This is a genomic window from Flavobacterium sp. PL12, assembly GCF_039123485.1.
Lineage (GTDB): Bacteria > Bacteroidota > Bacteroidia > Flavobacteriales > Flavobacteriaceae > Flavobacterium > Flavobacterium weaverense.
This window is the reverse complement of the sequence record NZ_JBANDI010000002.1, coordinates 1-57671: the sequence shown is the minus strand read 5'-3', so window position 1 is coordinate 57671 and position 57671 is coordinate 1. Positions and strand designations below refer to the sequence as shown.

The window sequence follows — 57671 nt, the reverse complement described above, 5'->3', positions numbered from 1 at the left end:
TACTAAAAATGCCGCCAAAGGTTAACTCTGAATTTTTGTCAAAGTCCCACAATGTATGATCTAAATCAAAAAATACGTCTTTTATATGTGTTTGTTTCATTTTATAAATTTAAAATATTCCTTCATCTGCAAAGCTAAAATAACTTGCTTCGGTTACGATAAGATGATCTAATACCTTTATTTCTAAACTTTCTCCTGCTAATTTAAGCTTTCTTGTAATTTGTTTATCAGCTTCACTAGGAACCAATGTTCCTGAAGGGTGGTTGTGACATAATATCAATGCCGTTGCTCCCATCTCGAGTGCAGTTTTGAATACTATTCGAACATCAACTAAAGTGCCAGTAATTCCACCTTTACTGAGCTGAGATTTTGATATTACTTTATTAGAATTATTCATGTAAATGATCCAAAACTCCTCGTGCGGCAATTCACCTATTATAGGTTGCATGATTTCAAAGATTACTTTACTAGAAGTAACTTTTTTTAATTCTACAGCTTCTTCTGAACGCCTACGTCTTCCTAATTCTAAAGCCGCTATAATCGATATCGCTTTCGCCTCTCCTATTCCTCTAAAAGTCATCAATTGTGAAATTGATAATTTACCCAATGCATTCAAATTATTGTCGACACTTGCTAAAATGCTCTTACTTAAATCAACCGCCGATTCATTTCGACTCCCCGATCCAATTAAAATCGCAATCAATTCCGCATCACTTAAAGCGCTTTTACCCTTCAGCATTAGCTTTTCTCTTGGTCTATCGTCTTCGGACCAATTCGTAATCGGGAAAAAGGAATTTTCAGCCATACTGTTGATTTTATATTTATTTATAGTAACGACTGCTAACCCAAAATCAAATCTTTTACTTCGTCAAAATTTAATCCTCCATAATTACCTGAACTCATCAATAGTAAAGCTGAATTTTCAAAATCCTGATTAAATAGGAAATCTTTGAATTCAGCAGGATTGGTGTAAATTATTAAGTCTTTACGATTGAATGCATTTGCAATTTGGTCATAAGTTACTTCTTCAAGTTGCTTTATTTTTACAGCGTCTGGCGAATAAAATACAACAGCTTTATCTGCATATTCCAGCGCACCTTCGTACTCTTTGAGAAATTCAGCATTTAAACTGCTATACGTATGCAATTCTAAGCACGCAATTAAAGTTCTATTTGGATATTGTTCCTTCACCGCTTTTGTTGTTGCTGCTACCTTACTAGGCGAATGAGCAAAATCTTTGTATGCTACTCTATTTTTACTTTCAGCGATTTTTTCTAAGCGTTTTGAAGCTCCTTTAAAACTAGCAATTGCCTCATAAAAATCAGCTTCGTCAACTCCCATGTTTTGACAAATCCATTTGGCTCCAGCCAAATTATTTAAATTATGCGCTCCAAAAACTTCTATTGGCATATCGCCCTCAGGAGTTTCAAGTAATGTTATCCCATCCTCAACTGAATACTTAGGCGTATGATATGCCATCTTACGGATTGGATTTGTTGCAGCTTCGGCAACTCGTTTTACCTCAGAATCTTCTTCATTATAAACTAGAATTCCGCCGTTAGTAATTTTGCCAATAAAAACCTCAAACTGCTCCACGTAATTCTCATAGGTCGGGAAGACGTTAATGTGATCCCAAGCAATACCAGAAATTAAGGCAATATTGGGTTGATATAAATGAAATTTAGGTCGCCTATCGATAGGTGATGATAAATACTCATCGCCTTCTAAAACGATAAAATCATTTTCTTCAGTGAGATGAACCATAGTTTCAAACCCTTCTAATTGCGCACCAACCATATAATCGACAGCAATATCATGATAATGCATTACATGCAGAATCATTGATGTAATCGTCGTCTTTCCGTGAGATCCACCAATAACAACGCGCGTTTTATTTTTAGATTGTTCGTATAGAAACTCAGGATAAGAATAAATTGTAATTCCTAATTCCTGCGCTTTTAATAATTCGGGGTTGTCAACTTTTGCATGCATTCCAAGAATAACCGCTTCGATATCAGCAGTTATTTTTTCAGGAAACCAACCTAATTCTGCTGGCAAAATTCCTTTTTTATCTAATCTAGATTTTGATGGCTCAAAAATGGCATCATCGCTTCCAGTAACTTTGTATCCTTTGTTGTGTAGAGCAAGTGCAAGATTGTGCATGGCGCTGCCGCCTATCGCTATAAAATGTGTACGCATTCTAGTTATTTAGTTTAAATTTTTTACGTCAAAGTGATTACAGTCTACTTTGATTTTTTTTATCATTATAAGATTCTAAAACAGACTTAGCTTTTTCAGGTGCTCTCATTTTATTTTTATACAGATTCGCTAGCTTATTATAACTTGTCTTAGAATCTGTTAGCGAAATCGCTTTTTTATATTGTTTTTCAGCTGCTTCATACCGTTTGAAGTACTCATCAATATGTCCTCGAGATAAGTAGCCATCTACTGCTGAAATTTGCAACAATTCATTAGAATATTTTATTGCTTTTGATTCGCTTCCGCCAATAATGCCAGGAAGTTGAATATATAATTCTATTAAAGCCCATCGTGCTTCAATGTGTTTTGGATTTAAAATGATGGCTTTTTCGAATGACCCTTTAACCTCATCAATCATTCCAAGTGCTTTAAACTTATTCGCATCTTTAGCTTTCATTCCTAAAGCTCCACCATATTTGTAATAGTAATTTGCTTCTAGAGGTTTCAAAGATTTGAGTTTCTTATAATACACAATAGCTTTATCCCAAGACTGACTTTGTCCAGCAATATCTCCTAAATATTCGATACTTTTTAAATCAGATGGATTAGAATTAATAAGCGATTCAAACATTGTTTGCGCTTGTTCGTACTTTTGTTCTTGAAACAATTTCTCCGCTTTTTCAAAGTTTGATTGAGACCACATCATCATTGGTATAAATAAAAAAATAATATGTTTCATTGTTCAAAAATAACGAAATTTATAATTGAATTCTATTTTCAACTGAAAAGGTTTGTATTATAAAAAAAGCCTCTTAACTTATTTTTAATTACAAGTTAAGAGGCTTTTAGAATTTATAACTCTAATCTATTTGACAATCGTCATTTCGTCAATGATATGTTTAGCACCTGCGTACTTATCAATGATCCAAAGTACATAACGTATATCTACGTTAATTGTTCTTTGTAATTCTGCGTCAAAAATTACATCTCCAGCCATAGCTTCGATATTTCCATCAAAAGCTATACCCGTAAGTTCTCCTTTTCCGTTTAAAACTGGTGAACCTGAATTCCCACCTGTAATATCATTATCAGTCAAGAAATTTATTGGCATGTAACCGTTTTTGTCTGCATATTGTCCGTAATCTTTAGCTGCATGCAACTCTAACAAACGAGCTGGCAAATCAAATTCTTGATCACCTGCTTTATACTTTTTAACCATTCCGGTCATTGTAGTATAATTGTTTATTTGTGCATCATTGCGTTTGTCAGCTGGTAAAGCACGCACTTTTCCGTAGCTCAATCTCAAAGTAGAGTTAGCATCTGGATATTTAATAGAATTCATTTTAGATTCACGTAAACCTGCTACTAGATTGCGAAAAGCGATTTCAAAATCATCAGCTGCTTTTATTTGCTCTACCGATCTTGCTCTCATTTTCACTGCTAATGCATTAGAAACAACATATAAAGGATCATTTACAATAGTTTCAGGTTTTGGATCTTTCATGAAAGCCATAACGCTTTCTTTAGTAGCAAATATACTTTTGGCAACAGCCATATTTACATAAGCGCTAAAGTCACCTTTGTTCTCTTCTTTCAATTTTGAAATAGCTTCAGGCAGGCCGTAAGCAGCTCCTTTAACAGTATACAAATTTAATTGAGCAGCAAAAATATCTTTCTCTAATGGAGCGTGAAATTTACCGTAAACATTCTCAACATATGCATTTAATCTTGGAAGCATTTCTTGTCTTTTCGCATCATTTTCTTTGAAATAAGCGATAAGTGAATTACCTAAATTAGCAGGAACACCACCATAAGCAGCTGTTCTCATTAATTGAGACAAATAGTTATCATGACTCGTTTTTAAATTTGTTTCAGCGTAATATTTATTAATCGTAGCGATCACAGTACCATATTTAGCTTTGTTTGCTTTCTTATTTGCCCAAGCATTAAATTTAGCTTCTTCTTTAGATTTAGTTTGTGCAGTTCCTGCCTTAGTCAACGCATCAATCATTCCTTGACGGTTTTTCCAGTAGTTAGCAGTTGAAGCGTACTTAGAAGCATATTCTAACTTTACAGCTTCATCTTTATCCATGTAGCGTTTCATTACATCCATTCCGGTTTTAGCACCTTCAACCCACGCCGGATAAGCAAATTTTACATTTTGCTCAATTCCACCTGCTGGCATCCAACGATTTGTACGACCAGGATATCCTAAAATCATAGCAAAATCATTTTCCTGAACACCTTTGATACTCACTGGTAAATGGTGCTTTGGTTGCAATGGTACATTTTCTTTAGAATATTCTGCTGGATTACCATTGGCATCTGCATAAACTCTAAACATAGAGAAGTCACCTGTATGTCTTGGCCATTCCCAATTATCAGTGTCTCCACCAAATTTCCCAACACTTTCTGGAGGAGTTCCTACTAAACGAACATCTTTATAATCTTGATAAACGAAATAGTAATATTCATTCCCTTGAAAGAAAGGACGAACAGATACAGTATATTTTCCGCCTTCGCTATTTTCTTTTTCAATAAGAGACATTTCTTGTTGAATCGCTTTATTTCTCTCTGCTTCAGTCATTTTATCGTTTACTTTCGACAAAATTCTTTTAGAAACATCATCCATACGAACGAAGAAACGAACGAATAATGATTTAGGTTTCATCTCAGCACTTCTATCTTTAGCCCAAAAACCATTTTTTAAATAATTTTGTTCTTCTGATGAAAGTTCAGCAATTGCATCGTAACCACAGTGGTGATTTGTAAGCACTAAACCTTCTTTTGAAACCATTTCAGCAGTACATCCACCGTTGAATTGAACGATGGCATCTTTCAGACTATGATTGTTGATACTGTAAATTTCTTCTGACGTAAGTTGTAAGCCCATTTTCTCCATATCTCTATGGTTCAATCTTTCAATAAACATCAAAAACCACATTCCCTCATCTGCTTTTGCTGGAAAAGCAACGAGGCACATGGTAAAGAATAAAATAATTTTTTTCATAATATAAATATTTTTTTAGTTCTGCGAATATAAATCATTTTCGCAATCTACCTATCTATATCCTAAACAAACATCAATATCAGATCTATATTTAATACAATTTTATGAATATAACAATAGAGCAAAAAAAAGTGCTCTATTTCTAGAACACCTTTTTTACAAAAATTTTTTATTCTTTATTCATTTAACATTTTCCAAAGCTTATCTTTCAACTCTGTTAATCCTTGTTGCGCAACAGATGAAATAAACATGTATGGAATACCTTTAAACGATACGTCTAATTCTGCTTTTAATTCCACTTTCAACTCATCATCAAGCATATCACATTTAGAAATAACTACCATACGTTCCTTGTCTAACATCTCTGGATTGTATTTAGTCAATTCATTCACTAAAATATCGTATTCTCCTTTTATATCTGGAGTATCCACAGGTACCAAGAATAACAAAGTTGAATTACGTTCAATATGACGTAAGAAATAATGTCCTAATCCTTTTCCCTCTGCTGCTCCTTCAATAATACCAGGAATATCAGCAATTACAAAAGATTGAAAATCTCTATATGCTACAATTCCAAGATTTGGTTTTAAAGTAGTAAAAGGATAATCAGCAATTTTAGGTTTTGCAGATGTCAGAACTGATAATAAAGTTGATTTTCCAGCATTAGGGAAACCTACTAAACCTACATCAGCAAGAACTTTTAATTCTAAAATTACATCCATTTCTATTCCTGGCAAACCCGGTTGGGAGTATCTAGGCGTTTGATTTGTCGAACTTCTAAAATGCCAGTTCCCTAAACCACCTTTACCTCCGCGAGAAAGTACTTGTTTTTCACCGTCTTCAGTAATTTCAAATAATATCTCTCCAGTTTCTTTATCTTTCACTACAGTACCTAATGGGACTTCAATGTATTTATCATCTCCATCAGCACCAGTACTTCTATCTCCACTACCATCTCCACCATTTCCTGCTTTGACGTGTCTTGCAAATTTTAGATGAAATAATGTCCATAGACTTTTGCTTCCAACTAAAAAAACGTGTCCACCACGACCACCATCACCACCGTCAGGCCCACCTTTTTCAATAAATTTTTCTCTATGCAAATGCGTTGATCCTTTCCCACCTTTTCCGGAAGAAACAAATATTTTTACGTAATCTACAAAATTCCCCTCTGTCATTTTTTCTACTATTCAATTTTCAACTATATCAATCAAAACTCATTTTGAGCTTCTAAACGATATATAACTATTATTACATTTGTAATGCTTTGACCATTACTTTATCAATCTTCACGCCATCCATGTCAATTACTTCCAACTCAAATTTTTGCCATATTAACTTCTCTCCTTGTTTTGGGATACGAGACAATTCCGTCATAATTAATCCGCTAACCGTAGTCACTTCATAATCATTGATTAATTCGTCTAATTCAAAATAAGTTAAGAAATCATGTAGTGAATAATGTCCATCAACTAACCACGTTCCATCTTCTCTTTCTATTAATTGGAAATCATCCTTATAAAATTCAGAAGCATCACCTACAAGGGCTTCTAAAATATCGTTTAGTGTTATTATTCCTTGAAAAACTCCATATTCGTCAGACACAAATGCGTAATGAATACCTGTTTTCTTAAAGTTTTCAAGTGCAACATAAGCCGTAGTTTGCTCCATCATAAAAGGAGCCTCAGTCATAATATTTGCAAGATTGAAATTTGGATTTTCAAAATTGGCGAAAATATGTTTAAGGTTAACAACACCTACAATCTCATCATAATTCCCATTATAAACCGGATAAATAGAATGCAGCTCTTTAAGCATAAACTCCTTCACTTCTTCCTTATTGGCATCAAGAGGCAAAAACATTACTGCTTTCCTGTGTGTCATCAAAGAGTTTATTTTTCTATCTCCAATGTGAAAAACGCGTTCCACAATATCTTGTTCTATCTCCTGAACTTCTCCGCCTTCAGTTCCTTCTTTGATGATTGCTTTTATTTCCTCTTCCGTTACTCTTCCGTCAGCGGTAGGTTTTATTTGCAATACATTCAATAAGAATTCTGTGGAATGTGTTAGCAACCAAATGAAAGGTGCTGTCACAATAGAAACAATTTTCATAGGTAAAGCGACTGCCTTAGCGATTGCTTCGGGATGATTTAATCCTATTCTTTTAGGCAGTAACTCTCCTAAAACTAATGAAAAGAATGTCAAGATAACAACTACAGAACCTACAGCCAGCGGATGTGCGTACGGTAAAAGCAATTGAAATCCTTGATAAAAGGTTTCAACATCTTTAGTGATCTTGTCACCACTATAAATACCAGTAAGAATACCTATCAAGGTAATCCCTATTTGTACAGTTGACAAAAATTTATTTGGCGAGTTTGCCAAATCTAAAGCAATTTTCGCGCTCTTATTTCCTTTTTTAGCTGCAGTTTCTAATCTATTTTTTCGTGCTGAAATCAAGGCGATTTCTGACATGGAGAAAACCCCATTTAGCAGTATTAGAAAAAATATTATTATTATTTCCAAGTTCTTATTTTAATTTGTTTAGGTATTCTAAATCGATTTTTCGTTTTTTAAAATCGAGTGTGTTTATTATTTAATACTTTAGCCCAGATTGCAGTGCAAAGCCCGGAATTTATAAAAGGTAATTTTCTTGACAGAAAAGAGCGACCAGCGGAAGCTCCTTTTATGGCTTAGAAAATACTTTTTATAAGTGAGGACTTGCAACGTAAAGCTGGAATAGCTTCTATAAACTATCAATAACTTTACTCACTCTATCGGTAATTTCTGCAATTGAACCAATTCCATTTACAGAGTGAAATTTATTTTGAGCTTCGTAATAACTAATTAGCGGAGCTGTTTTTTCATTATATTCTTCGTAGCGATTTCTGATTTTGCTTTCATCTTGATCGTCTATTCTACCACTAGTTTTTCCTCTTTCTAACAAACGCTGTACCAAGATCTCATCATCAGCTTCAAGTGCAATTGTTGCTGCTACTTTTGAACCTATTGATACAAGAAATGCATCTAATGCTTCAGCTTGAGCAAGTGTTCTTGGATAACCATCAAATAAAATCCCGTTAGTATCCGAGTGTTTATTCACCTCATCAATCAGCATTTTAGTCGTTAATTCATCTGGAACTAAATCTCCAGCATCCATGTAAACTCTGGCTTGTTTGCCTAGTTCTGTATCGTTTTTTAGATTAAAACGGAATACATCTCCAGTTGATATGTGCGTTAATTTATATTTTTCTTTCAAAAACTCAGCTTGAGTTCCTTTACCAGCTCCTGGCTTTCCAAATAAAACAATATTAGTCATGTTGTGGTTGTGTAGTTATTCTTTTAGTTTATATACTTCTGGTAAGTTTCTTCCTAAACCATCATAATCTAAGCCGTATCCAACAATAAATTTGTTTGGAATTCTAATCCCAACATAATCTATTTTAACGTCTTTAGTATATGCTTCTGGTTTAAAAAATAGTGTTGCTATTTTAAAATGTTTCACGTTTTGTTTCTTGAAAAGCTCTTTTAACTCTACTAAAGTGTTTCCAGTATCAACAATATCTTCTATTATAATGACACTTCTTCCAGTTAAATCTTGATTAAGACCAATCAATTGTTTTACGTCATTTGTGGTCTCAGTTCCTTCATAAGATGCCATTTTTATAAAAGAAACTTCACAAGGTTTTTTATATAATTTCATAAAATCAGAAACTACCATGAAAGAACCATTTAATACTCCTATAAATACTGGAGTTTCACCAATAAAATCATCCTCTATTTGAGCGACCATTTTAGTCAAAGCAAATTCGATTTCTTTGGCAGTAATAAATGGAACAAATTGTTTATCGTGAAGTTGTATCATTTTTTCAAGTTTAAAATAATGGGCAAATATAGCAATTTATGAATTGGGAATTCAGATTTAGAACCATAAGAATAATGTACATTTGAAAATAATATGTTTTTTCTATAATGAATAGTGATCTTTATAAAAATATAAATAATAGTAATGCTCATCGGTCTAGTAGAGATTCAATTGCGAACGAGGTTTTAAAGCAGGGAAATCTCTTTGCCGATTTATTTGAGATTGCCTTAAATACTAGTGACAAAAACCACTACAAGGCTTGCTGGATTATGGAGTTAGTTTTACAGGAAAAACTCGAGTTTCTAACGCAATACCTTCCTATCTTTTGTAACAAACTAACAGAATTTAAAAATGAAAGTGCATTGCGCTCTATTTCAAAAATTTGCATGTTCCTGAGCAAATATAATGTTTTAACAAAATTTCAAGAAGAACAAATAATCGAAAGCTGTCTTGACTGGCTAATCACTGACAGCGTTAAAGTAGCTACAAAAGCCTACTGCATCAGAGCTCTTTTTACACTTGGTAAAACCAACAAGTGGATATATCCTGAATTGCAACGCATCTTAATTGATGATTCTCATAAACATTCGTATGCCTATAAAGCCGTAGCTCGAGAAATTTTGAAGAAAATTAAGTAGCATTTTCGGAATTAGTGTTTAAAAAGTATCTTTGCCAAAACATACAACTACACAATGAATTATTTTTCTTCCGATTTTAAATTAGGAATACTTGGCGGTGGACAACTAGGTAAAATGCTATTGTTTGACACTCGAAAATTTGACATACAAACATACGTTCTAGATCCAAGCGACGAAGCGCCGTGCAAAATTGCGTGTGACCAATTCTTCAAAGGAGACTTGATGGATTATGAAACGGTTTATAATTTTGGGAAGTTAGTAAATGTTTTAACTTTTGAAATCGAACTAGTCAATCTCGACGCACTCGTTAAATTAGAAGATGAAGGATTAAAAGTTTATCCTTCACCTAAAACATTAAAATTAATCCAGAATAAAGGAATTCAAAAAGATTACTACACCAAACACGCAATTCCTACAGCTAATTACACAAGATTCGATGACATAAAATCTTTGATTGTCGCAATATTAGAATCAAAAATACAATTACCATTTGTGTGGAAATGTACTGAATTTGGTTACGATGGCAACGGCGTAAAAGTCATACGAGAAATTGCCGATTTAGATAATCTAGCGAATGTAGAATGCATTGCTGAAGAAATGATTCCGTTTAAAAATGAATTGGCAGTGATCGTTTGTCGTTCTCCGTCTGGACAAATAAAAACGTATCCTGTGGTAGAAATGGAATTCCATCCAGAAGCCAATCAAGTAGAATATGTAATTTGTCCCGCTCGTATCAATCAAGAAGTCGCTGATAAAGCAAGAGCAATAGCGCTAAATGTTTCTGAAAAATTTAATCATGTGGGTCTTTTAGCTGTTGAAATGTTTCAAACGGAAGACGATGAGATCATCGTAAATGAAGTAGCTCCACGACCTCATAATTCTGGACACTATTCAATCGAAGCGAGTTATACGTCACAATTTGAAAATCATTTACGAGCTATTTTAGATTTACCTTTAGGGAATACAGATAGTAAAGTAGCTGGAATCATGGTTAACCTTGTGGGTGCAGAAGGATTTTCTGGTGATGTTGTTTATGAAAATATTGAAAAGATTTTAGCTTGGAATGGTGTTACGCCACATATTTATGGAAAGAAACAAACACGTCCATTTAGAAAAATGGGACATGTAACAATTGTAAATAGTGATATTGTTGAAGCCAGACGAATTGCTGAAGATGTAAAAAATACGATAAGAGTTATAAGTAACACATAATCACAAATTTGACAGATTGCAGCTAATATAATTGCAGCTAATTTGTAAAATTAGTTTTCAAAAATAAAAATAATGAGTAAAGTAGCCATAATAATGGGAAGCATTTCAGATATGCCCGTAATGCAAGAAGCAATAGACATATTAAAATCATTTGAAATTGAAGTAGAAGTTGATATCGTATCAGCACATAGAACACCAGAAAAATTATTTGACTTTAGTCAAAATGCGCATAGAAGAGGAATTTCAGTAGTAATTGCAGGAGCCGGTGGAGCTGCACATTTACCAGGAATGGTCGCTTCTATGTCACCGCTTCCAGTAATTGGCGTTCCTGTTAAGTCAAGCAATTCTATTGATGGATGGGATAGTGTTCTTTCTATATTACAAATGCCAGGCGGTGTTCCCGTTGCAACCGTAGCACTCAACGGAGCAAAAAATGCAGGAATATTAGCAGCTCAAATCATAGGAAGTCACGATAAGACTGTGATGGAAAAGATTATAAAATATAAAACAGAATTAAAAGAAGCAGTTATTATCGCATCTGACAGCCTGAATAAATAATAAAATTGATTTGAACTTTGCAAATTAGCTTTAAATTTTTAAAACCTAAAATGCCCTCAAAACACTGATGTTTTGAGGGCATTTTAGATTAAATTAAGTCGCTACTTATTTTATTCAATCTCAACTGGAATTTCTAAGATATCTTCATATTGTGAAGAATTAATATCATCCTTACTTAACCAATACTCTGACGTCGTAATTGTAAAATTGACATTATCTGAAGTTGTAACATCCCATAGTACATCTTCTGCCTCAGGAAACGATGCGTTTTCATTCATAGCGTGATCAAATAATCGCTTAATCAAATTACTATCTGACAATCCATTATTCAATAATTTTAAAATATTCTCTTTGGTTAAAGCGTTTTCATTCTCTCCTTCTATTAATTCAAAAGAACATTCAAGGATGGTTGCTTTTGCATTTGGAAACTTTCCATTATACGCTTTAAAAAGCAACTGATTAATATGGAACAAAGTAGAGTGCAATCTAATTTCAGGATATTCCTCGCAAACTTTATCAAGTAACATATCATTTGAAATCTGATGAATTTGTCCATCGTTCAAGTCTTCTGCTAACTTATATTCTAGCATTATGACAGCAGCATCTTTTGGTTCGAAGTCTGAAATTGCCATGAACAACAATTCTTTTAAAGTCGCTCTATCGGAACCATCAGCATCTGGATAATCAAATTTTGCTAACAAATTTACATAATCGTCATTTGTCCAATATTCTTCTATCTCATCTACCGTGTTCGCTCTATTTATTGTAATCTGATACTTCATGTTTTCTTATTTTTTTTCGATTTGCTTATTTAAAAACTAATCATTTTTTACAATTTAAGGCTTTCTAACTGAGAAAAGAAATAAATAACATTTAAATAACAGATTCACTGTCGCATTAATTTGAGCCTAATCATAATCTACTTCAAGTTCAATTTTTAAATTATTCGCTACCTTTGTTATTATTAAAAATAGATTTTTTTATAAAAATAAATTCAAATGAGTATCTTAACAACACTATTTAATACACTTCATAATACAGCCCCTTTTTCTAAAATAAAAAATGAAGATTATCTTCCAGCATTCATAGAAGGTATCGCATTGGCAAAAGCCGAAATTGACGCGATAGTTCAGAACGAAGCACTTCCTACTTTTGAAAACACCATAGAAGCTTTAGATTATAGCGGTTACATTCTAGATCGAATTTCTAGCATTTTCTTCAATCTGAATTCAGCAGAAACTAATGACGAAATTCAGAAAATTGCGCAAGAGGTTTCGCCATTACTATCAGACTTTAGTAATGACATTACTCTAAATGCGGCACTTTTTGCAAAAGTAAAAGCAGTATATGATCAGAAAGCATCATTGAATCTCAACCCGGAACAAACCACTTTATTAGACAAAAAATATAAAAGCTTTTCTCGAAATGGTGCCAATCTTAGTGAAGATAAAAAAGCAAAACTTCGAGAAATCGATAAGGAATTATCGAAGACAAGTTTAAAATTTGTTGAGAATGCATTGGCTGAAACGCAGGCTTTTCAAATGCATCTTACAAATAAAGATGATTTAGCAGGATTGCCAGAAGGGACGATAGAAGCCGCTCGTTCTTTGGCTCAAAGCCAGAAAAAAGAAGGTTGGATATTTACGCTTGACTATCCAAGTTATATTCCTTTTGTTACTTACGCTAAAAATAGAGAATTGCGTAAAAAAATGGCTATTGCTTCTGGTGCTAAAGGTTTTCAAAATAATGAATTCGACAATCAACAGAATGTTCTTAAAATTGCAAAACTCCGTTTTGACAGAGCGCAATTATTAGGTTATGCAACTCATGCGCATTTTGTTTTAGAAGAAAGAATGGCACAAAGCCCAGAGAAAGTACTTTCCTTTTCAAATGATTTACTTGCAAAGGCCAAACCAGCTGCATTAAAAGAATTTGCTGAATTGACGGCTTTCGCCAAAGAACTAGACGGTATAGAGCAATTAGAAAAATGGGATGGCGCGTACTACTCTGAAAAGCTGAAACAAAAATTATTTGATTTAGATGATGAAAAGTTAAAGCCTTATTTTCAATTAGAAAAAGTACTAGAAGGTGCTTTTATAACTGCTGAAAAATTATTTGGTTTACATTTTGAAGCAACTAAAGCGATTGATAAATACCATGAAGAAGTTGCAACTTATGAAGTAAAGGACGACAGCAATAAGTTGGTTGCAATTTTTTACGCTGATTTTTTTCCAAGAAAAGGAAAGCGCAATGGAGCTTGGATGACATCTTATAAGGCGCAATATGTAAAAGACGGATCGAATGAGCGTCCACACATTTCTATTGTTTGTAATTTTACAAAACCAACAGAAACTAAGCCATCACTTTTGACATTCAATGAAGTGACTACTTTATTTCACGAATTTGGACATGCTTTGCACGGAATATTAGCAAATACTACTTATCCTAGTTTATCAGGAACTTCAGTATTTTGGGATTTTGTAGAGCTGCCAAGCCAAATTATGGAAAACTGGTGTTACGAACCAGAAGCGTTATCATTATTTGCGCACCATTATCAAACAGGCGAAATGATACCAATGGATTTAGTAGAAAAAATTAAAGAAAGCGCAAGTTTTCAAGAAGGAATGGCAACAATGCGTCAGTTGAGTTTTGGTTTATTGGATATGGGTTGGCACGGACAAGATCCTTCAAATATTACAGATATTAAAGCTTTTGAAACGGAACAGTTTGCGGCAACGCAATTGTATCCTGAAGTTGCTGAAAATGCAATGTCGACTGCATTCTCGCATATCTTTCAAGGAGGTTATTCTTCTGGATACTATAGTTATAAATGGGCAGAAGTTTTAGATGCCGACGCTTTTGAATACTTTAAAGAAAAAGGAATTTTTAATAAAGAAGTCGCTAACAAATTTAAAGACAATATACTTTCTAAAGGTGGAACTGAACCACCAATGGAATTATACAAACGCTTTAGAGGTCAAGAACCAAAACCGGATGCTTTGCTAAGAAGAGCGGGATTAATCTAAAGCTTTTTATCAAATATAAAAACCGGAGCAGCATTGCTTCGGTTTTTTATTACATTTAATTCGATCGTATAAAAAAATAAAAGTTATGAGTTTTTTAAAAGCAGAATGGAATAATCTAGCCATGATCAATTATGAGGTCAATCCAGAAATTCTAAAAAAGTATGTGCCAAATGGAACGGAGCTTGATTTATGGAATGGGAAATGCTATGTGAGTTTCATTGGATTCCTTTTCGAAAAAGTTAGAGTTTTAGGAATCAAAATTCCATTTCACTCTGATTTTGAAGAAGTCAATTTAAGATTTTATGTTAGAAGATTCGAAAATGGAACTTGGAAAAGAGGAGCTGTTTTCATTAGCGAGATTGTACCTAAATTTGCTATTTCATTTATAGCAAATACTTTTTACAATGAACACTACAGCACTTTACCTATGAAGCATAAGTTGAGTGTCAACGAAAACTTACGAGAATTCATTTACCAGTGGAAAGTAAATAATAAGTGGAATACCATTCAGGTAGAAACTGAAAAAAATGCAGTAGAAATTGAACCCAATTCAGAAGCTGAATTTATAACTGAACATTATTTTGGTTATAATAAGGTCAATGAAAATGAAACTATTGAGTACCAAGTGACACATCCAAGATGGCAACAATACAAAGTTATAGGCAACACATCAGTTATCGATTTTGAAGCGGTATATGGAAAAGAATTTGCTTTTATTAAGGATCTAGAACCAAGCTCCGTATTTCTAGCGGTTGGCTCTGCTATTACTATTGAGGACAAGAGAAAAATTAAATTATAATTAATAATTGACTAGAAAATGAACATTTGAATAGTTTTAAAGATGTCTTCAGGAATAATTTACTGATTACTCTAAAATTGTTAAACGTTATTTATTTTTCTAAATAAAAACAACCATCAACCACCATAAAATAGGAATTCCTTCGACCCAGAAAGAAGTGTAATATCTAGAGCGGTTTTCATTAGCGAAAAGAAGTAAGAAAGATAACAAAACAAACAAAACGGCATTGACTAACAGCTGCTTTTGATCAAAACTATTTTTCAAAAATTCTAAAAGATAAAAGAGAATCATCAACGATATACCTAGCGTTTTTGTTTTCCGTACTCCTATTTGCTGAGGAACTGTTTGTAAATGCGGATCATCATTTGATAAATCGATGATTTCAAAGACAATTACTAAGCAAAAAACAAGAATAAACCTTTGTATACATTTCAGATAAAAATCGGATGTGATAGGTATTTCTGCATTTAAAATTGGCAATCCTATCGTTACACCAACCCAACATAATGCTACAATATAAATTTTTACTCCAGCCCAGTTTCTGGCATTTCTTCTGTTGGGAAAAAAAGGTAATGTATATAACAATGTAATAGCTAAAAAAACTACCGCTACAATTTGGGTAATTCTTTCTAATTGAAAAAAATAATAACCAACCATAAGTAGTGAACAAAAACTAAATAAGGCAATTAGCTTTAATTCCGTTTTCATTTTTTCTTTTTTGGCTCGAGCCAAAGCATCATATTTTACAAAATTATAGCCCACTATAGTTCCAAAAAAAACAAAATTAGCGGTTTCTTCATCATTAGGAATGTGGAACATGTAATACGTCATTCTGACTAAAGCATAACACGACAAAGCCACGTGTATACTGCTATTTATATAAAAATCAAGAAGTAGCTTAAAAATCCTCATTAGACAAAATTAATCAAAGTGTTAATAAGAATGGCTTTTAGTTGAAAAATTCACAGAAAATCAACTTAAAAAAGGCTATTTATAGCATATTAATATTTAATTTTACAGCCAGTAAATAACACACACACAACACATTTTATATACAATGAAAACAGACGCTTTTGCATTAAGACACATCGGTCCAAGAGAAAATGATTTAGAACATATGTTGAAGACAATTGGTGCCGACACTCTAGATCAATTGATTGATGAAACTATTCCAAGTGACATTCGCTTAAAATCAGATTTAGATTTAGAGCCTGCAATGACCGAATATGAGTTTGCAAATCACATTACTCAATTGGGGAACAAGAATAAAATGTTTCAATCTTATATTGGATTAGGTTACAATGCGGCAATTATTCCTGCTGTAATTCAAAGAAATGTTTTTGAAAATCCAGGATGGTACACTGCTTACACTCCGTATCAAGCGGAAATTGCTCAAGGTAGACTTGAAGCAATTTTAAATTTCCAAACAATGGTTATCGAACTAAGTGGAATGGAAATCGCAAATGCTTCACTTCTTGATGAAGCAACTGCAGCTGCTGAAGCAATGGCATTGTTATTTGATGTGCGAACTCGTGATCAAAAGAAAGCGAACGTATGTAAGTTTTTTGTTTCTGATGCAATTTTACCACAAACCTTGTCTGTTTTACAAACTCGCTCAACTCCTATTGGTGTTGAATTAGTTGTAGGAGATCACCAAGAATTTGATTTTTCTACTGATTTCTTCGGAGCAATCCTTCAGTATCCAGGAAAATTTGGACAAGTATATGATTATGCAGATTTTATAGCTAAAGCAGCAGAAAACGAAATTAAAGTAGCAGTTGCTGCTGATATTTTAAGTTTAGCAAAATTAACTCCTCCAGGCGAAATGGGAGCGGCTGTAGTTTTAGGAACAACACAGCGTTTCGGAATTCCGTTAGGTTACGGAGGACCGCATGCAGCTTATTTTGCAACTAAAGATGAATACAAACGAAGCATGCCAGGAAGAATCATTGGTGTAACTATTGACACTAATGGTAATCGTGCACTTCGTATGGCTTTACAAACACGTGAACAACATATCAAGCGCGATAAAGCAACTTCAAACATTTGTACTGCGCAGGTTTTATTATCTGTTATGGCAGGGATGTACGCTGTTTATCACGGTCCAAAAGGACTAAAATATATAGCTAGTAAAGTGCACGCTTCAGCGGTAACTTTGGCAAACACTTTACAAAAATTAGGTTTCGAACAAACGAATACTGCATTTTTTGATACAATTGTAATAAAGGCTGATGCTCAAAAAGTAAAAGAAATTGCAGTTCAAAACGAAGTAAACTTTTATTACATCGATGAAAATGCGATTTCAATCTCTTTGAATGAAACAACAAGTATCGCTGATTTAAATAAAATTGTCAGCATTTTTGCTTCTGCAAAAGGAACTCAAGCACTAACAATTGATACTTTATCTCAAACCAATCATTTTCCAGAAAGCGTTGAAAGAACTTCAAGTTTCTTAGAACATGATGTTTTTGCAAAACATCACTCTGAAACAGCTTTGATGCGTTATATCAAAATGTTAGAGCGCAAAGATTTAGCATTGAATCATTCTATGATTTCTCTTGGATCTTGTACAATGAAATTGAATGCAGCTTCAGAAATGTTGCCTTTAAGCAACGCACAATGGAACAACATTCACCCATTTGCACCTTTAGATCAAGCGCAAGGTTACCAAGAAATGCTGACTAAATTAGAGCAACAATTAAATGTAATTACAGGTTTTGCTGGAACTACTTTACAACCAAATTCAGGTGCTCAAGGAGAATACGCAGGACTTATGGTTATTCGTGCTTATCACCAGTCAAGAGGAGATCACCATAGAAATATTGCTTTAATTCCATCTTCAGCTCACGGAACAAATCCTGCGTCTGCAGCTATGGCGGGAATGAAAGTAGTTGTTACTAAAACATTAGAAAACGGAAATATAGACGTAGAAGATTTACGTGCAAAAGCAATTTTACACAAAGACAATCTTTCTTGTTTAATGGTTACTTATCCATCTACTCATGGAGTTTTTGAAAGTGCTATTAAAGAAATTACGCAATTGATTCACGATAATGGCGGACAAGTTTATATGGATGGCGCTAATATGAATGCACAAGTTGGTTTAACAAATCCAGCAACTATTGGTGCAGACGTATGTCACTTAAATTTACATAAAACATTCGCTATTCCTCACGGTGGTGGTGGACCAGGTGTTGGACCAATATGCGTTGCTCCACAGTTAGTTCCATTTTTACCTACAAATCCAGTAATTCCTACAGGTGGCGAAAATGCGATTACTGCTATTTCAGCTGCTCCATGGGGTTCTGCTTTAGTTTGCTTGATTTCTTACGGATACATTTGCATGTTAGGTGCAGAAGGTTTGAAACAATCTACTGAATATGCAATCTTAAATGCTAATTACATAAAAGAGAAGTTAAATGGTCATTATGACACATTATATTCTGGTGAAATGGGTCGTGCAGCACACGAGATGATTCTAGAATGTCGTCCATTTAAAGAAAAAGGAATTGAAGTTACTGATATCGCAAAACGATTGATGGATTACGGCTTCCACGCTCCTACTGTTTCTTTCCCTGTAGCTGGAACTTTGATGATTGAACCTACTGAAAGTGAAAACTTAGAAGAGTTAGATCGTTTTTGTGATGCAATGATCGCAATCAGAAAAGAAATTGAAGAAGTTACTTTAGACAATTCAAATAATGTTTTGAAAAATGCGCCGCATACTTTAATGATGGTAACCACTGACAATTGGATTTTCCCTTACAGTCGTGAAACAGCAGCATTCCCATTAGATTACATAGCTGAAAATAAATTCTGGCCTACGGTTCGTCGAGTTGATGAAGCTTACGGTGATCGAAATCTAAACTGTTCTTGTGCACCAATTGAAGCCTACATGGAAAGCTAGATTAAAAACTAAATGTCTCGAGAAATCGGGACATTTTTTTTTGACATTTAAACTTCTAAATAATTGAGGTAAAAAATTTATTGATTGATTTAAATGAACGGAGTGACAAAATCACATTTTTATTTTAGATTTATAATAAAATATTAAATAATATAGCTAAATACTTGTTATTCAATAATTATATGCACGCATAGTAAATATTGTGATAGTAATAATTTTTTTATGTTTAAATTAGCATAAAATTTGGAAAGAAACGCAATGAAAATAAAAATAACCGGCATAGGAAGTTATATTCCTGAAAAGAGAATAAGCAATGCAGACTTTGGAAACCATGTATTTTTAAACGATGATGGAAGTGCATTTGGTTATCCTAATGAAGTTGTTATCAATAAATTCAAAGGAATCACAGGAATCGAACAAAGACGCTATGCTGAAGACCACTTATCTTCTTCTGATTTAGCTTATTTTGCCGCTCAAAAAGCTATTGCAAGTGCAGCCATCGATCCAGAAACAATAGATTATATCATCTTTGCACATAATTTTGGAGATGTAAAAAAAGGAGCAATTCAGTCTGACATGCTTCCTAGTTTAGCAACAAGAGTTAAGCATAAACTACAAATAAAAAACCCTAAATGTGTTGCATACGATATCCTTTTTGGCTGTCCAGGATGGATTGAAGGTGTGCTTCAAGCTAACGCATTTATAAAATCAGGCATGGCTAAGCGTTGTTTAGTTATTGGTTCTGAAACTTTATCAAGGGTAGTTGATGAGCACGATAGAGACTCAATGATTTATTCTGACGGAGCTGGTGCATCTATAATTGAAGCATCTGACGACGATTCAGGTTTACTATCTTATGAAAGTGGCACCTATGCCATGGATGAAGCTAATTACTTGTTCTTTGGAAAATCATATAATCCAGATCTAGATCCAGATACACGTTACATAAAAATGCACGGTCGCAAAATATACGAATTTGCCTTAAACACCGTTCCAGCAGCTATGAAAAGTTGTTTAGATAAAAGCGGACTCGGAATTGACGATGTCAAAAAAATACTAATTCACCAAGCTAACGAAAAAATGGATGAAGCAATTATTCATCGTTTTTATAAGTTGCATGGGAAATCAGTTCCACAAGATATAATGCCGATGAGTATCCATGAATTAGGTAACAGTAGTGTCGCTACGGTTCCTACTCTACTTGATTTACTAGTACGAGGCGAAATTAAAGATCAAAAAATTGTTAAGGGCGATATTCTTCTTTTTGCTTCTGTTGGAGCTGGAATGAATGTTAACGCTTTTATTTACAGATATTAAAACTGTTGTTTTTAAACTAAAAAAACAATTAATTGCTTTGTTATAAGCAGGAGCTAATCCAGCTGTAGATTGCAATTCCTCAGTACAAAATTTGTTTTTCAAAGATGCAATAGAGCTTCCTACATTCGCTTTTTGCATCTTGAAAAACTACATCTTAAAGCTCCGGGATTTTCTCCCGAAATATCGAGACCATCTGAGCTAAAAAACAAGAATCAAAAACACTTTTATTAGTATATTTGCACGCAGAATCTTTATGAAAAATGATTCTCGCGCAAAATTAACTAAGATAAAGAACGAAATAGAATTCCGTTCGTCTAAATCGCCATGTACGAAAAAACGTTTCCTAATAAAAGATTCAAACATACTTTAGAATTCCTAAATAAACATATTACAAATTCCTCCACTATTTTAGATTTAGGCGTTGAAAATCCTTTTTCTAAAATAATGAAAGAAGACGGATATACTGTTACAAATACTACTGGAGAAGATTTAGACAACGACCAAACTGTTTTTCAGTCAGCAAAAACTGATGTCGTAACTGCTTTTGAAATTTTCGAACATCTTTTGAATCCGTATACGATATTAAACGAAATAAAATCAGACAAACTTTTTATCTCTATTCCATTACGTCTTTGGTTCTCGCCGGCTTATCGAAGTAAATCAGATATGTGGGACCGACATTATCATGAATTTGAAGATTGGCAACTAGATTGGCTTTTGGAAAAAACAGGTTGGAAAATAATTGACCGTCAAAAATGGACCAACCCAGTAAAGAAAATTGGCATCCGTCCTTTGTTGAGAAAATTCACTCCGAGGTATTACATTGTTTATGCTGAAAAAATAAAATAAACTTAGTGACTTTCTCAAAGTTGAAAATTTTGAAAAAGTTACAAAGTCAAACATACATTTAATGAATTATTACATCGTTATTCCAGCTCACAATGAAGAGCAATTTATTGCACTGACATTAGAGTCTTTAGTTTCTCAAACGCTTTTGCCAAAAAAAGTGGTAATTGTAAATGATAATTCTACTGATACAACAGCTGAAATAGTTGCATCTTTTGCAAATCAACATCCATTTATATCATTGGTCGAAAAAAAATCAAGCGCTATTCATTTACCTGGAAGTAAAGTAATTCAAGCTTTCCAAACAGGTTTTGAAACCTTGGATGATAATTACGATGTGATTGTAAAAATTGACGCCGATTTAATTTTCCCTCTTAATTATTTTGAAACGATTGAAAAATATTTCAAATCTGATCCTCAAATAGGTATGGTTGGTGGATTTTGTTATATCGAAAAAAATAGTGAATGGGTTTTAGAAAATCTAACGGACAAAGACCATATTCGCGGCGCATTGAAAGCGTATCGCAAAGAGGTCTTTAAACAAATAGGTGGTTTAAAACCGCAAATGGGTTGGGACACCGTTGATGAATTGCTTTGTAAATTCTACAATTGGAAAGTAATCACAGATGAATCTTTACATGTTAAACATTTAAAACCAACAGGAGCTAACTACAACAAAACAGCTCGTTATAAACAAGGTGAAGCTTTTTACACCTTAGGTTACGGATTTACAATAACCGCCATAGCCTCGGCAAAACTAGCGATGATGAAAAAGAAACCACTACTCTTTTTGGATTATTTAAAAGGATTTTGGAAAGCTAAATCAGCTAAAACACCATTAATGGTAACGGCAGAACAAGCAAAATTTATTCGAAAATACCGCTTAAAAAAAATGAAAGAAAAGGTTTTCTAGTGAAAACTAAACCAAATTGACAAATAACTCGTAACTAATTTTGTAATTTAGCCCTTATTCACAAAACTATGATGCTCCTTCGATATATAACGCAAATAGGAAGATATTTCCTGATGCTAAAAGAAATCTTTAACAAGCAAACCAAATGGTCTGTAATGCGGAATTTAATTTTCAAGGAAATTGATGACTTGATTATTGGATCTCTAGGAATTGTAGCCTTTATTTCCTTCTTCGTTGGAGGCGTTGTGGCAATTCAAACTGCATTAAACCTAACCAATCCACTGATACCTAAATATCTTATTGGATTCGCTACAAGACAATCTGTAATTTTAGAGTTTGCTCCAACATTTATTTCCATCATTATGGCGGGAAAAATGGGATCATTTATTACTTCTAGTATTGGAACGATGAGAGTTACGGAGCAAATTGATGCTCTAGAGGTAATGGGAGTAAATGCTTTGAATTATTTAGTATTTCCTAAAATTATAGCGCTTTTATTATATCCTTTTCTTATTGGAATTGCAATGTTCCTAGGTATTCTAGGTGGATGGATGGCTGGTGTTTATGGTGGTTTCATATCAAGTGCTGAATTCATTAATGGAGCACAAATGGATTTTATTCCATTCCATATTGCATATGCCTTTCTAAAAACATTAATTTTCGCATTATTATTAGCAACTATACCTTCTTTCCATGGTTATTACATGAAAGGTGGAGCTCTTGAAGTTGGTAAAGCAAGTACAGTTTCATTTGTTTGGACATCAGTTTCAATAATACTTTTCAACTATATATTAACGCAATTGTTACTAGGATCATGATAGAGTTAAAAAACATAGAAAAATCATTTGGTGGAAATAAAATCCTTAAAGGCATTTCTACAGTTTTTGAAACTGGAAAAACCAATTTAATTATAGGACAAAGTGGATCTGGGAAAACAGTTTTACTGAAAAGTCTTTTAGGAATTCACACACCTGAATCAGGACAGATCTGTTTTGATGGTAGAATATATTCTGAATTAGCACCAGATGAGAAGAGAGACCTTAGAACGGAAATAGGAATGGTATTTCAAGGAAGCGCACTTTTTGATTCGATGACAGTTGCTGAGAATGTTGGTTTTCCTCTTCGAATGTTCACAAAAGACAATAAAGCTATGATTAAAGAGCGTGTTGACTTTGTACTTGAAAGAGTAGCTCTTAAAGATGCGCATCATAAATTACCTTCTGAAATATCAGGAGGAATGCAAAAAAGGGTTGCGATTGCACGCGCGATTGTAAACCGACCAAAATACCTATTTTGTGATGAGCCCAACTCTGGTCTTGATCCAAATACTTCTACCTTGATTGATAACTTAATTAAGGAAATCACCGAAGAATACGACATCACAACAGTTATCAATACACATGATATGAACTCGGTTATGGAAATTGGTGATAATATCTTGTTCCTAAAAAATGGTCTTAAAGCTTGGCAAGGAACCAAAGAAGAAATTTTTATTACCGATAATGAAGCTGTAGTTGACTTTGTTTACTCTTCTAATTTGTTTAGAAAAGTAAGAGAAGCGTATTTGAAGGGGTAATAAAATCTATACTAATTTTCGATTTTATAATTCCATTTATCACGCTTATGCTTTTTACCTACTAAAGGTACAATGATAAATACAGAACCATAAACTATGGGGATTATACCAATTGAAGCTAGATAACCTCCTGAGGTGAGTATTCCAACACCTGCCATTGTTAAAAGACCTCCGCTACCAATAGAAATAGGACTTAAAACTGTAGAGAAAGTTGAAGCTTTTCTAATTTTTAAAATTGAATCTATTTTAATTTCAGTTCCTTTTATAACGATGGTTGCAGTATCTATGATTTTAAAATTCCCTGCAATTTTTTGGTTATTATGCATTTTTACTTTTATTCTTCTGTTCTCTACAAGATATGTGTGTCCACTTCCTTTTTTTGAAGTTAAATAAATTCCGCGCTGCTGTGCATAGCAGAAACTAATAAAAAAGAATAGAAATAGTACTGTTGTAAATCGTTTCATTATTCTATCATAGAAATTGATTGAAACAAATATAAAAATAATATTTTATAATCCTTTTCTTTCTATAAAATCATATTATAAAACCGTAAAATAATGATATCTAGTTCGTTTTCAACAACTCTACCTCAGCATTTGGATTAAATAAATACATCTTGCCTGAACTTATCTCGAGACATTCAAAACGTTTCGTTCGGACCGCTATTTTCTTGAAAATTTTACCATTCGAAATTCTAAAAATACTTCCATAAGGAATTTCGAAAACATAATTTTTATCGTTTTCCTGATCAAACTGTTTTAACGCTAATGCTAAAGTTGTGTCAGTATCGCTACTAGCAGTTGGGTTTTTAAAGTGTCTTGCTAACAATGGCAATAAGTGAGCAGGGAAAATCTCTGGTCTAATATAGGGAACCATCAAGCGCTGAAAAGAAAATTTCCACTCATTACCATGTGGTTTGATGTTTCTTCCAAATTTTTCGAAAGCAACGAGATGGGAGATTTCATGAATTAATGTAATCAAAAACTTGTATTTATTTAAGTTTGAATTAACCGTTATTTCGTGCTTTCCATTTAATCCTTTTCGATAATCTCCATGACGAGTTTGTCGTTCATTGACGATTTTAAGATGCACTTGATTAGCTACAATTAGTTCGAAAACTGGTTTGACGGCGTGCTCGGGAAGATATCTTGATAAGGTTTCACTCAAAATTAAATCTAACTTAAAAGTTTTATTTATGGATTAGTTGAAGATACTTGCAACACCTTACCATTGAAATATTTATTTCCTGTCAAAGTAAAATTGAAAATATAATCAGCCATTTCGTTTGCTGAAATTGGAGCTTGATATCCTGGAAATGCTTCTTCGAGCATTTCTGTTTGTACAGAACCTAATGCTAATACATTAAAAGAAATTCCACGCTCTTTATATTCCTCCGCTAGTAATTCCATAAGTGTAATTACAGCTCCTTTACTAGAACTATAGGCTGCAAGTCCAGCAAATTTGAAGCTTCCTTGAATTCCACCCATCGAACTAATAGTTACCACATGACTTCCTTTTTGCAAATAAGGCAATGAAATTCTAGTCAAATTAGCAACCGCAAAAACATTGACTTTATAAATGTTTTCGAAATCTTCTTGCGAAGTTTCTGCAAAAGGTTTCAAAATTAAACTTCCGGCATTATGAATAATAGCATCTATTTGCTTCCACGATTTCGAAACGAAATCACTTACTTTACTTAATTCCGATTCATTAGATAAATCAACTGAAAGACAAGTTATATTTGCATTTCCCAATAATGTTTGTGGAATTTTTCTAGATATTGCTAGCACTTTATGTCCTGAATTCGCAAATTGCAATGCTAACTCATGGCCTATACCTCTACTTGTACCGGTAATTATAATATTTTTCATTGTACAAAAATAAGCAAAAACGTCACAATAGCCTCGCTTTAAACAAAGGATTGTTTTTAGATTTTAAAAACAAAGCGTAATAGATTTTTTCCTAATTTTGAATGGATAAACTAATTTAAATTCTTCTTTTAATGATAGAAAATATACGATTTGAAATAGCAACTTTAAATGACATCGAAGGTGTTCTGGCATTGCAAGAACTTTATTTAGTTTCTAATTTATCTGAGGAGGAAAAAGTTGGTGGTTTTGTAACAACGCCATTTACAATTGCACAGTTAACAGAAGTTATTGAGTGTCAAAATTTATTTGTCGCAAAAGATAAAACTAAGATTATTGCTTATATTTTTACTGGAAGTTGGGATTTCTTTAATCAGTGGCCCATATTCAATCACATGATTTCACTATTACCTGAATTTCACTTTTTAGATGAAAAATTTAACACTGTTAATAGCTTTCAGTATGGACCAGTTTGTATTCATAAAGAGTATAGAGGAAAGGGTTTAATCAGTCCGTTTTTTGAATTCATGCGCGTGAACATGAAAAGTAAATATCCATTAAGCTTGACTTTTATTAACAAAACTAACATTCCATCTCGTAAAGCACATACTGAAAAACTAAAATGGGAAATAATAGCTGATTTTCAATTTAATAGCAACGACTATCTTATTTTAGCTTATGACATGAACAAAAGTGTCTAAAAAATAAAACCCTTTCTAACCGGGATTAGAAAGGGTTTTATACTTAAAATAATATTATTTAAGAAATCAAAGTTCTTGAAATTACAATGCGTTGAATTTCAGAAGTACCTTCATAAATCTGAGTAATTTTAGCATCGCGCATCATACGTTCTACATGATATTCTGAAACATATCCGTTTCCACCGTGTATTTGAACTGCTTCAATTGTCGTGTCCATAGCCGTTTGAGAAGCAAATAGTTTTGCCATTGCACCAGATTGAGAAATGTCTTTTCCTTCATCTCTTTCTGAAGCTGCTTTTAGAACTAGCATTTTGGCTGCCATAATTTGCGTCGCCATATCTGCTAATTTAAAAGCAATTGCTTGGTGTTTGAAAATTTCTTTTCCAAATGCTTTACGTTCTTGAGAATATTTTAAAGCAAGATCGTAAGCACCAGTTGCAATTCCTAACGCTTGAGAAGCAATTCCAATTCTACCACCATTTAAAACAGCCATTGCAAAATTAAAACCAAATCCATCTGCTCCAATTCTGTTTTCCTTAGGAATCTTTACATCAGCAAACATTAAGGAATGGGTGTCTGATCCACGAATACCCATCTTTTTTTCTTTTGGACCAATATCAAATCCAGCCCAACCTTTTTCAACGATAAAGGCGTTGATTCCTTTATGACCTTTCTCAATATCAGTTTGTGCAATTACAATATAAGTAGATGCCGAAGAACCATTGGTAATCCAGTTTTTAGTACCATTTAATAAATAGTGATCTCCTTTATCGATTGCAGTGGTTTTTTGTGAAGTTGCATCTGAACCGGCTTCTGGCTCTGATAAGCAAAAAGCACCTATGACTTCTCCTTTAGCAAGGGGAACTAAGTATTTCATTTTTTGTTCTTCATTACAGTATTTTTCAATACCTGCACATACTAATGAGTTGTTCACAGACATAATAACAGCTGCAGAAGCATCAATTTTAGAAATCTCAGTCAATGCTAAAACATAAGAAATACTATCTAAACCTGAACCACCATATTTTGGATCGACCATCATTCCCATAAACCCTAACTCGGCCATCATTTTCACTTGCTCTGTAGGAAATTTTGAATGTTCGTCACGTTCAATAACACCAGATAATAATTCTGCTACAGCAAAATCTTTAGCTGCTTGTTGAATCATTAAATGTTCCTCTGTTAGATTAAAATCCATATGTTTTTTTATAAATTAAATGTTCTTAAATTGGTCCTCAAAAGTAATTATTTAATATTTAATTTCAAACGTTTTCGTGAATTTAGCAATTGTTTAAAGATAAAAAATCATACTAAAACTACAAATTCAAACTAAGACACATACTATTTTTTAATGCTCCACTATTATCGAGTAATTTTTAGTTTAGTATCCAAAATTTAAAACAATCTGCAAGATTTAAAATAAAACTCAAAATACATAATTCACATTACTCTATTATTTATATTTGCCTAAATTAAACATATCGTAAAAAATGAAAGATTTATTAAATAAATTCGAAAATAAAGAACCGGAAATAGTTTTCCATTGGAAGGACTCTGAAACAGAAGCAGAAGGATGGACAGTCATTAATTCACTACGTGGTGGAGCTGCAGGTGGTGGAACTCGCATGAGAAAAGGTTTAGATATGAATGAAGTTTTGTCTTTGGCAAAAACTATGGAGGTAAAATTTTCAGTGGCTGGGCCAGCAATTGGTGGTGCCAAATCTGGAATAAATTTTGATCCAAATGACTCGAGAAAAAAAGGAGTTTTAGAACGTTGGTTTAAAGCAGTTTCTCCTTTGTTGAAAAGCTATTACGGTACAGGAGGTGATTTAAATGTGGACGAAACGCATGAAGTTATCCCAATGACGGAAGAATGTGGTATTTGGCACCCGCAAGAAGGTGTTTTCAATGGGCATTTTAAACCAACTGAAGCAGAGAAAATCAATAGAATTGGACAATTGCGTCAAGGCGTTGTGAAAGTAATTGAAGATTCAAAATATTCGCCTGATGTTTTGCGTAAATATACCGTAGCAGATATGATTACAGGTTTTGGCGTTGCTGAAGCAGTAAAAAACTATTACGCTATTTACGGAGGAGATGTTAAAGGAAAAAAAGCAATCGTACAAGGTTTTGGGAATGTTGGATCGGCAGCTGCATTTTACTTAGCAGGTATGGGTGCAAAAATTATTGGTATAATTGACAGAGATGGTGGAATCATAAACGAAGAAGGATACACTTTTGACGAAATTAAAGCTTTTTACCTTGCAAAAGATGGAAACAAGCTTGTTGCTGAGAACATGATCCCTTTTGATGAAATCAATGAGAAAATCTGGACGATAGGTGCTGAAATATTTACTCCTTGTGCAGCTTCACGTTTAGTCACTCAAACACAAATTGACAGCTTAATCGCTAATGGACTTGAGGTTATTTCTTGTGGTGCAAATGTACCTTTTGCTGATACAGCAATTTTCTTCGGACCAATAATGGAGCATATTGACAACAAAATCAGCTTAATTCCTGACTTTATCTCTAATTGCGGAATGGCTAGAGTATTTGCTTTCCTTATGGAGAAAAGAGTTGAAATGACCGATGAAGCTATTTTTCAAGATACTTCAGCAACCATTAAAGCAGCGATAGAAAAAGCTCACGCGCTAAATAATTCAAAAACAAACATAAGTGCGTCAGCATTTGAAATTGCTTTGAAACAATTAGTTTAAATCAATTTTACACGATAGTAGCTTTTGTTATTTAGACGGAGGTAAATAATTAGTCAGTTTAATGCATTGTTATAACAACAAATGCATAAACTGACTTTTTTTTATTCCTAAATTTACACCTTAAATAAATCCTTTGAGTTGCTAATTATAATCGAAGTAAATAGCAATTTTTATAATATATTAGCGTTTTCATAATAAATAAAATTTCTATGAGTCTATTGTTACAAGCGGACAGCCTATCTGTTGCGAAAGAAAGTTTAGTTGATGCAGTTCCTGTTGAAAAAACATTATCTATAATCGAGCTACTTACTAGCGGAGGACTAGCAGGTCAAATTATAATGACTGCTTTATTTTTAATGTTTTTTGTTGCTTTATATCTTTATTTTGAACGCCTAATGGCTATCAATGCTGCTTCAAAAATCGATGTCAATTTCATGGCACAAATCAAAGATAATATCAAGAATGGCCGAATCGATAACGCTAAAATCGCATGTGCTCATTATAAATCACCTGTCGCACGTTTAATTGAGAAAGGAATTTCAAGAATTGGTAAACCTTTAGATGATATTAATACTGCTATCGAAAATGCTGGAAAGCTTGAGATTTATAAATTAGAAAAAAATGTAAGCATGTTAGCTACTATTTCTGGAGCAGGTCCTATGACTGGATTTTTAGGAACAGTTGTTGGTATGATTCAAGCATTCCACAAAATGGCAAGCTCTGGCGGACAAATTGAAGTTGGTGCACTTTCTGAAGGAATTTATACCGCAATGACAACTACTGTTGTTGGTTTAGTCGTTGGAATTATTGCTTATGTGGGTTACAACCACTTGGTAGTAAAAACAGATAAAATCGTTCACCAGATGGAAGCGAACGCAGTTGACTTTTTAGACTTATTAAACGACCCTGCATAATTATGAATTTAAGAGGAAGAAATAAAGTTAGCGCAGAATTCAATATGTCTTCAATGACTGATATTGTGTTTTTATTACTGATATTTTTTATGCTTACATCAACAATGGTTACGACTAATGCATTAGATTTAGTTCTACCAAAAGCAAAAGGAAAAACGGATAGCAATAAAAACATTTCAGTGAGCATCAATAAAGAATTACAATTTTTTATTGACAAAGAACCAGTGTCTGAATCCGAATTAGAATCAAAATTATTAGGTCTTTTTTCATCAGATAAAGAAAAAGCTATTGTTCTAAGAGCTGAAGAAGGAGTTCCTATTGAGAAAGCGGTAAACGTTTTAGACATTGCTAATAGAAACCAAATTAAAGTAGTTTTAGCGGTTAGACCTAAATAGTTTATTTGTCTTAAAAAAAGATTTATTCTACATGAAATATATAGAAACAAAAGAAGAAAAGAAATCATTTGCAATCACATCAATAATTTTTGTGATTCTTTTTGTTTTGTTCTTTTATTTAGGATTGACCTCATTAGATCCTCCTCCTGAAAATGGAATAGCAATTAATTTTGGTACGACGGAATTTGGTTCTGGAAATATCCAACCTACAGAAGCCATCCAATCTGCTCCTAAAGCGGAGGCAGCAAAAGAAGCGGCGGCTAGCAATGACGATGTGCTTTCTCAAGATATTGAAGAAGCTGTCGTAATAAAGGAAGCTAAAAAAATTCAACCTACTAAGCAAACCTCTAAACAGGAAGTAAAACTGAAACCAAAAGAAAATCCAAAGCCTTCAAAAAGTACTTCTGACGCATTATCAAGTTTAATAAATGGTCCTAAGTCGGATGGAAAAGCACAAGGCGGAGAAGGAAACGATAATCTTCCAGGAGATAAAGGAAGTCCAAATGGAAATCCTTACGCAAATAGTTATTATGGCTCAGGAACTGGAAGCGGTAATGGAAGCGGTTGGGGATTAAATGGTCGCAGCATCAGTTCTAGAGGAAAAGAAGTACAAAAATGTAATGAATTTGGAACTGTTGTAGTACAAATTACTGTCAATAGAAGTGGTAATGTTATTGCTGCAAAATATACGAAAGGAACCACCAACACCAATCCGTGTTTGATAGAACCTGCATTGGCTACAGCTAGGAAATATAGATGGCAACCCGATTCAAAAGCGCCTGAAACTCAGATTGGTTTCATAACCGTGAATTTCAAAATTGGAGAATAATCATAACTATAAATAATAAAAACTCAAGTATCTTTGAGTTTTTATTATTTATAGACCTCATGAATTATCAAGAAACAACGCAGTGGATGTTTAATCAATTACCAATGTACCAAACTCAAGGCGCATCGGCTTACAAGGAAGACTTGACCAATATTATTTCATTATCTGAACACTTAGGTAATCCTGAAAAAAAATTAAAATGTATTCACGTAGCCGGAACTAATGGAAAAGGCTCCACATCTCACATGCTATCCTCAATATTACAAGAAGCAGGATATAAGGTTGGTCTATACACATCACCTCATTTAAAAGATTTTAGAGAACGGATAAAAATTAATGGGATTGAAATCTCTGAAGATTTTGTTTGCGACTTTATTAAAAAACATAAATCCTACTTAGAAAAACAGTCGATGAGTTTTTTCGAAATGTCCGTAGGTTTGGCATTCAACTATTTCGCAAAAGAAAATGTAGATATTGCAATTATTGAAGTAGGTTTAGGAGGCCGATTAGACGCGACTAACATTATTAAACCACTTGTATCTGTAATAACAAATATTAGCTTAGATCACACGCAATTTCTGGGAAACACAGTCGAATCGATTGCCTCTGAAAAGGCAGGAATAATCAAATCTTTAGTTCCAGTAGTAATAGGAGAATATGATGTGGAATCCAAAAAAGTTTTTTTGGCTAAAGCCAAAGAAAAAAGTTCGGAGATCTATCTTGCTTCAGATTTAATTTCGATTGATTTCCCATCTGATTTAATAGGTGATTACCAATTTCATAATAAAAAAACTGTACTTCAAACTATTGCCGTTTTAAATAAGCAACAAGAATTTAAAATAAGTGATGAAAATATAAAATCGGGACTACTAAATGTTGTAAAAAATACTAACCTACAGGGTAGATGGCAACAAATAGGTGAATCTCCAAAAGTTATTTGTGACACAGCACACAACAAGAGCGGTCTTCAAATCGTGATAAATCAGATCATAAAAGAGAGTTTTGATAAATTACACATTGTATTAGGAGTTGTAAACGATAAAGATTTAGATGAAATTCTACCGCTATTCCCTAAAAATGTAATTTATTATTTCTGTAAACCAACTATTTTTCGTGGACTAGATGCTAAAATTTTAAAAGAAAAAGCAGCTTCTTTTCAACTTAAAGGAGAAGTATACAATTCAATTTCAGAAGCTTACCAAAACGCGATAAGTAATGCATCAAAATCCGACTTCATCTACATTGGCGGAAGCACTTTTGTTGTAGCAGAAATTTTATAATTTTTTTTATTTTTTACTTGCAATTGTAGAAAAGTGATGTATATTTGCACACGCAATAACAGAAACGAAAGTTACTAAATTGAAGTAGGGCGATTAGCTCAGCTGGTTCAGAGCACCTCGTTTACACCGAGGGGGTCGGGGGTTCGAACCCCTCATCGCCCACCAAATTTACAAACCTCCAAAGTCATTTGATTTTGGAGGTTTTTTTTATTTCATAAAACTGAACTTTAAAAAATTTTATTTAATACTGAATTTAGTAAAAGCAAATATCTAGATTTTACTATTTCCCCATGACTATATGTATTGATCCGTTACTATACATTTCTATGCATAAAAAAAATCGTCTTAATTTGAAATCTAAACGATTCTTTGATTCACTTTTATTTTAAGTTTTTGTCAAAAATGAAGTACTTAGCACATCAACTCTTCATTAATAAATTGAGAATTAAACGAAAGTAAACATTTCAAAAAAAATTATTTTACTGGCAATTCTCTAGTTAACCAACCACTTTTTCCAGCTGTAGCTATCGCATATGGAGAGATCCAAAATAATCCAAAAGTATATAAAACACTATACGCGTATGCCCATAAGGATTCTGCCGCACTGTACTTTTTAGCATAAAAGAAAACTGGAAAACTCGCAAATATCAATATCGCCAAGAGCGTTGAACTTAGAAAAAGTAAAGGTTGAACGATTATAAAATACATCATGAAAATTAGAAAAGGATATGTCATTACCAAAGTCAAAAACTGATTTGTAAATAGTAACCTTGCTCCTAGCTTAAATTCCTTTCTAAAATTAGTGAAAACAAACTTAGCCATAACTAGATTTTCACGAACGTTACTTCTACCCCAACGAATAAACATTTTATACAATCCTTTGTATTGCTCTGGAACGTCTGTTAGCACAATTGCATTACGCTGAAAAAGAACTTTCTTTCCTTGTTTTAAAATCATATTCGTCATGGCTCTATCTTCACCAATGTCTGATGCAACTCCCATAAACTTTTGATCGATCCATTCTGGCAAGCAATTAAAAACTGCTGAACTTTTATATGCAGCTAGTGCACCAGGAGTACAAAGCACACTTCCTACTTGACTTTCCACAGACCTTACAAATTCAAAACTCATCACAAAACTAACATTAAGCATCTTAGGCAAAATGGCGTTTTTATTATTCAGTACTCGAACGTTACCGGCTACAGCTCCACAGCTCTCGTCAACTATAAATGGACTTACTAAATTTCTTAAAGTATCTTTTTTAATAATGGAGTCACTATCAATTGTTACAAAAACATCTCCAGTCCCTAAATTGAAACCACGATATAAAGCGTGTCTTTTACCTTTGTTCTCTGGTTGTTGAAAAACAGATATCCTATCACCTAAAACTTCCTTAGCTTTATTCATCCAATACCAAGTATCATCTTTACTTCCATCATCAATTGCTAATATCTGCAGCTTATCTTTAGGAAAATCACTGTTGGCAATACTCATTAATGTTTCATAAACTAATTTGCCTTCGTTATATGCCGGTACGATGATAGTGCAAGTTGGCAGTAATTCATCATTTACAGATTCTATAGATTTATATTGAAAGTATAGATAGACATTGTAAAAGAAGAACAAGACTTTAAATAAAAGTAAAGCAGAAGTGATTATAATGAATGTCAAACCAATTGAGGAGTTGATTCTTGTTTGATTAAAATTATAAAAATCAGGTTGAAGATAATAAACGAAAGAAGCTCCAATGATTAATAACGCCATTGTTGCTACTAAGACAATATTATTAGCGAAGCTACTTGCTGAAAAACTAGCATCTTTAGATAGCGTATTGCTTTCCTTAGATAAAAATTTTTCTTTGATTGGGACAGTTTGTGTTTTCATATTAAGAATTAATTAATCAGGATTTATTTTCTAAATACTAAGCAACTCTCATTCCAATAAAATAAGAACTGTAATTCAAACGATTACGATAAATTTTAGATTATAAAACTGTATAAAATTTACCCAACACTTACCCAATACCCATTTTGTATTAGGATAGCTATAATAAGAGTCAAGAGTTAAGAAAATAAATTTGAATGCAAAAACACCTATAAGAATCACTATCTAAAAACACCTCAAAAATTGAAGAGGTGACATGTCTTAATTTCTAGAGTCCTAAAACTGCGGGAAACAATCGTAATTAATAATGCCATCATCATATAATGTGATAGCATCTTTAATTTCTTATCAAGAAAGGAATTTATTAGATAAAATCTATCGTACGCTCTAACGCCATTCCTCTTGAACCTTTTATTAAAATTGAATTATTATCAAAAATAAAATTAGATAGTACAACTGAAAAACTATCAAAAGAATCATAAAAATAAAAATTATCAGCTTCCACTCTCGCTTTATAAAAAGCAGTACCAACAAAATAACACTTTATATTTTGTTCGTTTTTAAGCAGATCAACAATTTCTTCGTGTTCTTTGTCGCTTTCGTATCCTAACTCAAACATATCCCCTAGAATCATTATTTTATTTAAATCGCTCAACTGTATATAGTTTTCAATAGCTACTTTCATACTACTAGGATTTGCATTATAAGCATCCAATATGATTTGGTTCGAACCTTTTTTAAGTAACTGCGATCTATTATTTTCGGGAACATATGCTTCTAAAGCACTTTTTATATCAGCATCTATGACTTTGAAGTATTTTCCAATAGCTATAGCAGCATTAATATTGTTTGCATTGTAAAGTCCTATTAAATGCGAGTTAATTGTATTACTTTCATAACTTACCGCTACTAAAGGATTTGCCGTTATATTCGTTATATTAAGATCAGCTGTCGATCTGTTAACACCAAATGTATAGGATTTTAGACTCTTAGACTTCTCAACCTGAATAGCATCTTCTAAATTAACAAACACAAGCTTGCTCTCATTGGATAAGTAATGATACATTTCGCTCTTCCCTTGAATGACACCTTCAACACCGCCAAATCCCTCTAAATGCGCTTTTCCAAAATTAGTTATATAACCATAATCTGGTTTTGCTAATTCACATAAAAACTCGATCTCTTTTTTATGATTCGCTCCCATTTCTACAATACCTATTTCTGTATCAGAATTGAAAGAAAGCAACGTTAATGGCACTCCGATATGATTATTCAAATTTCCTACTGTAGCTTTAGTTTTAAACTTTTTAGAAAGAACAACATTAATAAGCTCTTTTGTAGTTGTTTTTCCATTGCTACCCGTAAGCGCGATAATTGGCAATCCTAAATATTCCCTGTGATACATGGCAAGCTGCTGCAACGCAACTAAACTATCCTGAACTACAATTGTGCGTTCGTCAACAAAACAAGAAGCATCATCAATAATAACGTACGATGCTCCTTTATATAATGCTTCATTCACAAAAGTATTAGCATCAAACCGATCTCCTTTTAAAGCAACAAAAAAAGAGTTCGCTACTATTTTACGAGTATCTATTACTACCGCATTACAATTTAAAAATAAACCATGAATGTACTTAATATCCATCTGAAAGGTGTTAAAAAAACAAAAGCCCTAATCAAAGGGCTTCTATTTTTATTTTTAATATAAATTTAATTTCTTGCTGATCTTTTCTTGTCTGCTTTTGGACCTACTCTAGACATTGCACATCTAAAACCAATGTAGTCCGTAGCCATATCTTGAGGAAAGTATCTTCTTTGAGCCGGATCTAACCAATAGGCTCTATCTCTCCATGAACCTCCTTTGTAAACTCTTGATTCATCATTTATCAAAGTGGTTCTTTTACTAGATTGATCGTATTTTCTAACCATTCTACCTAAGCTGTCTGTCGTTACATTGTGTTTAGGCGAATTATACATTAATTTATCAGATTTCGATTTATCATCTGAAGACTCGTCGTTAAACTTATAATATCGGGTTGACTGCTTGTCACCATCTCTATAGTTAACGTTGTCACTCTTATCAAAATTCTGTCTCAAATAAGTCTCTTGTTCATCAATTGGAACTTGTGCAATTTGACCTGGAAAATTTCTCGCAATTATTTTACCATTACTTAAAGTATCAAACTTCATATTGTCCTTAGTAACGATTTCAATTTTGCCATCAGGACCAATTTTGTTCTTAGTATACTGATTCCCTCTAAAGTAGTTGAAATCATTAGCTTCGTTATCAATTATAGGTCTGTAAACATCTTGAACCCATTCTGCAACGTTTCCAGCCATGTCATATAATCCGAAATCATTTGCTGGGTATTTTTTTACCTCATTTGTGATATCAGCACCATCATCAGACCAACCTGCGATTCCACCATAATCACCATTACCTTGTTTGAAGTTAGCCAATTGATCACCTCTATTTTGTCTTTTTCCAGAACGAGTGTAACCACCTGACCAAGGATATTTCTTCTGACCTTTGTAAATGTTATATTCTCTTTGACCTACATCTGCTGCAGCAGCATATTCCCATTCAGCTTCAGTTGGCAATCTATATTCAGGAAGAAGTATTCCTGAAGAGCGCTGTGCATAAACATTTTTAGGTTGCACTACAGTACCATTCTTTCCTGCTTTTGGACTCTTTTTAGCTCCTTTTCCACCTTTCAATACGATAGTTTCATCTCCACCGTAAGCAGAAGTTGGTGAGTTTAAATATGTTTCAGTGTCAAAATTACTTTCAGCCGTAACATCAAGTGTTTTTGCATTCTTTTTCAAATATCCGTTTTTTTCTAACAGTGCTTCATTCACACGTTGCGTTCTCCAGTTACTAAATTCAACCGCTTGAATCCAATTAACTCCTACAACAGGATATTCAGCATATGATGGATGTCTAAGGTAATTATTAGTCATCGTTTCATTATAACCTAATCTATTTCTCCATACTAAAGTATCTGGAGATGCCCCTTCATAAATGTTTTTATAATTTTCCTCTGTTGGTGGATACACACTTTTCAACCAATCTAAATAATCTAAATACATAGAATTAGTAACCTCTGTCTCATCCATATAAAAGGACTGAACGTGCTGTTGTGTTGGCGTATTATTCCAGTCATGCATAACATCATCTTGAACTCTACCCATCGTAAAGGTACCGCCTTCAACAAAAACCAATCCTGGTCCCGCTTCTTGCTTTTTCTTGCTCGAGCCTTTCTTGCTATCCATGTTCCAACCCGTCGCTCTAGAAGTGTTCTTAGAACTGGATTTTTTACTGCAACTAGAGAAACCAGCAACCAAAACGATTGATAGTAACAACTGTATGCCCATAATTCTCTTTGCTTTCATACTCTTTAGTAGGTAATAATTTTAGTGGCGCAATATAATAATTAACAATTAATCGCCTATACGTTTTTTGACAAATCTAACTTTAACATTAATTTATCTAATATAACGCAAATTTATAATTTTTATTATTACAATTACATGAAATGATTTATTTTTACTGATTAATAATAAGCGCTCAATATTTACGTTTAGAAAAACAATGAGAAAACTATTTTTGGCAATCTTAAGCCTACTTCCGCTTGTTTCTTCTGCCCAAAAAAAAGGAGATATAAATATAGAATGGTTAGAAAAAAAAGAGATGTCTTACGGCAACTTCAAAGTTCTAATTCCTCAATTTACAGGAAATAGTTTTCATTACGATAATGCTACAAAAACAATTCTTTTTACTTTAAAATCACAACAGCCAGTCACTTTTGATGAAGGAAAAATTGTATTATCCAATATTAAATTCGAAAATATTTCAAAGGATCAACTAGGAGATTTATCTGCTGCTAATATTCCAAAAATAGTAAACCCATCGCTTATAATCTCAAAATCTCGCGAAATTAAAGAAGCCTTTATAAATCTTTCTCCTATTATCAAAGATGAATTTGGCTTCAAAAGAATTATTTCTTTTTCCTACGAGATAGAAAGCAGCAACTTTAGAACCGCACAAATAAGTAATACCTCAAATGTTATTTCTAATTCTGTTTTGTCCAGCGGAAATTGGTACAGATTTTATGTCGAAAAATCAGGCGTTTATAAAATCTCTAAAAATTTTCTGCAGCAACTTGGTATTGACCTTAATAATGTAGATCCCCGAAAGATAAAATTATTCGGGAACGGCGGTCGCATGTTACCATTATTAAATAGCATTTTATATCCTAATGACTTAGTCGAAAATGCGATTCAAATAAACGGTGAGAGCGACGGTGTTTTTAACAACGAAGATTATATTCTATTTTATGCCGAAGGTGCTGATACTTGGAATACTGAAAGTAGAACTAATCTTAATTTATATGATAAGAAATCATATTACTATTTGACCGTTCAAGGTGGTGATGGAAAAAGGATAAAACCTATTGTACAACCCACAGGAAGTAGCACTTTAAATCTTAATACATTTGACGATTATCAATTCCATGAAGTTGATCTCGTTAACATTGCAAGATTGGGCAGACAGTGGTTTGGCGAATCATTTGATGTGAAAAATGAGCAAGAATTTGAATTTAGCTTTCCAAACGTTGATACTTCAGTTCCTGTAAAAATCATGCTTACCGCTGCTGCTGCATCATTTACTGCAACAAATTTTGAAATAGTTGCAAATGGAACTGCGCTTCCATCGTTAGGATTCTCTGCAATAAGTCCGGGTTCTGAAATCGAATTTACAACAGCGTCACTACCCGCAAATATTTCTTTCACCGGAGCAGAAACTACAAAAATCAAATTGAAATACAATAATAATGGAGTCCCAGGGTCTAAAGGTTTTCTGGATAACATTCGGCTTATAGCCAAAAGAAAACTTCAAGGTTACGGGAAACAATTTCGATTTCAGCACGATCAATCTGCTAGCATTAACGGAATTGCTAATTATGAAATTTCAAATGCGATGGGTATAAGTCAGATTTGGGACATTACTGATATGTATAACGTAGCCAAAATTGAAAGCGCAAATCAAAATACGGTTAGCTTTAAGGCTAATTTAGGCGAGCTTAGAAAATACATTGCGATAGATGAAAATGATTATTACACTCCTTTAAAAGAGAATAAATCAAAAATAGCAAATCAGAATCTAAAAGGCACATTATTCAAAAATAGCCAAGGTCAGTTTCAAGATATAGATTACATTATAGTTACACCTGATTTTTTAGTCTCTCAAGCAGAAAAGCTAGCTGCTTTTCATAGAAATCGTTCAAACCTTAACGTAAAAGTAATTCCACTTGATTTAATCTATCAGGAGTTTTCTTCCGGTAAACAGGATATTGCTGCGATACGCAACTGCATTAAATATGTTTACGAGAATGCTTCATCAATAGAAAAAAGAGTAAAATATATTAACCTTTTTGGCGATGCTTCCTATGATTTTAAAAATAGAATACCCAATAACACAAATGTTGTTCCTATCTACCATGCACTAAACAGTAATTCCTCAGGAGAATCCTCTTTTGCTTCTGACGATTTTTTTGGATTAATGGATGAATCTGAAGGGAATATCACGAATTTTTTTGGAGGAATCGACATTGCAGTTGGTAGAATGCTTGTAAATGATGCGAAGCAAGCTGACGAAATGGTTAATAAAGTTATTGAGTACCACGATATAAAATCATACGGCAGTTGGAGAAATAATATTACTATGATTAGTGATGATTCTGATTGCACTAAAGTAACTTCTGGCGAATGCTCTGTCGTATCTTCTGATGCTACATTACAGCTCAGGCAAAATACTTTGGCGGATGACATTAAAACTAGCAAACCTTTTTTAAATGTAAATAAAATTCTGCTGGATTCCTACGTTCAAGAGGCATCAGCTGGCGGTTACAGATATCCAAAAGCTCGTACTGATTTTTTTAATGCTTTTGAAAAAGGAGCACTTATTTTTAATTATTTAGGCCACGGAGGTGAAGATGGACTGTCAGCAGAGCGAATTTGGGAAAAATCAGATGGACAAACTTTGAGTAACCAGTATAAATATCCTTTATTTATTACCATCACATGTGAATTTTCGCGTTTTGACAATCCTTTTAGACCAACAGCAGGAGAATTCACGTATTGGAATTCTAAAGGTGGAGCAATTGCAATGATTACAACGATACGTTCTATTGGTCAGTCTAGTGCTGAAAATTTTAATGATTTGCTCACTAAAAACTTGTTGTCATACGGTTCAAACCAATATACTTCTATCGCTGAAGCCTTGCGAATTTCTAAAAACAGCAATCCAAATTCAGCTACAAATGTTGTATTTTATATTGGCGATCCTGCATTAGTTTTGGCGCTGCCAAAACCAAAGATCAAACTCACAAAGATTAATGACGTTCCTGTGACACAAACAACTGATAATTTCAAATCTTTATCGAAGATAAAATTAACTGGCGAAATAACAGATGAGAACGACAATCCGTTAACCAACTATACGGGAGAGATAGCTACAACAATATTCGACAAAACAATTTCAAGAGCAACTTACAATAACGATGGATATAGTCCCGCAATGAACTTTGATGTCTTAGGTGAAACTATTTTTAGAGGAAATGCTTCCGTTACTAACGGTCAATTTGAGTTTAGCTTTGTGGTGCCAAGAGATATTAGAGTTCCAGTAGCAAACGGAAGAATCAGTTTTTACGCCAAAAAGAATAATGTTCTCGAAAATGAAACCGGATATGATTCAAATATCTTGGTAGGAGGAATTAACGAAAATGCAGTCGCAGACAATATTAGTCCAAGAGTGAAGTTATATATGAATGATGAAACTTTCGTTTCAGGAGGAACGACTAATGAATCTCCATTCTTAGTTGCCATTCTAGAAGATGAAAATGGAATAAATACCGCTAGCGGAATAGGTCATGATATTGTTGCAATTCTTGATGGAGATGTAAGCAATCCTTTTATTTTAAATGATTATTACCAAACTAAGTTAGATGACTTTACAAATGGAACACTGCGTTTTCCATTGCGTAAACTATCAGCAGGTTTACATACTATTTCGTTCAAAGCTTGGGATGTTTATAACAATCCTGTAACTGCGGAGATTCAATTTATAGTTGCGGGAGATGATAAGCTTTCGCTAAGTAATGTTTTGAATTATCCTAATCCATTCGTTAATTATACAGAGTTTTGGTTTACTCATAATAGACCTTACGAACCGCTAGAAGTTCAAGTTCAAGTAATGACAATTACTGGGAAAGTAGTCTGGACTAAAAACCAGATTATTAGCACCGAAGGTTTTTTATCTAGAGAACTTAGCTGGAACGGTAAAGATGATTTCGGAGATAAAATTGGAAAAGGGGTCTATATATACAAGCTCACAGTAAAATCTACGTTAACGAATTTGAAAAGTGAAAAATTTGAAAAACTTGTTATACTTTAATACTATATTTGTTCAATTAACATTATTCCTAAAATGAAAAAAACTTTATTCATTATCCTTTCTTTAATAATTATTTCTTCTGCAAAAGCACAGGATCGTGTTATCTCACCAGGAGTTCCTTTCTTATTAGTTGCCGCAGATGCAAGAGCAGCTGGTATGGGCGATATGGGTGTTGCGACATCTGCTGATGCTTTTTCACAACAATGGAACCCTGCTAAATACGCATTTGCTATAGATAAGCAAGGTTTTTCAGTAAGTTATACTCCTTATTTAACTGACTTAGTAAACGATATCTCATTAGCTCAATTGACATACTATAATAAATTAAATGAGAGAAGTGCATTTGCTGGAAGTATCAGGTATTTTGGCTTAGGTGATATTGAGTTACGTAAAACAGGAGATTTAAATGAAGATTTTGCAACAGTTTCTCCAAACGAATTTGCAATAGACGGATCGTATTCACTAAAATTAAGTGAGAAATTTTCTATGGCAATTGCTGGTCGTTTTATAAACTCTAATTTAAAATTTCCTGATGAAAACAATGATGCTACTTCTGCAAGTTCATTTGCAGTAGACGTGGCAGGTTTCTTTCAATCTGAAGAGATAGCTTTTAGTGAATTTACTGGAAGATGGAGAGCAGGATTCAATATACAAAATTTAGGTCCAAAGATTAGTTATGATAAGGACGATTATAACAATAATTTCTTGCCAGCTAATTTAAAAATCGGAACTGGTTTTGATTTTATTTTAGACGATTACAATAAAGTGGCATTGAATGTTGAATTCAATAAATTATTAGTGCCAAGTCCTCAAAATCCGGATTTAAATGGTGATGGAAATATTACAGATGAAGAATATAGTAAAAATAATGACAACTATCGTTCTATAGGATGGACTTCAGGAGTATTTAAATCATTTGGTGATGCACCAGATGGTTTTAGTGAAGAAATTAAAGAAATCACCTATGCAGTAGGAGCAGAATATTTATATCAAGATTCATTTGCAATGCGTATGGGATATTTTCATGAAAGTCCTTTTAAAGGAACAAGACAGTTTTTCTCACTTGGAGCAGGTTTCAAGTATAATGTAGTTAAAGTAGACGTTTCCTATTTATTTTCTGCATCTAAAGTAAAAAACCCATTAGAAAATACTCTGCGATTCTCATTAACGTTTAATTTTGGTGACAAATACGACGAATATTAAATAATAATTTATTGACAAATAACAATCCAAATTTCGAACTTTTGAAATTTGGATTTTTTTTCCCTTATAAATATGAAAGAAATTACATTTACAACGACGTTTAATGCATTTGATACTGTTGAAGAGTTGCCAAATGATGTTCAAGATTTAATGACTCAAGCTATTGAAGCAAGAAAAAATGCATATGCTCCGTACTCTAAATTTAGAGTTGGTGTAGCTATCGCTTTAGATAATGGAGAAGTTATAGTAGGGTCAAATCAAGAAAATGCGGCTTATCCGTCAGGATTGTGCGCTGAACGCGTTGCGATATTTTATGCGGGTGCAAAATATCCAAATGCCAAGATTGTAAAAATGGCAATTACGGCAGCTTCAGATACAAATCAAACCACTGCTCCAATACCTCCATGTGGGTCTTGCAGACAATCTATCGCTGAGTATGAAATCAAACAAGAGCAGCCTATACAAATATACTTTATGGGAGAAATTGGAGCGATATACAAATCAGAATCTTTAAAAAACTTACTACCGTTTATGTTTGATAAAAAATTCTTGTAAAAGCTCTAAATATCACCTATTAAATTTTAGTTCTAAGTTGGAATGTGTTATTTTTGCATTTCGCAAATTTGTATGAGGAAACTATTTTGCACTATTAGGCATAAATCGATAACACTTTAGCAAAAGAAAAATCAGATGAAAGAAGTTACAAAAGAAGTATATTTAAAGTGGTATGAGGACATGCTACTTTGGAGAAAGTTTGAAGACAAACTTGCAGCATTGTACATACAACAAAAAGTTAGAGGTTTTCTACATTTATATAATGGTCAAGAGGCAGTATTAGCCGGAGCATTGCATGCAATGGACTTGACAAAAGACAAAATGATTACTGCATATAGAAATCACGTTCAGCCAATAGGTATGGGAGTTGATCCTAGACGCGTAATGGCAGAACTTTTAGGGAAAGTTACTGGTACTTCAAAAGGTATGGGTGGTTCTATGCACATTTTCTCTAAAGAGCACCGTTTTTATGGTGGGCACGGAATCGTAGGTGGGCAAATACCTGTAGGTGCTGGTCTAGCTTTTGCTGATAAGTATTTTGAAACTGGCGGTGTTACTATGACTTATTTTGGTGATGGTGCGGCGCGTCAAGGTTCCTTACATGAAGCGTTTAATATGGCAATGTTATGGAAACTTCCAGTTGTGTTTATCGTTGAAAACAACGGTTATGCAATGGGAACTTCAGTTGAAAGAACAGCTAATCATACTGATATTTGGAAATTGGGTCTTGGATATGAAATGCCATGTGGACCAGTTGACGGAATGAATCCTGTTAAGGTTGCAGAAGCAATGACTGAAGCAATTGATAGAGCTCGTCGCGGTGATGGGCCAACTTTCCTAGAAATGAAAACATACCGATATAGAGGTCACTCTATGTCAGATGCACAATTATACCGATCTAAAGAAGAGGTAGAAGAATATAAAAAAATTGATCCAATTACTCAAGTACTTGATATTATAAAAGATCAAAATTACGCTACAGAAGAAGAAATTGAGGCAATCGATAAACGAGTGAAAGATCTTGTTGAAGAGTGCGTTAAATTTGCTGAAGAATCAGAGTATCCTCCAATTCAACAACTTTATGATGTAGTTTACGATCAAGAAAACTATCCTTTTATACCTCACAAACTATAAATCACTATGGCAATCAAAATAACAATGCCTCGCTTAAGCGATACCATGACAGAAGGAACGGTAGCGGCTTGGCTTAAAAAAGTAGGAGATAAAGTAAGTGAAGGAGATATTCTTGCTGAAATTGAAACAGATAAAGCAACAATGGAATTTGAGTCTTTCAATGAAGGAACTCTTTTACATATTGGTATACCTGAAGGTGAAACTGCACCAGTAGATTCTTTATTGGCTATTATAGGAGAAGAAGGTGAAGATATTTCTGAATTACTATCAGGAAAATCAGTCCCAGAAGCGCCGGCTAAAGAAGAAGAATCAAAGGTTAGTGAAACTAAAGTTACAGAGGAAGTTACAAAAACTTCAGCAGCTACATCAGAATCTTTACCTAAAGGTGTCGTAGTAGTAACTATGCCACGCTTAAGTGATACAATGACTGAAGGAACTGTAGCAACTTGGTTGAAAAAAGTAGGAGATAGTGTAACCGAAGGAGATATTTTAGCTGAAATCGAAACTGACAAAGCAACGATGGAATTTGAATCTTTCAATGAAGGCACACTATTATATATTGGAATAGAAGAAGGAAATACAGCTCCTGTAGACAGTCTTTTAGCAATTATTGGACCTGCGGGAACGGATGTAAGTGGAATATCTTCTAATTATAAAGCTAGCGGAGCTCCACAGGAGACTGCTGCGATTGATGAAACTAAAGAACCTGTCTCTACTGAGAAAACTGTTGAAAAAGCTTCAGAACCAGTTGTTCAAGAAGAATCAAATGACGGGAAAAGAATATTAGCTTCGCCATTAGCAAAGAAAATTGCTAGTGATAAAGGAATCCAATTAAATCAAGTAAAAGGTTCTGGTGAGAACGGACGTATTGTAAAAAGCGATATCGAAAACTTCACTCCTGCCGCCGCTGCACCGAAAGCTGTTGATGCACCAGCGAAAGCAAATACTGCTGTAGCTCCTGCTGCAAAATTATTTGTTCCTGCTGGAGAAGTAGTAACTGAAGAAATCAAAAATTCGCAAATGCGTAAAATCATTGCTAAGCGTTTAGCTGAATCATTATTTACTGCACCTCATTACAACTTAGTTATTGAAGTGACAATGGATGATGCAATGAAATCAAGAGCAATTATTAATAGCGTTCCTGACACAAAAGTATCTTTCAACGATATGGTAATTAAAGCTTGTGCTTTAGCATTAAAGAAACACCCAAAAATAAATTCACAGTGGAAAGAAGATGTAATTATCATCAATCATCACGTAAATATAGGTGTTGCAGTAGCTGTTGAAGATGGATTAGTAGTTCCTGTACTGAAATTTACAGATGCTATGAGTTTATCACAAATAGGTGGAAGCGTAAGAGATCTTGCTGGAAGAGCGAAGAACAAAAAATTACTACCTACTGAAATGGAAGGAAGTACATTCACAGTTTCTAACCTTGGAATGTTTGGTATTACTGAATTCAATTCAATCATTAATCAGCCAAACTCTGCTATTCTTTCTGTGGGAGCGATTGTAGAAAAACCGGTTGTTAAAAATGGACAAATAGTTGTAGGAAACACAATGATGTTATCTCTTGCTTGTGATCACCGTACTATCGATGGCGCAACCGGAGCACAGTTCTTGCAAACTTTAAAACAATATATTGAAAATCCAGTAACGATGCTTGCATAATAACAGATTTTTATAAATACTAAAAACCCGTCATTTTTAATAAGTGACGGGTTTTTTATTTGGGCGTGTCCTCGCTTTCACTATTGTTTCAGTTCGGTCGGGCTGTACGCTATATCTTTTATTCCATTGCATTTCATAAAAGGATGCCACTTCCATCCCTCACGCAAAAGCAACAATTTAAGATTCTACAACTTATTTTTCTCCTCAATCCACTTTGACATATACTTAGTACTCCTTAAGGTATGATGTTGCAACAACTCACCTATAAAGTTATTTAAGCGATGATCCTCAAGATTAAAAATCATTTCATTAATTCGATTTTTAAAATCATCTTCAAATAAGGATCTTAAATAGCGTTGCTGTATAATCAAGTTTCCATTTTTCTGAGCATCTAGCCAAAGTTTTTCATCTTGATACAATTGAACCGCTTTATTTGCAAAAGCTTCTGGATTATTTTCAACAAAACCATTCCAATTTAATTCTCCCTGCATTGATTCAGCGCCAACGCTCGTCGTTACGCTTGGCGTTCCCCATTGCATTGCTTCTAACAATTTCCCTTTTATTCCTGCACCTATCCGCAACGGAGCAAGAACGATTCGAGCATTCTTAACTACCTCGTTCGCATCTTCTGCACGGCCTTTAATTAAGAAACCTTCCCTTGTGTTATTTAATTGCAGAACTTTTTGCGACGGATAAGCTCCATATATATTTAAATTAGCCTGAGGAAGAAACTTCCTGATTTGTGGCCAAATTGTATCTTTTAAATATTGAACGGCATTCCAATTAGGTTCATGAAGAAAATTACCAATAAAGATAAAATCATTTCGCTCATCAAACGATGGCAACTTATTTAAATCACTGATTTGATCAAGTTCCAATAAAAGCGGTAAATACAACAATAAACTGCTATCAATTTTAAAAGTAGACTTGAGCAATTCTATTTCAAATTCTGATATCATTAAAGACAAATCACAACGTAAAATACTTGCAATTTCTCTTTTTGCAACCTCTTGCTTTAATAAATCTGTAGTCTTAAATTCACGGTTTTCCTTAAATGCTTTTTGTCTAGCTAGTCTCAAACAATGTAAATCTTCAGTATCTAAAATTCGTAATGCAGTTGGACAATTCTCGGCAACACGCCAACCAAATTGCTCTTCCATCATAAAACGATCAAACAACACTATTGCTGGATTAAGTTCCGTGATGAAAGTATCAAAACTAGAATTATTCAAGAGAATAGATATTTTTTCAATATCATAATCGGCTAAATCAATCATAAATTCACTGTCTTGGGCGGGACTTGCAAATACCACTTTAAATCCCTGCTCTTTAAACAGCGAAATTAGCTGCATCATACGCCCACCTGCTGCCGAAGAATTAGGTTCAGGCCAAACAAATCCTAAAATTAAAAGCGTTTGCATTAGATTATTGTTTTTGAAATTTGTTGCAAAATAATACAATTATAATGGTCTTTTGGGAAATAATTTCTGTTATAACATATAAATTTCTCAACTACTGCAACTTGCGTGAGGGATAATAGTGGAAAGCCCGGAATCTAGATGAAGCGCAGCGAAAACAAGATGAGGACTTGCAGCGGATAGCCCGACAGAGATATAGAAATGGCTATGCTATTACGTTGTTTTGCCATTTATTTATCGCTGTCACGCCCAAACTACAAAATAGGATACTATTTAATTAATGAAGTAAATCAGCGATAAAAGACTAATTTTGTAACTAAATCAATTTTTATATTATGTTAGGACTAAAATTAGCCACCGACCCAAGATGGGTAAATATAGTTGAATCAAATATTGAAGAAATATTGACTGACCACGCATGGTGCGAGCAAAAAGCAGCGTCAAATGCAATAAGTATTGTTACTTATAATTCAGAGTTAGAAGAATTAGTAACAGAAATGTTAGTTATCGCTAAAGAGGAATTAGATCACCTGCAGTTAGTACACGAGTTAATCAAAAGCAAAGGACTTACTTTAGGAAGAGAGCGAAAAGACCATTATGTCAATGAGCTTTTTAAGTTCATGAAAAAAGATGGTAGCCGAAAAGATGCATTGTGCGATCGTTTATTATTCTCGGCAATGATTGAGGCGAGAAGTTGCGAACGATTTAAAGTTCTTTCGGAGAATATAAAAGATGCGGAATTAGCCAAATTCTACCGTGACTTGATGATTAGTGAAGCGGGCCACTACACTACTTTTATTGGTTTTGCGAGGAAATATGCAGATAATGTGGATGTGGACAAAAGATGGCAAGAATGGATTGAGTTTGAAACTTCAATTATTGTAAAATACGGCAAGAACGAAACAGTGCACGGATAACTATTTAGAAATTGAAAAGGGAAATTATATTTTAATATCCCTTTTTTATATTCGTTTACTTTATAATGATGAACTCTAATCGTCTATTCATTGCGTGATCAGCATCAGAGCAATTATCATTACAATTCACTTTAGGTTCTGTTTCGCCAAAACCTTTAGCTTCTAATCGATGTACAGCAATTCCTTTTGACACAAGATACTCTAATGTAGAATTAGCTCTTTTTTGAGAGAGATTTAAATTATATTTTTCATTTCCCACATTATCGGTATGTGACTTTATTAAAATATTTAATTTTTTATTCTGAGCCATTATATAAGCTAGATTATCTAATTCTGCAGCAACTTCAGGAGTAATTTCACTTTTATTGAAGTCAAAGTAAATTGGATTTAATATTATTTCAGATTCTGTTATGATTAATTCTAGTGGATTAAGTGATATCTCCCTTTTCTGCATTCCATTTGTATTGACTAACAACGAGTCTGCATTACGCATAAATCCATCCTTATATACCACAATGGAAAATTTTTTTCCGCATGAACTGTTATATATCACTTCACCTTTATTATTTGTTATTTGAGATTCGAAACTGGTTTTATTTGAATCTAAGAAAGTAACATTTGAATTTGCCAAAAAAGCTCCAGTTTTTGAATTTCTAACAACCACAGTTACTTCTGATTTACACAAGGGAACTACATTGTATAAGTCATCTAATCCCGACCTGTTACTAGATAAAAAACCGATGTTTCTATTTTTATTAAATGTAAATGCAAAATCATCTTTTTCGCTATTAATTGGAATTCCTAGGTTTATCGAATTATCACTTACATTACTATCAAACGAAAAAACATCTAAACCACCAAATCCACTTAAACCATTGGAAGAAAAGTAAAGCACATTATCAGCTGATATAAAAGGGAAATTCTCATCACCTACAGTATTAATTTTATCACCCATATTTTGCGGTGTGCCAAAACTTCCATCAGAATTAATATCTACTTTCCATATATCTGTTCCTCCGATAGAACCGGGCATATTTGATGCAAAATACAGGACGTTTCCATCTTTGTTTATTGTAGGATTCCCAGTTGAATAATACTTACTATTAAATGGAACGGCTACAATTGAAGTCCATTTTCCATGAATTTTGGAAGCCTTAAACAAATTAACTTGTCCATATTTTAATTTATTAGCGTCATCTTTTACAAATAATTTATCGTTGAAACTTTCGCTAGAAAAATACATAGTCATTCCATCGTTGCTAATTGTAACTGGTCCTTCGTGATACGATGTGTTCAATTCTGATAAAGCTACGGGTTGAGAGAAGGTTTCATCACTGTAATTATAACGCGATTGATATAGGTCTAGAAATGGCTCGTTAGTGCGTTTATATAACTTAGCACTCTGCTTTCTAGCACTCACGAAATAAAGAATGTCATCATAAAGCACTGCACCAAAATCAGATTTATTAGAATTGATTGTCATTTTCTTGACTTCAAACATCTGATCAGCACTTTTTATTTTTTGTAAATAGCGTGAATTTTGATTGAATTTTATCGCTCTATTATCATTTGGTAGCAGAGAACAGAATAATTTCATTTCGCGATCTGATTCTTCGTATTTACCATTAGATTTTAAAACCTGTGCAAAGTTAAAGACCGTTTCAGCATCTGTTATAGGTTTACTAACTTTTGAATACCATCTTTCAGCTTCTATAGTGTTGGTCATTTTGTAATAACACATTCCAAGTTGATTATAGATGTAAGAGTCTAAAAATCCTTTAGCGACTAATTTTTCATATTGAAGTGCAGCAGAAGAATAGTCGAATGAGTTAAAGAGTTTATCTGCAATCTTGGTTTGTTTATTTTGTCCCAAAATAGAAAAACTTGAAAAGACAAAAAATAAAAGTAAAGTAGTTTTTTTCATTTATTCTTTAATAAAATTTTAGAAAAATCTTGGGGAACGAGAAACTTTTTTCAAGGTAAATACATCGTATAATAAAATAAACTCGTGCGATGAAGATGTAGTTACATTCAAATTAGAAACTATATGATCGTAAGCATATCCTATTCGCAATTCTGGTGTAATGGCAAAATTTACCATCCCACCAAAACTATCTTCCAATCTATATGTGGCTCCAATTTCAAATTTCTCATTAAAAAGAAAATTTGCAGAAACGTCTAATGATGGACTTACATTAAAGGCCGATTTCAGCATAAAAGAGGGTTTAAACTTCAGGTCGTAATTAAGATCAAACACATAGCCTGCAGCGAGAAAATAATGAGAAACATCGGAACCGTATTCAAGTCCGTTATAATCTAAATGTGCAGATTTTATCATATTAGGAATTGAAAAAGAGACATAATATTTATCAGTGTAATAAAATGCTCCTGCTCCTACATTCAGTGTAGCGTCATTAATGTCTTCACCAAAGATACCTTCAGAAGGATCTGGCAAGGTAGACTGTATATTCCTTAAACCTACGCGATGAAAAGAAACTCCTGCTTTCAGCCCTAATGCCAACTTACTTCTTTCATTAATTTTTATGGTATAACTAAAATCTCCAAACACATTTTGTTCAGAAACTGGTCCTATTTTATCTGATATTAATGACAACCCTAAACCAACGTTATTGTCGACTGGCGAATCGCCTGAGAATGTAAAAGTACTTGGCGCACCTTCAATGTTAACCCATTGTTTTCTATACAAAAGTCCAAATGAAATATTTTCCTTTGAACCAGCGTAAGCAGGATTAACTACATTCATATTATGCATATACTGGGTGTAATGCGGATCTTGCTGCGCTATTGCACTGCTAAATGACAGTAACACTAAAAGACAAGTTAAAAATATTTTATTCATTTCTTTATATTTTTCTTAGTGGTAGTCCACACGATGATGGCAGACCTATAAATAAGTTCAACTAATTACTTTATCTAAGTAAATAAATCCATCCCGTTTTTGACTCCCCTTTTTCAAACTCAATAACATAGTAATAAGTGGCAGTTGGAAGATCATCGCCTCTGCTAGATTGACCTTTCCACTGGTTCGTATAATTAAACTGACTGTATACTTTTATACCATATCTATCAAAAATTTCTAATTTTTTCACATTTAATAATCGAAGATCAAAGTATTCGTTAGAACCATTTCCATCCGGTGAAATTCCCTTTTGGATGTTGCACAAAATTGTTTCAACTATAAAGATTTTTGTTAATTCACAACCTGTAGCTGGAGAAGAAATTGATAACGAATAAGTTAAAGGAAATATCTCTTTTTCTGTAGTAGAAGTAATTAAACTTGAAACATTTAAAGTATTGGAATTTGTTCCAACACTATTTCCGTTATTATCCTTCCATTGATATGAAACATCGCTTTGACTATAAGAATTAGATGCCGAAGTTGCTGTTAAGACATATTCTTTTTCTTCACAATTTCCATTTATTTCAAATTGAATTTGCTGCGGAATTGCTTTTACTGTTATCGCAGCTCCCTGAACATCACATGCCGAATTGTTTTTATACCGAACAAGAATTGTATAATTCCCTGGCAGCACATTTGAAAAAATTGGACTATCTTGAAATCCGCTACCAATACTATACTCCGCGCCAACTTGTGTTGTAAAAGTAATTTCACCTGTTGAGAGACTGCATGATGGTTGCATTGTGACATTTGCTGATGGAATGGCTGGTATTGCAGTAATGGTTAATGTAATTTTTGTTCGTGACTTACTTAAACATTTTCCTACTGACGATTCTGCATAATAAGAAGTTGTCCCAACACCAACATGAATAGGATTAGTAATGAGAACTCCACCTGTTAATTCAGAATACCATTTTATAGTATTCCCTGAAGCGTTTGCAGTTAAAGTTTGCATCGAAGATCCATTTGAGCAAACAGTTTGATCGTTACCAATAGGATTTGCAACTACATCAACAATTGTAAGCGTAACAGCTGTGCGAGTTAGACTTACACAATTCCCAACAACAGACTCTGCATAATAGGTTATTGATCCAACTCCGATTTTTGTTGGATTAGTTACTATAGTTCCCCCAATTGCAGCAGTGTACCATTTCACCGAATCTCCGGATGCGGTGGCAATCAATGTTTGACTCAATGATCCGTTTGTACATTCAGTCTGATCGCCACCACTTATTGGAGCATCCGGCCTAGCATTTATTATTAATGTGACTGCTGTTCGACTGTTAGAAGTACAAGAGCTATTATTGTTTCTCGCTTCTGCATAATAAGTAATAGTTCCAATAGCACTAAGAATAGGATTTTCAACCAAGTTCCCACCGACTAATGAATCGTACCAAATTAAAGACTCGCCATTCAATACAGTCGCGGTTGCTGTCAATATTTGAATTGGCAGTGAAGCACATACATTCTGATTTCCAACACTTACCGGCTCCATTGGATTAGAATAAATTGTTAACGTTACGGCAGTTCTTGATTCGCTTGTACAAAATGTTAAATTATTCACCGCTTGTGCATAGTAAGTTATAGTTCCAATTGAAGATAAATTAGCATTGCTAACTATATTTCCTCCAGTTAAAGCATCATACCAAATGACTGATTCTCCTGCCTGCACCAAAGCTTTCGCTGTCAAAGTTTCAATAGGTGAAGTTGCGCAAACAGTTTGATTTCCTCCGCTGACAGGAACAATTGGATTTAAGTTAATCGTTAATGTTACAGCTGTTCTATCACTGCTCACGCAAGAATTTAAAATATTTACTGACTCTGCATAGTAAGTAACATTACCTATGGCGCTAAGATTCGGATTAATTATCACATTCCCATTAATTAAGGAATCGTACCAAACTACTGAATCTCCACTTTTTACAATAGCAGTTGCAGTCAAAGTTTGAATAGGTGAAGTTGCACAAACAGTTTGATTGCTTCCACTTATTGGTTTTTCAGGAGTTGCATTAATGGTTAATGTAACGGCTGTACGTGATTCGCTTGTGCACAAAGTTGTACTATTTACCGATTCTGCGAAATACGTTATAGCTCCTATCAAGCTTAGGGTTGGATTTACAACTGTATTTCCTCCAATTAAAGAATCGTACCATACGATTAATTCGCCATTTTGTGCTGTAGAAGTAGCAGTCAAAGTTTGAATAGGTGAAGTTGCACACACTGTCTGATTCCCTCCACTTACAGGAATAAGAGGTTTAATGTTTATCGTTAAAGTAACTGCAGTACGAGAAACACTAACACAAGCAGTCACACTATTTACTGCTTCTGCATAATAAGTAACTGTACCTATTAAATTAAGATTAGGATTTTGCACTACATTGCCACCCGTTAGCGCATCGTACCAAACGATTGTCTCTCCATTGTTTACAGTTGCAGTCGCATTCAAGGTTTGAATTGGTGATGAAGCACAAACCGCTTGATCGCTTCCACTTACAGGATTATCAGGTGTTATATTAATGGTTAAGATAACTGGAGCTCTTGATTCACTTACACACAATGTTGCGCTATTAATCGCTTCCGCAAAATACGTTGTAGTTCCAATAATATTTAGTGTGGGATTTGCAACTATATTTCCTCCAACTAAAGAATCGTACCATACAATCGACTCTCCTATTTGCGCTAAAGAAGTAGCAGTCAATGTTTGAATTGGTGAAGTTGCACAAACAGTTTGATTGGTTCCTGAAGGAGTAATTGGAATAATATTAAAAGTTACTTTAATTGTAGATGTAGACTTCGCGCAATCACCATTAGAAATAATCCATGAAAACTCATAAGTTCCAGCTATACTAACGGCAGCAGTGGATGATCCAAGATTTATATTGCTAAAAATAACGGAACCTGGACCACTTTTCATAAACCATTCACCCACACCTACTAAGGGAATATTTCCACCAAGAGCAGTGCTTGACAACGAGCAGTTAAATTGATCACCTCCCACTGTCGAAACAGAAGGTTTCTCAGTCAAATTAATTCTCACACTCGCCTCTGCGTAACAAGAAATTAAAGCATCAGCCGAAACGACCACTGGATTAGGATCCTTCAAATTAAAATCAATTCCACCAGAACCATAATCAGCGGAACTATTTAACTCAGGACTTAAAAATGAATTTGTTATTTTAAAATCAGCTAAAGTATTATCTTGTGTCGTAAATGCAAAGAATTTAATATCACCTGAAGTATACCCCATTAATGATTTCAATATTTCAATTTCAAAACCACGTTCATAATCACTAATTCCAGCATTAGTATTATTAACACCCATTACTGCAGAAGGATTTCCTGAAGAGGCATTGCCGATTCTCACCTTTGTAGAATTATTATTTTTTAACTCGATAATATCGGCATAATAATTATTTCCTCCATCATCTGACGAAAGTACAAGACAATAATCAGCCTGGAAGTACGAATCAAAAGTACTCACATTATTTTTGAAATAATTGAACCCCTTCGCAGATGGAATAACATTATTTTCACTACCATAGTTTGAAATATTAAAACCACCTGGTTTAGTATCAAGAAATAACAACAAGCTTTTATTGCTATCAAGTCTTCCTGCTATTCCAAATACTAATTTGTCCTCGGCCGGCGCGATCTTTACAGCGTTAATATAACCGTTTAACGCTGCAGGCGACAGTGTTGCAGAAAGCGAGTTGTCTTCAAGTGCACCGCTACCCCATGCGTTTTCTAATATAGAACCATCTAAAGTAACACCATATCTAGATTTTACGCTAACTACTTGACCATTTGTTAATGTATTATTAGTATAAATACGATTATCAGACATAGGCTGTACCACAATTCCATCAACAGAGAATTCGAAAAAATCACCACCGCCATCTGCAGTGAATGAAACTGGAATGCCTTCACATAACTCTTCTCTTACAGGAGAAGAAATCAAAGAGATAGAAGGAGGAGTTACTAAAATTGAAGCTACAACAGGAACCCTGATACTTGTATCAGCTCCTGCATGACTTTGAACATAAAAAGTTGTTGTTTGACTTATTGTAGGAGCATAGATTGAGCCTTTATTTAAGATTTTGCTTGACGTCTGACTAGAAAACCACTCAATAATGTCTCCACTACCACCTGAAGCGGTTATGAAAACTTTTACTGCAGGTTCGTTGATTGCTTTGCATGCGCTACCAGCAGTAGTTAATGGGGGTGGAATAAGAGCCTTAGTCCTTTGAACATTTAATGTTTTACGTTTCTTTTTTACAGTGTCGTTCGAAAACCGAATTGTTGCTAATTCAAAATGAAGATCTGAAAAAGTTAAAACTTTTTTATTGTCTATCGCTAAACTTTTAGTACTATAAAGTAAAAATATAATTAAGAGTACGAGTAATTTATTTTTCATAAAAAAATTTATGTTATCAGTAAGCACAATAACATTACTTACTTAAGAAAAATAAATTTATGTTTTTTATTTCGTTATCTATAAAAAATATTAGTATAATATTAACAATTGTCCAAAATAAAATAAAGCCTATTTTAAAACACAGATTAACATTACATATAATAAATATATGTGAATAGGCTCTAAGTATTTAAACATTAAACCATAATAGAAAGGGATCAATCCTAAAAGTTGGGGGAGGAATGAAAGATTTCCTAATTTAGCTGATTAAAAGAACAAGCTTTGGAGAATTACATAGAACTTTTAAAACTGATCCTTCCTGAATTAATTGTGGAACACTTTGATTTGGTCAACACCAAAATCGAACAAGAGAAAATGCATCTATTCTTTGAAGAAAAAAGTACTCCTCCAAAAGAATATAATAACAGACAACTTGTGTCCAAAGGTTTCTTAAATGAGATTACTATTCAAGATTTTCCACTACGAGGAAAACTTGTTTACTTACACATTAAAAGACGACGCTGGACAGATAAACAATCTCAAGAAATCATCCAGCGTGATTGGAATATAGTAGCACAAGTTACCCGCATGACTCATGAGTTTGCGGATTTTTTAAAAGAAATTAATAGATACTAAAGCAAACGAATGTCATACTATCGGATCATTCTTTGGTGCGAATGGTAAAAACTACAACGACAATACAAAAAACATCTTAGTAACTTTTATACGTGGGAGCAACGCGAACACGCTAATGAGTGGCTAATTTTTCCCGAAAATATGGGAAGTCATTTATCCATAGACGAAGTAAACCTATCAATGGGAGAACTTTATACGGTAGTAACCAACAAGGCAGGCAAAGGAAAAAAAGGATCTATTGTAGCTATTATTGCGGGAACTAAATCAGAGGTTGTTATAAACCATTTACAAAAAATAGATCCTAAAAAACGCAATCAAGTTACAGAAATCACCCTGGATATGGCCAATAGTATAAAGTTAATTGCGAAAAAATCCTTTCCAAAAGCAAACCAAGTAACCGATAGATTCCATGTTCAAAAACTAGCATTAGAAGCGGTACAAGAAGTTAGAATCAGATTAAAATGGGATGCTTTAGATCAAGAAAACTCAGCTATAACTGAAGCTAAACTTAATAAAACGCCATTTATTTCTAGAGAATTTTCAAATGGAGATACAGCCAAGCAATTGCTAACAAGAAGTAGATTTCTATTGTATAAAAGTCCTAATAAATGGAGTGACAGCCAAAAAGCAAGAGCCACAATCTTATTTGAAGAATATCCAGAAATTAAAACTGTTTATTATCTAAGTCAAAAATTGCGCAACATTTATAACAACTATACTAATAAAACTGTTGCTATTACAAAATTAGCGCATTGGTATAATGATGTAGATAAATTAGGGATTAAGAGCTTTAACGGATCAATACATAATGTTGTGGGGAAATATTAAAATCTAGATATTTGTGATTCCAAATTATAGCAAATGCAAGATTCCTACAGCGAACTAATCAA

Annotated in this window: 47 protein-coding genes and 1 tRNA gene (1 of these 48 running past the window's edge); 26 read left to right on the top strand and 22 right to left on the bottom strand. The window is 33.6% G+C overall.

What is annotated here, in order from left to right:
* The 9 genes from RCH19_RS01445 to hpt form a co-directional block, all read right to left on the bottom strand.
* Window positions 1-100, bottom strand: partial view of a YjjG family noncanonical pyrimidine nucleotidase gene (locus RCH19_RS01445; protein ID WP_343021741.1) — the beginning only. It extends 590 nt beyond the left edge of the window; 100 of the gene's 690 nt are visible here — the first part of the coding sequence; it begins with the start codon at window positions 98-100; the stop codon falls past the left edge of the window.
* Between the two features lie 9 nt (window positions 101-109).
* Window positions 110-805 carry a DNA repair protein RadC gene (gene radC, locus RCH19_RS01440; protein ID WP_343021740.1) on the bottom strand — a complete coding sequence of 232 codons (696 nt, stop codon included), beginning with the start codon at window positions 803-805 and terminating at the stop codon, window positions 110-112.
* A gap of 35 nt (window positions 806-840) precedes the next feature.
* Window positions 841-2199 carry a Mur ligase family protein gene (locus RCH19_RS01435; RefSeq protein WP_343021739.1) on the bottom strand — a complete coding sequence of 453 codons (1359 nt, stop codon included), beginning with the start codon at window positions 2197-2199 and terminating at the stop codon, window positions 841-843.
* A gap of 37 nt (window positions 2200-2236) precedes the next feature.
* Window positions 2237-2938 (bottom strand): hypothetical protein, encoded by a 702-nt coding sequence (locus RCH19_RS01430; RefSeq protein WP_343021738.1) that lies wholly within the window; start codon window positions 2936-2938, stop codon window positions 2237-2239.
* 126 nt (window positions 2939-3064) lie between these two features.
* Entirely contained in the window at window positions 3065-5209 is a 2145-nt protein-coding gene (locus RCH19_RS01425; protein WP_343021737.1) for a S46 family peptidase, read from the bottom strand.
* 176 nt (window positions 5210-5385) lie between these two features.
* Entirely contained in the window at window positions 5386-6387 is a 1002-nt protein-coding gene (gene obgE, locus RCH19_RS01420) for a GTPase ObgE (protein WP_343021736.1), read from the bottom strand.
* A 73-nt stretch (window positions 6388-6460) separates the two neighbouring features.
* Window positions 6461-7735: a hemolysin family protein gene (locus RCH19_RS01415; protein ID WP_121925748.1), complete on the bottom strand. Its 1275-nt coding sequence runs from the start codon at window positions 7733-7735 to the stop codon at window positions 6461-6463.
* A 220-nt stretch (window positions 7736-7955) separates the two neighbouring features.
* Window positions 7956-8528: an adenylate kinase gene (locus RCH19_RS01410; RefSeq protein ID WP_343021735.1), complete on the bottom strand. Its 573-nt coding sequence runs from the start codon at window positions 8526-8528 to the stop codon at window positions 7956-7958.
* 15 nt (window positions 8529-8543) lie between these two features.
* Window positions 8544-9074 (bottom strand): hypoxanthine phosphoribosyltransferase, encoded by a 531-nt coding sequence (gene hpt / locus RCH19_RS01405; protein WP_121925746.1) that lies wholly within the window; start codon window positions 9072-9074, stop codon window positions 8544-8546.
* 107 nt (window positions 9075-9181) lie between these two features.
* Between hpt and RCH19_RS01400 the strand changes: the two genes are divergently transcribed.
* The 3 genes from RCH19_RS01400 (at window position 9182) to purE (ending at window position 11482) form a co-directional block, all read left to right on the top strand.
* Window positions 9182-9712, top strand: coding sequence for a hypothetical protein (locus RCH19_RS01400; protein WP_343021734.1), 531 nt, complete (start codon window positions 9182-9184; stop codon window positions 9710-9712).
* A gap of 54 nt (window positions 9713-9766) precedes the next feature.
* Window positions 9767-10924 carry a 5-(carboxyamino)imidazole ribonucleotide synthase gene (locus RCH19_RS01395; RefSeq protein WP_343021733.1) on the top strand — a complete coding sequence of 386 codons (1158 nt, stop codon included), beginning with the start codon at window positions 9767-9769 and terminating at the stop codon, window positions 10922-10924.
* A gap of 72 nt (window positions 10925-10996) precedes the next feature.
* A complete protein-coding gene (gene purE, locus RCH19_RS01390) occupies window positions 10997-11482 on the top strand; it encodes a 5-(carboxyamino)imidazole ribonucleotide mutase (RefSeq protein ID WP_343021732.1) in 486 nt (161 codons plus the stop codon).
* A 110-nt stretch (window positions 11483-11592) separates the two neighbouring features.
* Here the strand turns inward: purE and RCH19_RS01385 are convergent, their stop codons facing one another.
* Window positions 11593-12264, bottom strand: coding sequence for a hypothetical protein (locus tag RCH19_RS01385; protein WP_343021731.1), 672 nt, complete (start codon window positions 12262-12264; stop codon window positions 11593-11595).
* Between the two features lie 216 nt (window positions 12265-12480).
* Here RCH19_RS01385 and RCH19_RS01380 point away from each other — a divergent pair, with 216 nt between their 5' ends.
* Both RCH19_RS01380 and RCH19_RS01375 read left to right on the top strand, forming a co-directional pair.
* Window positions 12481-14508, top strand: a complete 2028-nt coding sequence (locus RCH19_RS01380) for a M3 family metallopeptidase (protein WP_343021730.1) — start codon at window positions 12481-12483, stop codon at window positions 14506-14508.
* A gap of 85 nt (window positions 14509-14593) precedes the next feature.
* Complete coding sequence (locus RCH19_RS01375; protein ID WP_343021729.1) at window positions 14594-15307, top strand: DUF2071 domain-containing protein; 714 nt, start codon at window positions 14594-14596, stop codon at window positions 15305-15307.
* A gap of 99 nt (window positions 15308-15406) precedes the next feature.
* Here RCH19_RS01375 and RCH19_RS01370 read toward each other — a convergent pair whose 3' ends face one another.
* Window positions 15407-16219 (bottom strand): hypothetical protein, encoded by an 813-nt coding sequence (locus tag RCH19_RS01370; RefSeq protein ID WP_343021728.1) that lies wholly within the window; start codon window positions 16217-16219, stop codon window positions 15407-15409.
* Window positions 16220-16364: 145 nt separating this feature from the next.
* Here RCH19_RS01370 and gcvP point away from each other — a divergent pair, with 145 nt between their 5' ends.
* From gcvP to RCH19_RS01340, 6 genes are all read left to right on the top strand, one after another.
* A complete protein-coding gene (gene gcvP, locus RCH19_RS01365) occupies window positions 16365-19214 on the top strand; it encodes an aminomethyl-transferring glycine dehydrogenase (protein WP_343021727.1) in 2850 nt (949 codons plus the stop codon).
* Window positions 19215-19472: 258 nt separating this feature from the next.
* Entirely contained in the window at window positions 19473-20531 is a 1059-nt protein-coding gene (locus tag RCH19_RS01360) for a 3-oxoacyl-ACP synthase III family protein (RefSeq protein ID WP_121925737.1), read from the top strand.
* Between the two features lie 324 nt (window positions 20532-20855).
* Window positions 20856-21380 (top strand): methyltransferase, encoded by a 525-nt coding sequence (locus tag RCH19_RS01355; protein WP_343021726.1) that lies wholly within the window; start codon window positions 20856-20858, stop codon window positions 21378-21380.
* 61 nt (window positions 21381-21441) lie between these two features.
* The gene (locus RCH19_RS01350; protein WP_343021725.1) at window positions 21442-22290 is read left to right on the top strand and encodes a glycosyltransferase family 2 protein; all 849 of its coding nucleotides are present in this window, start codon (window positions 21442-21444) and stop codon (window positions 22288-22290) included.
* 68 nt (window positions 22291-22358) lie between these two features.
* Window positions 22359-23108: an ABC transporter permease gene (locus RCH19_RS01345; protein WP_121925734.1), complete on the top strand. Its 750-nt coding sequence runs from the start codon at window positions 22359-22361 to the stop codon at window positions 23106-23108.
* On the top strand, window positions 23105-23866 hold the full coding sequence (locus RCH19_RS01340) for an ATP-binding cassette domain-containing protein (RefSeq protein ID WP_343021724.1): 762 nt from the start codon (window positions 23105-23107) through the stop codon (window positions 23864-23866). Before RCH19_RS01345 ends, RCH19_RS01340 begins: the two co-directional genes overlap by 4 nt.
* A gap of 11 nt (window positions 23867-23877) precedes the next feature.
* Here the strand turns inward: RCH19_RS01340 and RCH19_RS01335 are convergent, their stop codons facing one another.
* The 3 genes from RCH19_RS01335 to RCH19_RS01325 all read right to left on the bottom strand — a co-directional run bounded on the left by RCH19_RS01335 (window position 23878) and on the right by RCH19_RS01325 (window position 25737).
* On the bottom strand, window positions 23878-24330 hold the full coding sequence (locus tag RCH19_RS01335; protein ID WP_343021723.1) for a hypothetical protein: 453 nt from the start codon (window positions 24328-24330) through the stop codon (window positions 23878-23880).
* Between the two features lie 100 nt (window positions 24331-24430).
* The gene (locus RCH19_RS01330) at window positions 24431-25033 is read right to left on the bottom strand and encodes a SprT-like domain-containing protein (protein WP_343021722.1); all 603 of its coding nucleotides are present in this window, start codon (window positions 25031-25033) and stop codon (window positions 24431-24433) included.
* 26 nt (window positions 25034-25059) lie between these two features.
* Window positions 25060-25737 carry an SDR family NAD(P)-dependent oxidoreductase gene (locus tag RCH19_RS01325; RefSeq protein WP_343021721.1) on the bottom strand — a complete coding sequence of 226 codons (678 nt, stop codon included), beginning with the start codon at window positions 25735-25737 and terminating at the stop codon, window positions 25060-25062.
* Between the two features lie 131 nt (window positions 25738-25868).
* Between RCH19_RS01325 and RCH19_RS01320 the strand changes: the two genes are divergently transcribed.
* Window positions 25869-26435 carry a GNAT family acetyltransferase gene (locus tag RCH19_RS01320; protein WP_343021720.1) on the top strand — a complete coding sequence of 189 codons (567 nt, stop codon included), beginning with the start codon at window positions 25869-25871 and terminating at the stop codon, window positions 26433-26435.
* A 58-nt stretch (window positions 26436-26493) separates the two neighbouring features.
* Here the strand turns inward: RCH19_RS01320 and RCH19_RS01315 are convergent, their stop codons facing one another.
* Entirely contained in the window at window positions 26494-27633 is a 1140-nt protein-coding gene (locus RCH19_RS01315) for an acyl-CoA dehydrogenase family protein (protein WP_343021719.1), read from the bottom strand.
* Window positions 27634-27925: 292 nt separating this feature from the next.
* Between RCH19_RS01315 and RCH19_RS01310 the strand changes: the two genes are divergently transcribed.
* The 6 genes from RCH19_RS01310 (at window position 27926) to RCH19_RS01285 (ending at window position 32735) form a co-directional block, all read left to right on the top strand.
* Window positions 27926-29152, top strand: a complete 1227-nt coding sequence (locus RCH19_RS01310; RefSeq protein WP_343021718.1) for a Glu/Leu/Phe/Val dehydrogenase dimerization domain-containing protein — start codon at window positions 27926-27928, stop codon at window positions 29150-29152.
* 209 nt (window positions 29153-29361) lie between these two features.
* Window positions 29362-30066, top strand: coding sequence for a MotA/TolQ/ExbB proton channel family protein (locus RCH19_RS01305; protein ID WP_343021717.1), 705 nt, complete (start codon window positions 29362-29364; stop codon window positions 30064-30066).
* 2 nt (window positions 30067-30068) lie between these two features.
* The gene (locus tag RCH19_RS01300) at window positions 30069-30461 is read left to right on the top strand and encodes a biopolymer transporter ExbD (RefSeq protein ID WP_121925725.1); all 393 of its coding nucleotides are present in this window, start codon (window positions 30069-30071) and stop codon (window positions 30459-30461) included.
* A 31-nt stretch (window positions 30462-30492) separates the two neighbouring features.
* Window positions 30493-31290, top strand: a complete 798-nt coding sequence (locus RCH19_RS01295; protein ID WP_343021716.1) for an energy transducer TonB — start codon at window positions 30493-30495, stop codon at window positions 31288-31290.
* 59 nt (window positions 31291-31349) lie between these two features.
* Window positions 31350-32570: a folylpolyglutamate synthase/dihydrofolate synthase family protein gene (locus RCH19_RS01290; RefSeq protein WP_343021715.1), complete on the top strand. Its 1221-nt coding sequence runs from the start codon at window positions 31350-31352 to the stop codon at window positions 32568-32570.
* An 87-nt stretch (window positions 32571-32657) separates the two neighbouring features.
* A tRNA-Val gene (locus RCH19_RS01285) sits at window positions 32658-32735 on the top strand.
* 309 nt (window positions 32736-33044) lie between these two features.
* Here RCH19_RS01285 and RCH19_RS01280 read toward each other — a convergent pair.
* From RCH19_RS01280 to gldJ, 3 genes are all read right to left on the bottom strand, one after another.
* The gene (locus RCH19_RS01280; RefSeq protein ID WP_343021714.1) at window positions 33045-34454 is read right to left on the bottom strand and encodes a glycosyltransferase family 2 protein; all 1410 of its coding nucleotides are present in this window, start codon (window positions 34452-34454) and stop codon (window positions 33045-33047) included.
* 364 nt (window positions 34455-34818) lie between these two features.
* Window positions 34819-36102, bottom strand: coding sequence for a UDP-N-acetylmuramoyl-tripeptide--D-alanyl-D-alanine ligase (murF, locus tag RCH19_RS01275; protein WP_343021713.1), 1284 nt, complete (start codon window positions 36100-36102; stop codon window positions 34819-34821).
* A gap of 65 nt (window positions 36103-36167) precedes the next feature.
* Window positions 36168-37850 (bottom strand): gliding motility lipoprotein GldJ, encoded by a 1683-nt coding sequence (gene gldJ / locus RCH19_RS01270; protein WP_121925720.1) that lies wholly within the window; start codon window positions 37848-37850, stop codon window positions 36168-36170.
* 199 nt (window positions 37851-38049) lie between these two features.
* On the opposite strand from gldJ, the gene porU reads away from it, so the two are divergent.
* The 5 genes from porU (at window position 38050) to RCH19_RS01245 (ending at window position 46476) form a co-directional block, all read left to right on the top strand.
* Complete coding sequence (gene porU / locus RCH19_RS01265; protein WP_343021712.1) at window positions 38050-41913, top strand: type IX secretion system sortase PorU; 3864 nt, start codon at window positions 38050-38052, stop codon at window positions 41911-41913.
* A 33-nt stretch (window positions 41914-41946) separates the two neighbouring features.
* Window positions 41947-43116: a type IX secretion system outer membrane channel protein PorV gene (gene porV, locus RCH19_RS01260; RefSeq protein ID WP_343021711.1), complete on the top strand. Its 1170-nt coding sequence runs from the start codon at window positions 41947-41949 to the stop codon at window positions 43114-43116.
* 72 nt (window positions 43117-43188) lie between these two features.
* Window positions 43189-43671 (top strand): cytidine deaminase, encoded by a 483-nt coding sequence (gene cdd / locus RCH19_RS01255; protein WP_343021710.1) that lies wholly within the window; start codon window positions 43189-43191, stop codon window positions 43669-43671.
* A 135-nt stretch (window positions 43672-43806) separates the two neighbouring features.
* A complete protein-coding gene (gene pdhA, locus RCH19_RS01250) occupies window positions 43807-44805 on the top strand; it encodes a pyruvate dehydrogenase (acetyl-transferring) E1 component subunit alpha (protein WP_121925716.1) in 999 nt (332 codons plus the stop codon).
* 6 nt (window positions 44806-44811) lie between these two features.
* Window positions 44812-46476, top strand: coding sequence for a 2-oxo acid dehydrogenase subunit E2 (locus RCH19_RS01245; protein ID WP_343021709.1), 1665 nt, complete (start codon window positions 44812-44814; stop codon window positions 46474-46476).
* A 185-nt stretch (window positions 46477-46661) separates the two neighbouring features.
* Here the strand turns inward: RCH19_RS01245 and RCH19_RS01240 are convergent, their stop codons facing one another.
* Entirely contained in the window at window positions 46662-47897 is a 1236-nt protein-coding gene (locus tag RCH19_RS01240; protein WP_343021708.1) for a glycosyltransferase, read from the bottom strand.
* A gap of 332 nt (window positions 47898-48229) precedes the next feature.
* On the opposite strand from RCH19_RS01240, the gene RCH19_RS01235 reads away from it, so the two are divergent.
* On the top strand, window positions 48230-48811 hold the full coding sequence (locus RCH19_RS01235) for a tRNA-(ms[2]io[6]A)-hydroxylase (RefSeq protein ID WP_343021707.1): 582 nt from the start codon (window positions 48230-48232) through the stop codon (window positions 48809-48811).
* A 55-nt stretch (window positions 48812-48866) separates the two neighbouring features.
* On the opposite strand, the gene RCH19_RS01230 is transcribed toward RCH19_RS01235, so the two are convergent.
* The 3 genes from RCH19_RS01230 to RCH19_RS01220 form a co-directional block, all read right to left on the bottom strand.
* Window positions 48867-50735, bottom strand: a complete 1869-nt coding sequence (locus RCH19_RS01230; protein ID WP_343021706.1) for an OmpA family protein — start codon at window positions 50733-50735, stop codon at window positions 48867-48869.
* A gap of 18 nt (window positions 50736-50753) precedes the next feature.
* Window positions 50754-51671, bottom strand: a complete 918-nt coding sequence (locus RCH19_RS01225) for a type IX secretion system membrane protein PorP/SprF (RefSeq protein WP_343021705.1) — start codon at window positions 51669-51671, stop codon at window positions 50754-50756.
* A 70-nt stretch (window positions 51672-51741) separates the two neighbouring features.
* The gene (locus RCH19_RS01220; protein ID WP_343021704.1) at window positions 51742-56145 is read right to left on the bottom strand and encodes a gliding motility-associated C-terminal domain-containing protein; all 4404 of its coding nucleotides are present in this window, start codon (window positions 56143-56145) and stop codon (window positions 51742-51744) included.
* Between the two features lie 282 nt (window positions 56146-56427).
* Between RCH19_RS01220 and RCH19_RS01215 the strand changes: the two genes are divergently transcribed.
* A complete protein-coding gene (locus RCH19_RS01215; RefSeq protein ID WP_343021703.1) occupies window positions 56428-56781 on the top strand; it encodes a transposase in 354 nt (117 codons plus the stop codon).
* A 141-nt stretch (window positions 56782-56922) separates the two neighbouring features.
* Window positions 56923-57609, top strand: coding sequence for a transposase (locus RCH19_RS01210; RefSeq protein WP_343021702.1), 687 nt, complete (start codon window positions 56923-56925; stop codon window positions 57607-57609).
* The last annotated feature ends 62 nt before the right edge of the window (window positions 57610-57671 follow it).

Excerpts from the sequence above, each read along its gene's own strand:
- RCH19_RS01325 (WP_343021721.1), bottom strand. The coding sequence starts at position 25,737 with ATGAAAAATATTATAATTACCGGTACAAGTAGAGGTATAGGCCATGAG.
- RCH19_RS01345 (WP_121925734.1), top strand. The coding sequence starts at position 22,359 with ATGATGCTCCTTCGATATATAACGCAAATAGGAAGATATTTCCTGATG.
- RCH19_RS01395 (WP_343021733.1), top strand. The coding sequence starts at position 9,767 with ATGAATTATTTTTCTTCCGATTTTAAATTAGGAATACTTGGCGGTGGA.
- RCH19_RS01370 (WP_343021728.1), bottom strand. The coding sequence starts at position 16,219 with ATGAGGATTTTTAAGCTACTTCTTGATTTTTATATAAATAGCAGTATA.
- RCH19_RS01295 (WP_343021716.1), top strand. The coding sequence starts at position 30,493 with ATGAAATATATAGAAACAAAAGAAGAAAAGAAATCATTTGCAATCACA.
- RCH19_RS01400 (WP_343021734.1), top strand. The coding sequence starts at position 9,182 with ATGAATAGTGATCTTTATAAAAATATAAATAATAGTAATGCTCATCGG.
- RCH19_RS01310 (WP_343021718.1), top strand. The coding sequence starts at position 27,926 with ATGAAAGATTTATTAAATAAATTCGAAAATAAAGAACCGGAAATAGTT.
- RCH19_RS01280 (WP_343021714.1), bottom strand. The coding sequence starts at position 34,454 with ATGAAAACACAAACTGTCCCAATCAAAGAAAAATTTTTATCTAAGGAA.
- porV (WP_343021711.1), top strand. The coding sequence starts at position 41,947 with ATGAAAAAAACTTTATTCATTATCCTTTCTTTAATAATTATTTCTTCT.
- RCH19_RS01430 (WP_343021738.1), bottom strand. The coding sequence starts at position 2,938 with ATGAAACATATTATTTTTTTATTTATACCAATGATGATGTGGTCTCAA.
- RCH19_RS01385 (WP_343021731.1), bottom strand. The coding sequence starts at position 12,264 with ATGAAGTATCAGATTACAATAAATAGAGCGAACACGGTAGATGAGATA.
- RCH19_RS01350 (WP_343021725.1), top strand. The coding sequence starts at position 21,442 with ATGAATTATTACATCGTTATTCCAGCTCACAATGAAGAGCAATTTATT.
- RCH19_RS01360 (WP_121925737.1), top strand. The coding sequence starts at position 19,473 with ATGAAAATAAAAATAACCGGCATAGGAAGTTATATTCCTGAAAAGAGA.
- RCH19_RS01245 (WP_343021709.1), top strand. The coding sequence starts at position 44,812 with ATGGCAATCAAAATAACAATGCCTCGCTTAAGCGATACCATGACAGAA.
- radC (WP_343021740.1), bottom strand. The coding sequence starts at position 805 with ATGGCTGAAAATTCCTTTTTCCCGATTACGAATTGGTCCGAAGACGAT.
- gcvP (WP_343021727.1), top strand. The coding sequence starts at position 16,365 with ATGAAAACAGACGCTTTTGCATTAAGACACATCGGTCCAAGAGAAAAT.
- hpt (WP_121925746.1), bottom strand. The coding sequence starts at position 9,074 with ATGATACAACTTCACGATAAACAATTTGTTCCATTTATTACTGCCAAA.
- RCH19_RS01225 (WP_343021705.1), bottom strand. The coding sequence starts at position 51,671 with ATGAATAAAATATTTTTAACTTGTCTTTTAGTGTTACTGTCATTTAGC.
- RCH19_RS01315 (WP_343021719.1), bottom strand. The coding sequence starts at position 27,633 with ATGGATTTTAATCTAACAGAGGAACATTTAATGATTCAACAAGCAGCT.
- RCH19_RS01340 (WP_343021724.1), top strand. The coding sequence starts at position 23,105 with ATGATAGAGTTAAAAAACATAGAAAAATCATTTGGTGGAAATAAAATC.
- RCH19_RS01435 (WP_343021739.1), bottom strand. The coding sequence starts at position 2,199 with ATGCGTACACATTTTATAGCGATAGGCGGCAGCGCCATGCACAATCTT.
- RCH19_RS01335 (WP_343021723.1), bottom strand. The coding sequence starts at position 24,330 with ATGAAACGATTTACAACAGTACTATTTCTATTCTTTTTTATTAGTTTC.
- RCH19_RS01230 (WP_343021706.1), bottom strand. The coding sequence starts at position 50,735 with ATGAAAAAAACTACTTTACTTTTATTTTTTGTCTTTTCAAGTTTTTCT.
- RCH19_RS01220 (WP_343021704.1), bottom strand. The coding sequence starts at position 56,145 with ATGAAAAATAAATTACTCGTACTCTTAATTATATTTTTACTTTATAGT.
- obgE (WP_343021736.1), bottom strand. The coding sequence starts at position 6,387 with ATGACAGAGGGGAATTTTGTAGATTACGTAAAAATATTTGTTTCTTCC.
- pdhA (WP_121925716.1), top strand. The coding sequence starts at position 43,807 with ATGAAAGAAGTTACAAAAGAAGTATATTTAAAGTGGTATGAGGACATG.
- murF (WP_343021713.1), bottom strand. The coding sequence starts at position 36,102 with ATGGATATTAAGTACATTCATGGTTTATTTTTAAATTGTAATGCGGTA.
- RCH19_RS01235 (WP_343021707.1), top strand. The coding sequence starts at position 48,230 with ATGTTAGGACTAAAATTAGCCACCGACCCAAGATGGGTAAATATAGTT.
- RCH19_RS01210 (WP_343021702.1), top strand. The coding sequence starts at position 56,923 with ATGGGAAGTCATTTATCCATAGACGAAGTAAACCTATCAATGGGAGAA.
- purE (WP_343021732.1), top strand. The coding sequence starts at position 10,997 with ATGAGTAAAGTAGCCATAATAATGGGAAGCATTTCAGATATGCCCGTA.
- RCH19_RS01240 (WP_343021708.1), bottom strand. The coding sequence starts at position 47,897 with ATGCAAACGCTTTTAATTTTAGGATTTGTTTGGCCTGAACCTAATTCT.
- RCH19_RS01380 (WP_343021730.1), top strand. The coding sequence starts at position 12,481 with ATGAGTATCTTAACAACACTATTTAATACACTTCATAATACAGCCCCT.
- RCH19_RS01355 (WP_343021726.1), top strand. The coding sequence starts at position 20,856 with ATGTACGAAAAAACGTTTCCTAATAAAAGATTCAAACATACTTTAGAA.
- RCH19_RS01410 (WP_343021735.1), bottom strand. The coding sequence starts at position 8,528 with ATGACTAATATTGTTTTATTTGGAAAGCCAGGAGCTGGTAAAGGAACT.
- porU (WP_343021712.1), top strand. The coding sequence starts at position 38,050 with ATGAGAAAACTATTTTTGGCAATCTTAAGCCTACTTCCGCTTGTTTCT.
- RCH19_RS01425 (WP_343021737.1), bottom strand. The coding sequence starts at position 5,209 with ATGAAAAAAATTATTTTATTCTTTACCATGTGCCTCGTTGCTTTTCCA.
- RCH19_RS01305 (WP_343021717.1), top strand. The coding sequence starts at position 29,362 with ATGAGTCTATTGTTACAAGCGGACAGCCTATCTGTTGCGAAAGAAAGT.
- RCH19_RS01290 (WP_343021715.1), top strand. The coding sequence starts at position 31,350 with ATGAATTATCAAGAAACAACGCAGTGGATGTTTAATCAATTACCAATG.
- RCH19_RS01300 (WP_121925725.1), top strand. The coding sequence starts at position 30,069 with ATGAATTTAAGAGGAAGAAATAAAGTTAGCGCAGAATTCAATATGTCT.
- gldJ (WP_121925720.1), bottom strand. The coding sequence starts at position 37,850 with ATGAAAGCAAAGAGAATTATGGGCATACAGTTGTTACTATCAATCGTT.
- RCH19_RS01320 (WP_343021720.1), top strand. The coding sequence starts at position 25,869 with ATGATAGAAAATATACGATTTGAAATAGCAACTTTAAATGACATCGAA.
- cdd (WP_343021710.1), top strand. The coding sequence starts at position 43,189 with ATGAAAGAAATTACATTTACAACGACGTTTAATGCATTTGATACTGTT.
- RCH19_RS01375 (WP_343021729.1), top strand. The coding sequence starts at position 14,594 with ATGAGTTTTTTAAAAGCAGAATGGAATAATCTAGCCATGATCAATTAT.